Source organism: Pantoea sp. SIMBA_079, from assembly GCF_046940275.1.
In the GTDB taxonomy this organism is placed as follows: domain Bacteria; phylum Pseudomonadota; class Gammaproteobacteria; order Enterobacterales; family Enterobacteriaceae; genus Pantoea; species Pantoea borealis.
The window spans coordinates 1-48,178 of record NZ_JAWRYR010000019.1 but is presented as its reverse complement, the minus strand read 5'-3'; the positions used below and the strand labels follow the sequence as shown (position 1 = coordinate 48,178).

Annotated in this window: 45 protein-coding genes and 7 tRNA genes; 16 read left to right on the top strand and 36 right to left on the bottom strand. The window is 55.1% G+C overall.

Annotated elements, in window-relative coordinates; translation table 11 throughout:
* Nucleotide 1: 1 nt before the first annotated feature.
* From SB719_RS17925 to sdhC, 20 genes are all read right to left on the bottom strand, one after another.
* Nucleotides 2–74 (bottom strand) — tRNA-Lys (locus SB719_RS17925).
* A 50-nt stretch (nt 75–124) separates the two neighbouring features.
* Nucleotides 125–200: transfer RNA gene (locus SB719_RS17920), tRNA-Lys, on the bottom strand.
* Nucleotides 201–366: 166 nt separating this feature from the next.
* The gene (cpoB, locus tag SB719_RS17915) at nt 367–1,161 is read right to left on the bottom strand and encodes a cell division protein CpoB (protein ID WP_065649833.1); all 795 of its coding nucleotides are present in this window, start codon (nt 1,159–1,161) and stop codon (nt 367–369) included.
* Nucleotides 1,162–1,170: 9 nt separating this feature from the next.
* On the bottom strand, nt 1,171–1,698 hold the full coding sequence (pal, locus tag SB719_RS17910) for a peptidoglycan-associated lipoprotein Pal (RefSeq protein WP_412159530.1): 528 nt from the start codon (nt 1,696–1,698) through the stop codon (nt 1,171–1,173).
* A 67-nt stretch (nt 1,699–1,765) separates the two neighbouring features.
* Nucleotides 1,766–3,061, bottom strand: coding sequence for a Tol-Pal system beta propeller repeat protein TolB (gene tolB / locus SB719_RS17905; RefSeq protein ID WP_065649835.1), 1,296 nt, complete (start codon nt 3,059–3,061; stop codon nt 1,766–1,768).
* A gap of 117 nt (nt 3,062–3,178) precedes the next feature.
* The gene (gene tolA / locus SB719_RS17900; protein ID WP_304232347.1) at nt 3,179–4,534 is read right to left on the bottom strand and encodes a cell envelope integrity protein TolA; all 1,356 of its coding nucleotides are present in this window, start codon (nt 4,532–4,534) and stop codon (nt 3,179–3,181) included.
* Nucleotides 4,535–4,559: 25 nt separating this feature from the next.
* Entirely contained in the window at nt 4,560–4,988 is a 429-nt protein-coding gene (tolR, locus tag SB719_RS17895; protein ID WP_039383244.1) for a colicin uptake protein TolR, read from the bottom strand.
* Between the two features lie 13 nt (nt 4,989–5,001).
* Entirely contained in the window at nt 5,002–5,688 is a 687-nt protein-coding gene (gene tolQ / locus SB719_RS17890) for a Tol-Pal system protein TolQ (RefSeq protein ID WP_039383242.1), read from the bottom strand.
* Nucleotides 5,685–6,089 (bottom strand): tol-pal system-associated acyl-CoA thioesterase, encoded by a 405-nt coding sequence (ybgC, locus tag SB719_RS17885; protein WP_039383240.1) that lies wholly within the window; start codon nt 6,087–6,089, stop codon nt 5,685–5,687. The genes tolQ and ybgC overlap by 4 nt, the downstream gene beginning before the upstream one ends.
* A 244-nt stretch (nt 6,090–6,333) precedes the next feature.
* A complete protein-coding gene (cydX, locus tag SB719_RS17880; protein ID WP_412159529.1) occupies nt 6,334–6,447 on the bottom strand; it encodes a cytochrome bd-I oxidase subunit CydX in 114 nt (37 codons plus the stop codon).
* 15 nt (nt 6,448–6,462) lie between these two features.
* The gene (gene cydB, locus SB719_RS17875) at nt 6,463–7,602 is read right to left on the bottom strand and encodes a cytochrome d ubiquinol oxidase subunit II (protein WP_412159528.1); all 1,140 of its coding nucleotides are present in this window, start codon (nt 7,600–7,602) and stop codon (nt 6,463–6,465) included.
* A 12-nt stretch (nt 7,603–7,614) separates the two neighbouring features.
* A complete protein-coding gene (gene cydA, locus SB719_RS17870; protein WP_412159527.1) occupies nt 7,615–9,186 on the bottom strand; it encodes a cytochrome ubiquinol oxidase subunit I in 1,572 nt (523 codons plus the stop codon).
* A gap of 550 nt (nt 9,187–9,736) precedes the next feature.
* A complete protein-coding gene (gene sucD / locus SB719_RS17865; protein WP_039383236.1) occupies nt 9,737–10,612 on the bottom strand; it encodes a succinate--CoA ligase subunit alpha in 876 nt (291 codons plus the stop codon).
* A complete protein-coding gene (sucC, locus tag SB719_RS17860) occupies nt 10,612–11,778 on the bottom strand; it encodes an ADP-forming succinate--CoA ligase subunit beta (protein ID WP_039383235.1) in 1,167 nt (388 codons plus the stop codon). The genes sucD and sucC overlap by 1 nt, the downstream gene beginning before the upstream one ends.
* A 67-nt stretch (nt 11,779–11,845) precedes the next feature.
* Nucleotides 11,846–13,060 carry a 2-oxoglutarate dehydrogenase complex dihydrolipoyllysine-residue succinyltransferase gene (gene odhB / locus SB719_RS17855; protein ID WP_065649840.1) on the bottom strand — a complete coding sequence of 405 codons (1,215 nt, stop codon included), beginning with the start codon at nt 13,058–13,060 and terminating at the stop codon, nt 11,846–11,848.
* Between the two features lie 15 nt (nt 13,061–13,075).
* Complete coding sequence (gene sucA / locus SB719_RS17850) at nt 13,076–15,883, bottom strand: 2-oxoglutarate dehydrogenase E1 component (RefSeq protein ID WP_065649841.1); 2,808 nt, start codon at nt 15,881–15,883, stop codon at nt 13,076–13,078.
* Nucleotides 15,884–16,089: 206 nt separating this feature from the next.
* Nucleotides 16,090–16,806, bottom strand: coding sequence for a succinate dehydrogenase iron-sulfur subunit (locus SB719_RS17845; RefSeq protein WP_065649842.1), 717 nt, complete (start codon nt 16,804–16,806; stop codon nt 16,090–16,092).
* 14 nt (nt 16,807–16,820) lie between these two features.
* Nucleotides 16,821–18,587, bottom strand: coding sequence for a succinate dehydrogenase flavoprotein subunit (gene sdhA / locus SB719_RS17840; protein ID WP_065649843.1), 1,767 nt, complete (start codon nt 18,585–18,587; stop codon nt 16,821–16,823).
* Nucleotides 18,588–18,935: a succinate dehydrogenase membrane anchor subunit gene (gene sdhD, locus SB719_RS17835; protein WP_065649844.1), complete on the bottom strand. Its 348-nt coding sequence runs from the start codon at nt 18,933–18,935 to the stop codon at nt 18,588–18,590.
* Nucleotides 18,929–19,318 carry a succinate dehydrogenase cytochrome b556 subunit gene (gene sdhC / locus SB719_RS17830; RefSeq protein ID WP_039383221.1) on the bottom strand — a complete coding sequence of 130 codons (390 nt, stop codon included), beginning with the start codon at nt 19,316–19,318 and terminating at the stop codon, nt 18,929–18,931. The genes sdhD and sdhC overlap by 7 nt, the downstream gene beginning before the upstream one ends.
* Before the next feature lie 632 nt (nt 19,319–19,950).
* Between sdhC and SB719_RS17825 the strand changes: the two genes are divergently transcribed.
* Nucleotides 19,951–21,234, top strand: a complete 1,284-nt coding sequence (locus SB719_RS17825; protein ID WP_065649845.1) for a citrate synthase — start codon at nt 19,951–19,953, stop codon at nt 21,232–21,234.
* A gap of 71 nt (nt 21,235–21,305) precedes the next feature.
* Here the strand turns inward: SB719_RS17825 and nei are convergent, their stop codons facing one another.
* From nei to SB719_RS17770, 11 genes are all read right to left on the bottom strand, one after another.
* Nucleotides 21,306–22,094 (bottom strand): endonuclease VIII, encoded by a 789-nt coding sequence (nei, locus tag SB719_RS17820; RefSeq protein WP_292969703.1) that lies wholly within the window; start codon nt 22,092–22,094, stop codon nt 21,306–21,308.
* A gap of 12 nt (nt 22,095–22,106) precedes the next feature.
* On the bottom strand, nt 22,107–22,754 hold the full coding sequence (pcp, locus tag SB719_RS17815; RefSeq protein WP_292969701.1) for a pyroglutamyl-peptidase I: 648 nt from the start codon (nt 22,752–22,754) through the stop codon (nt 22,107–22,109).
* Between the two features lie 7 nt (nt 22,755–22,761).
* Nucleotides 22,762–23,778, bottom strand: a complete 1,017-nt coding sequence (locus SB719_RS17810) for a DUF979 domain-containing protein (protein WP_065649848.1) — start codon at nt 23,776–23,778, stop codon at nt 22,762–22,764.
* A complete protein-coding gene (locus tag SB719_RS17805; RefSeq protein WP_065649849.1) occupies nt 23,778–24,506 on the bottom strand; it encodes a DUF969 domain-containing protein in 729 nt (242 codons plus the stop codon). Before SB719_RS17805 ends, SB719_RS17810 begins: the two co-directional genes overlap by 1 nt.
* A gap of 59 nt (nt 24,507–24,565) precedes the next feature.
* Nucleotides 24,566–25,303 carry a 5-oxoprolinase subunit PxpA gene (pxpA, locus tag SB719_RS17800; RefSeq protein ID WP_304232325.1) on the bottom strand — a complete coding sequence of 246 codons (738 nt, stop codon included), beginning with the start codon at nt 25,301–25,303 and terminating at the stop codon, nt 24,566–24,568.
* Entirely contained in the window at nt 25,293–26,225 is a 933-nt protein-coding gene (pxpC, locus tag SB719_RS17795; protein WP_314687718.1) for a 5-oxoprolinase subunit PxpC, read from the bottom strand. The genes pxpA and pxpC overlap by 11 nt, the downstream gene beginning before the upstream one ends.
* Nucleotides 26,219–26,878: a 5-oxoprolinase subunit PxpB gene (gene pxpB / locus SB719_RS17790; RefSeq protein WP_304232319.1), complete on the bottom strand. Its 660-nt coding sequence runs from the start codon at nt 26,876–26,878 to the stop codon at nt 26,219–26,221. The genes pxpC and pxpB overlap by 7 nt, the downstream gene beginning before the upstream one ends.
* Before the next feature lie 154 nt (nt 26,879–27,032).
* Nucleotides 27,033–27,776 carry a type 2 GTP cyclohydrolase I gene (locus SB719_RS17785; RefSeq protein ID WP_039383201.1) on the bottom strand — a complete coding sequence of 248 codons (744 nt, stop codon included), beginning with the start codon at nt 27,774–27,776 and terminating at the stop codon, nt 27,033–27,035.
* An 18-nt stretch (nt 27,777–27,794) separates the two neighbouring features.
* A complete protein-coding gene (phrB, locus tag SB719_RS17780; RefSeq protein ID WP_314687722.1) occupies nt 27,795–29,222 on the bottom strand; it encodes a deoxyribodipyrimidine photo-lyase in 1,428 nt (475 codons plus the stop codon).
* A 12-nt stretch (nt 29,223–29,234) separates the two neighbouring features.
* Nucleotides 29,235–30,191, bottom strand: coding sequence for a YbgA family protein (locus SB719_RS17775; RefSeq protein ID WP_065649855.1), 957 nt, complete (start codon nt 30,189–30,191; stop codon nt 29,235–29,237).
* Between the two features lie 148 nt (nt 30,192–30,339).
* A complete protein-coding gene (locus SB719_RS17770) occupies nt 30,340–30,540 on the bottom strand; it encodes a YbfA family protein (protein ID WP_065649856.1) in 201 nt (66 codons plus the stop codon).
* A 238-nt stretch (nt 30,541–30,778) separates the two neighbouring features.
* Between SB719_RS17770 and kdpE the strand changes: the two genes are divergently transcribed.
* On the top strand, nt 30,779–31,453 hold the full coding sequence (gene kdpE, locus SB719_RS17765; RefSeq protein WP_065649857.1) for a two-component system response regulator KdpE: 675 nt from the start codon (nt 30,779–30,781) through the stop codon (nt 31,451–31,453).
* A gap of 40 nt (nt 31,454–31,493) precedes the next feature.
* On the opposite strand, the gene pgm is transcribed toward kdpE, so the two are convergent.
* Together pgm and seqA are read right to left on the bottom strand one after the other, a co-directional pair.
* The gene (pgm, locus tag SB719_RS17760) at nt 31,494–33,134 is read right to left on the bottom strand and encodes a phosphoglucomutase (alpha-D-glucose-1,6-bisphosphate-dependent) (protein WP_039383189.1); all 1,641 of its coding nucleotides are present in this window, start codon (nt 33,132–33,134) and stop codon (nt 31,494–31,496) included.
* Nucleotides 33,135–33,159: 25 nt separating this feature from the next.
* Entirely contained in the window at nt 33,160–33,699 is a 540-nt protein-coding gene (seqA, locus tag SB719_RS17755) for a replication initiation negative regulator SeqA (RefSeq protein WP_304232311.1), read from the bottom strand.
* A gap of 243 nt (nt 33,700–33,942) precedes the next feature.
* On the opposite strand from seqA, the gene ybfF reads away from it, so the two are divergent.
* The 4 genes from ybfF (at nt 33,943) to fur (ending at nt 36,613) form a co-directional block, all read left to right on the top strand.
* Entirely contained in the window at nt 33,943–34,707 is a 765-nt protein-coding gene (gene ybfF, locus SB719_RS17750; RefSeq protein WP_412159526.1) for an esterase, read from the top strand.
* Between the two features lie 159 nt (nt 34,708–34,866).
* Nucleotides 34,867–35,142 carry a LexA regulated protein gene (gene ybfE / locus SB719_RS17745; RefSeq protein WP_039383184.1) on the top strand — a complete coding sequence of 92 codons (276 nt, stop codon included), beginning with the start codon at nt 34,867–34,869 and terminating at the stop codon, nt 35,140–35,142.
* A gap of 137 nt (nt 35,143–35,279) precedes the next feature.
* On the top strand, nt 35,280–35,810 hold the full coding sequence (gene fldA, locus SB719_RS17740) for a flavodoxin FldA (RefSeq protein WP_065649861.1): 531 nt from the start codon (nt 35,280–35,282) through the stop codon (nt 35,808–35,810).
* A gap of 356 nt (nt 35,811–36,166) precedes the next feature.
* Nucleotides 36,167–36,613 carry a ferric iron uptake transcriptional regulator gene (gene fur, locus SB719_RS17735; protein ID WP_039383181.1) on the top strand — a complete coding sequence of 149 codons (447 nt, stop codon included), beginning with the start codon at nt 36,167–36,169 and terminating at the stop codon, nt 36,611–36,613.
* Between the two features lie 61 nt (nt 36,614–36,674).
* Here fur and SB719_RS17730 read toward each other — a convergent pair whose 3' ends face one another.
* The 3 genes from SB719_RS17730 to nagE all read right to left on the bottom strand — a co-directional run bounded on the left by SB719_RS17730 (nt 36,675) and on the right by nagE (nt 41,150).
* Entirely contained in the window at nt 36,675–37,070 is a 396-nt protein-coding gene (locus SB719_RS17730; RefSeq protein ID WP_065649862.1) for a hypothetical protein, read from the bottom strand.
* Nucleotides 37,071–37,305: 235 nt separating this feature from the next.
* Complete coding sequence (glnS, locus tag SB719_RS17725) at nt 37,306–38,976, bottom strand: glutamine--tRNA ligase (protein ID WP_304232299.1); 1,671 nt, start codon at nt 38,974–38,976, stop codon at nt 37,306–37,308.
* Nucleotides 38,977–39,125: 149 nt separating this feature from the next.
* A complete protein-coding gene (gene nagE / locus SB719_RS17720; protein WP_412159531.1) occupies nt 39,126–41,150 on the bottom strand; it encodes an N-acetylglucosamine-specific PTS transporter subunit IIBC in 2,025 nt (674 codons plus the stop codon).
* Between the two features lie 339 nt (nt 41,151–41,489).
* Here nagE and nagB point away from each other — a divergent pair, with 339 nt between their 5' ends.
* The 10 genes from nagB (at nt 41,490) to SB719_RS17670 (ending at nt 48,178) form a co-directional block, all read left to right on the top strand.
* A complete protein-coding gene (gene nagB / locus SB719_RS17715) occupies nt 41,490–42,290 on the top strand; it encodes a glucosamine-6-phosphate deaminase (RefSeq protein WP_065649864.1) in 801 nt (266 codons plus the stop codon).
* Between the two features lie 56 nt (nt 42,291–42,346).
* Nucleotides 42,347–43,495 (top strand): N-acetylglucosamine-6-phosphate deacetylase, encoded by a 1,149-nt coding sequence (gene nagA / locus SB719_RS17710; RefSeq protein WP_304232294.1) that lies wholly within the window; start codon nt 42,347–42,349, stop codon nt 43,493–43,495.
* 7 nt (nt 43,496–43,502) lie between these two features.
* Nucleotides 43,503–44,723, top strand: a complete 1,221-nt coding sequence (nagC, locus tag SB719_RS17705; RefSeq protein WP_065649866.1) for a DNA-binding transcriptional regulator NagC — start codon at nt 43,503–43,505, stop codon at nt 44,721–44,723.
* A 37-nt stretch (nt 44,724–44,760) separates the two neighbouring features.
* Nucleotides 44,761–45,513 (top strand): HAD-IIA family hydrolase, encoded by a 753-nt coding sequence (locus SB719_RS17700; protein WP_039383168.1) that lies wholly within the window; start codon nt 44,761–44,763, stop codon nt 45,511–45,513.
* 298 nt (nt 45,514–45,811) lie between these two features.
* Nucleotides 45,812–47,479, top strand: coding sequence for an asparagine synthase B (asnB, locus tag SB719_RS17695; protein ID WP_292969675.1), 1,668 nt, complete (start codon nt 45,812–45,814; stop codon nt 47,477–47,479).
* 217 nt (nt 47,480–47,696) lie between these two features.
* Nucleotides 47,697–47,773, top strand: a tRNA-Met gene (locus tag SB719_RS17690).
* An 8-nt stretch (nt 47,774–47,781) separates the two neighbouring features.
* Nucleotides 47,782–47,866 (top strand) — tRNA-Leu (locus SB719_RS17685).
* A gap of 21 nt (nt 47,867–47,887) precedes the next feature.
* Nucleotides 47,888–47,962 (top strand) — tRNA-Gln (locus tag SB719_RS17680).
* A gap of 34 nt (nt 47,963–47,996) precedes the next feature.
* A tRNA-Gln gene (locus SB719_RS17675) sits at nt 47,997–48,071 on the top strand.
* 30 nt (nt 48,072–48,101) lie between these two features.
* Nucleotides 48,102–48,178 (top strand) — tRNA-Met (locus tag SB719_RS17670).

Here is a 48,178-nt window from a genome sequence, read left to right as displayed (position 1 = left end):
GTGGGTCGTGCAGGATTCGAACCTGCGACCAATTGATTAAAAGTCAACTGCTCTACCAACTGAGCTAACGACCCATCAAGGTTGTGAAGCTAACTGAAGAACCCGTCTGAACCTGTGGTTGAGATGGTGGGTCGTGCAGGATTCGAACCTGCGACCAATTGATTAAAAGTCAACTGCTCTACCAACTGAGCTAACGACCCATCTTCAGCGCCGCCGATACGTCTTTACATATGTCCCGGCAACGGCGGCATATATTACTGATTTAGCGGGAGGGCGCAACCCTTATTTTCCCGCAAATGACTCAACTGCTTACCTTTCAGGCGGCAAGACCAGAAATCAGACGAAATCTGGTCTTTTTTGTACACATTACAATCCGGCCAGCCGTTTTTGCGCCTGTTTTGCTGATTCACTATTTGGGAACTGCTTGATCACCTGCTGATAAACCGCTTTGGCTTTTGCCGTGTCTTTTTTATCCTGCATAATCACGCCAACCTTAAACAGCGCTTCCGCCGCTTTCGGTGATTTAGGGTAGTTCTTTACTACCGTGGCGAAATAATAAGCGGCATCATCCTTCTTGCCCTTATTGTAATGCAGCTGCCCCAGCCAGTAATTAGCATTGGGCTGATAGGTAGAGTCAGGGTATTTCTTCACCCATGCCTGCAGCGCAGAGATAGCCTGATCGTACTGCTTCTTCTCCAGAATCAGCGCGACGGCAGCGTTGTAATCGGTGTTTGCATCGCCGGTTTGTGCGGGTGCAGCAGCTGTATTACTGCCACCCGCATCAGCGTTTCCCGCTGCGGCACCGGCGCTGGCAGCATCCGCGTTACCGCCGCTCTGTGCAGCGGATTGGCTGCTGCTTAGCGTATCGAGCTGCTGATAAAGCTGCTTCTGGCGCTCAACCGCCTGGTTAAGCTGATAGCTGTTCTGCTGGATCTGCCCGCGCAGGGAGTCGATATCGCTCTGGTTATCGCTCATCTGCTGCTGCAGCTGCTGCAGCAGCTGTGCCTGGGCATTGGAGATACGTTCAAGGGTGGTGACACGGTCTTCGACCGAGCCTGAGCCAACGCTACTGATTGACGCCTGGGCATTAGCGGCCCAGGGGGCCGCTACGCCAACCAGTAACGACAGACCCGCAAGGGATAGTCTGAAGTTACTAATCATGTGATTCTCTTAGTAAACCAGTACGGCACGACGGTTTTTAGCATATGCTGATTCGTCATGGCCCAGTACGGCTGGTTTCTCTTTACCGTAAGATACGATAGACATCTGATCGGCAGAGACGCCTTTGCCCTGCAGATACATTTTCACTGCGTTAGCACGACGCTCGCCCAGGGCGATGTTGTACTCTGGCGTGCCGCGCTCATCCGCGTGACCTTCGATAGTCACTTTGTAAGACGGGTTGCCGCGCAGGAAAGCTGCGTGCTGATCCAGCATCTGAGCGTAGTCAGACTGCACGTCATACTTGTCCAGACCGAAGTAAACGATGTTGTTCTGCTGCAGCTGCTGCATCTGCAGACGCGCCTGCTCGTCAGAAGACATGTTGCCGCCGTTCATGCCAGCGCCAGAGCCCGCACCATACGCACCATCAGCACCCATACCGGCCTGATCGTTGTTGTTGTTTTTGTGTGAGCTACAGGCAGCGACTGCAATTACTGGCAGAGCCAGCATCAAACCCTTCAGCATTTTGTTCAGTTGCATTTCTTTATCCTATTATTTTGTTTGCCATACATTGGCTCCCCCGCCTGAGAGGCAAGGGAGTGATGCATCACAGATACGGCGACCAGGCAGGTGATTTTACCTGTCCATCAGTTGCCGGAAGACGCGCTTTGAAACGCCCGTCAGTTGAAACCAGCTGCAGCACGGATCCCATCCCCTGAGTAGAGCTGTAGATAACCATGGTGCCGTTTGGTGCCAGACTTGGCGTTTCATCCAGGAACGTGTCCGTTAACGTTTGAACGGCTCCCGTTTCCAGATCCTGTTTGGCGACGTGCTGCGCGCCACCGGCGCTGCTGATCATCACCATGGTTTTACCGTCGGTCGACACATCCGCATCCTGGTTCTGTTTGCCTTCCCAGGTAATGCGTTGTGGCGCGCCGCCGTTAACACCGACTTTATAAATCTGCGGTGCACCCGCCTGATCCGAGGTATACGCCAGCGTCTGGCTATCCGGGAACCAGGTTGGCTCAGTGCTGTTATAGCGGCCGTCCGTTACCTGGCGGATCTGGCCTGAGCCCAGGTCCATCACATAAAGATTCAGGCTGCCCGTTTTAGAGAGGGCGAAAGCCAGCTTAGATCCATCCGGTGAAAAGGATGGCGCACCGTTGTGACGCGGGAAAGAGGCAACCTGACGAATAGCGCCATTCGCCAGCGTCTGGATCACCAGCGCTGACTTACCGCTCTCAAAGGTAACGTATGCCAGCTTGCTGCCGTCCGGTGACCAGGCCGGTGACATCAGCGGCTGCGGTGAACGGTGTACCACAAACTGATTGTAACCGTCGTAATCAGACACGCGCAGCTCATACGGGAACTGACCGCCGTTAGTCTGCACAACATAAGCAATACGGGTGCGGAACGCGCCTTTAATGCCGGTCAGCTTCTCAAACACTTCATCACTGGCAGTATGCGCCGCATAGCGCAGCCACTGCTTCGTCACTTTGAAGGAGTTTTGTGCCAGCACGCTGCCCGGCGCACCACCGGTGTCAACCAGCTGATAGGCAACCTGATAGCTGCCATCGGCGTTAGGCGAGACCTGGCCGACGACTACTGCATCAATGCCCAGCGCGCTCCAGACGGCGGGCTGAACTTCCTGCGCGCTGCCGGGCTGCTGTGGCAGACGTGAGCGATCCAGCGGATTGAATTTACCGCTGTTACGCACGTCAGCTGCCACAATGCCGCCGACATCTTCCGGCGCCGCACCAGGTCCGGCCCATTTAAACGGTACTACACCAATTGGACGGGCAGTATTAACGCCCTGCGTAATTTCAATGCGTACTTCTGCGTGCAGCATGGCGGCCCACAGCAGTACAAAAAAACCTAAGGTTACACGAAGTGCCTGCTTCATCTTATCTCCCTTACCTGAACCTGAGTTCACGATAATTCGCACAGTTCCTGAAAAAACACGAGTATTTTATAGAATACGGCAAGCTAACCTTAGTTCAACCTGCCGTACGTTACTGCATTATTGCGGCCTGAAACGCATTGGTGCGTTTTTAAACACTTCATACACCGCCTGCGAAGGCGGCTTAGGTATACGCGCCTGCTTCGCGGCGGCAATAGCAGCCTGGCAGAGTGCCGGATCGCCCCCTTCCGATTTCACATCAATCAGCAGCCCATCGGGTGCCAGCTTGATGCGTAAATCGCAGCTCTTGCCGCGATAGAGATCGGCATCATAGAAGCGGCTCTGAATGGCGCTGGTGATCTGGCCCAGATAGGCGTTAACCTCGGCACCCGATGCCCCCGCCTTCTTCTGATTGCCCTGCCCTGCTGCACCACCGCCGCCGGCTACGGCGCCACTCTTAGGCGCATTTTTACCGGAGGAGAGGCCGCCCAGCAGATCGTCAACATCGCTTTCGCCCTGCGCGGCTTCAGCAGCCGCCTTTTTCTTCGCGTCCGCTGCTGCTTTGGCTTTCGCCGCGGCATCAGCTTTTGCTTTTGCGGCTGCATCCGCTTTCGCTTTGGCAGCGGCGTCCGCTTTCGCTTTCGCCTCAGCGGCCGCCTTCTCTTTTGCCGCCTCAGCTGCTTTCTCTTTAGCCGCTTCCGCCGCTTTTTCTTTCGCCGCTTCTGCTGCTTTCTCTTTGGCTTCCTGCGCAGCTTTGGCTTTCGCCTCTGCTGCTGCTTTGGCTTTGGCATCGGCCGCGGCCTGCGCTTTCGCTTCCGCCTGCGCTTTGGCTTTCGCCTCAGCTGCCGCTTTCGCCTGCTCGGCTGCTTTCTCTTTTGCAGCATCCGCTGCCGCTGCTTTCGCCTGCTCTTCTGCCTGTTTCTTCGCCTCAGCAGCAGCCTGCTTCGCTTCAGCCGCTGCGGTTGCTTTCGCTTCTGCTGCTGCTTTAGCGCGCGCGTCTGCTTCTGCTTTCGCATCCGCTTTCGCCTGTGCGGCAGCGGCTTCAGCCGCTTTTTGCTGCTCCTGAGCCTGCTTTGCAGCCGTTTCGGCCGCTTTCTGCTGCTCAGCCTGCTGTTTAGCCTGCTCTTTCGCTTCCTGCTGCGCCTGCAGCCGCTCTTTTTCCAGCGCTTTCAGACGCTGCTGCTCGGCGGCCTGCTTCTGCTGTAGCTCTTCCGCCTGCTGCTGCGCCTGCTTTTTCCGCTGCTGTTCCGCACGCTGGCTGTCGCTCTGCTGATTTTGCTGACGATTATATTGTTCAACCACAGCCCCGGGATCGACCATGACGGCATCAATATCGCTACCGCCGCCGCCGCCGCTCGCTTCAATATGTTCGTTGAACGAGCTCCAGATCAGCAGCGCAATCAGCACGATGTGCAGCGCCACCGAAACGATAATTGCGCGTTTCAACTTCTGGTTCTGTTCGGTTGCCTTCGACACTCTCGGTTCCCAAAAACAAGTCGCGTTAAATCGGCTGCGTCATCAGACCGACTGATTTGACGCCAGCCTGATGAAGCAGGTTCAGCGCTTTAATGATTTCGTCGTAAGGCACATCTTTGGCCCCGCCAATCAGAAACACGGTTTTAGGATTGGCTTCAATACGACGCTGCGCTTCACTCACAACCTGCTCAGGCGGCAGCTGGGTCATACGATCGTGATCCACCACCAGGCTGTATTGTCCTACACCGGCCACTTCAACAATTACCGGCGGATTATCATCGCTGGCAACTGTTTTGGAGTCAGTGGCGTCCGGCAGATCAACTTCCACGCTCTGCGTAATGATTGGCGCGGTTGCCATAAAGATAAGCAGCAGCACCAGCAGCACATCGAGCAGCGGAACAATGTTGATTTCCGACTTAAGATCGCGGCGTCCGCGACCACGGGTTCTGGCCATCGTAAACCTCGACTTACTTCGTATTGTCGCTAGAGAAAGCCTGACGATGCAGGATAGCCGTGAACTCTTCCATAAAGTTATCGTAACCCTGCTCCAGCTTGTTGACGCGCTGGTTCAGACGGTTATAGGCCATGACCGCCGGGATCGCGGCAAACAGGCCGATCGCGGTGGCGATCAGCGCTTCTGCGATACCCGGTGCCACCATCTGCAGCGTGGCCTGCTTGACTGCGCCCAGCGCGATGAAAGCGTGCATGATCCCCCATACGGTACCAAACAGACCGATATAGGGGCTGATAGAACCCACGGTACCGAGGAAAGGAATGTGGGTTTCCAGCGCTTCCAGCTCGCGGTTCATGGAGATACGCATAGCGCGGCTTGCCCCCTCAACCACCGCTTCCGGCGCATGGCTGTTTACGCGGTGCAGGCGGGCAAACTCTTTGAAGCCGGCGTAGAAAATTTGTTCAGATCCGCCCAGTTCATCACGGCGTCCCTGGCTCTCCTGATAGAGACGCGAGAGTTCGATACCGGACCAGAACTTATCTTCAAACGCGTCCGCTTCGCGCCCTGCCGCATTCAGAATGCGCGTACGCTGGATAATGATTGCCCAGGAGGCAATAGAAAAGCCGATCAAAATCAACATGATAAGTTTGACCAGAAGGCTCGCCTTCAGGAACAAATCAAGAACATTCATGTCAGTCACTGCTTGAACTCCGCGACAATAGACTTGGGAAGCGCAATCGGCTTCATCAGGTGTGGGTTAATGCAGGCGATCAGGACATCCGCCTCGTTGAGCACTCTGCCTTCAGCATTGACGATACGCTGGGTAAAGGTCATGGTCGCGCGGGTCATTGAGGTCACTTCGGTCTGTATCTCCAGAAGGTCATCAAGGCGAGCCGCGGCGATGAACTCCACCGTCATGCGCCGTACCACAAATGCGACCTGCTCTTCTAACAGGACGTGTTGATTGAAATGGCGCTGACGCAGCATTTCGGTACGTGCTCGTTCATAAAAAGCAAGATAGCTGGCGTGGTAAACCACCCCTCCGGCATCGGTATCTTCATAGTAGACCCGCACCGGCCAGCGAAACAGCGTTGTACTCACTCTACATCCCGGTCTCATTTTTAAACGTTGCTACTATACGCAAGAGCGATCCGCTTGGGAATGGTCCGCCAGAGCCAGAAGAAAATAATTATCTGACGGTAACAACCAGAAGGAATTACTCAGGGTTTCCTGACCTGTTGCTGACAAAACTTCTTGTCTGTAGTCAGATATTTACGCCATAAGCAGGCATAAAAAAAAGGGCCCGTCCGGGCCCTCTTTTTTACCACACGCCTCGCCTTAACCATCAGGCGTTCTCGTCCTGCGTGCGGCGCGCTTCACTCTGCTCCAGCGCCAGTGCGGTGACCACACCCAGCGCACAGGCCAGCAGCGTGCCGAGGATCCAGGCAAAATACCACATGCGAAAGCTCCTTAATCAGTAGAGAGAGTGCGTGTTGCGCTCAATATCATCTTGGGTAATACGCCCGAACATTTTGTAATAGCACCAGCTGGTGTAGGCCAGAATGAGCGGTACAAAAATAAGTGCGGCGATGGTCATAATCTTCAGCGTCAGCAGACTGGAGGTCGCATCCCAGAGGGTCAGGCTGCTACCCGGCACGGTGCTGGAGGGCATAATAAACGGGAACAGCGCTATTCCGGCGGTCATAATGACGCAGGCCAGCGTCAGGGAAGAGAAGAAAAATGCCCAGGCGCCCCGCTCACTGCGCGAGCAGAGTAGCGTGAACAGCGGCAGTACCGCGCCCAGCAGTGGAAACGCCCACAGCAGCGGCATCTGCTCAAAATTACGCAGCCAGGCACCCGACTCGCGCACCACCTCTTTGCCCAGTGGATTAGAGGCTGCGTGGTGATCGATAACGCTTTTCACTACATAGCCGTCAAGGCCATATTTTACCCACAAGCCCGCCAGCACAAAGGCGATGAGCATCACCAGCGCCCCCGCCTGCGCCGCGCTGCGCGCACGTAAATGCAGCTCACCGCAGGTGCGCATCTGCAGATAGGTTGCGCCCTGAGTGAGGATCATCGCCACGCTAATCACACCTGCCAGCAGGCCAAACGGATTGAGTAGCTGGAAGAAATTGCCGGTATAGAACAGCCGCAGGTAGCTATCCGCATGAAATGGCACGCCCTGCAGCAGATTACCAAAAGCCACCCCTATCACCAGCGGCGGCACAAAACTGCCCGCAAAAATGCCCCAGTCCCACGCAGTACGCCAGCGCCGGTCTTCAATTTTGGATCGATAATCAAAACCTACCGGACGAAAAAAGAGTGAAGCCAGCACCAGAATCATGGCGACATAGAAGCCTGAAAAGGCGGCGGCATAGACCATTGGCCAGGCGGCAAACAGTGCTCCCCCGGCGGTGATCAGCCAGACCTGATTGCCGTCCCAGTGTGGTGCGATGCTGTTGATCATAATCCGGCGCTCGGTATCGTTGCGCCCGATAACAGGCGTCAGCATACCGACCCCCATATCAAAGCCGTCGGCCACGGCAAACCCGATCAGCAGTATGCCAATCAGCAGCCACCAGACAAAACGTAACACTTCATAGTCAAACATGGTTGCTCTCCTTTAGCCGCGCACCGGCTGTGTGGCGATCTGCGCTGATTCATGGTGATAGCGGCCGGTTTTCAGGCTGCCCGGCCCCAGACGGGCGAACCGGAACATCAGATACATCTCTGCCACCAGAAACAGCGTATAGAGTCCGCAAATCAGCGTCATAGAAAACAGCACATCTCCCACGGTCAGCGAAGAGTTCGCTACGGCGGTGGGTAACACTTCACCAATTGCCCACGGCTGGCGCCCGTACTCAGCAACAAACCAGCCCGCTTCGATAGCCATCCACGGCAGCGGGATGCCATACAGTGCGGCTTTCAGCAGCCAGCGCTGCTGACCGATCCGGTTACGGATCACACTCCAGAATGAGAGTGCGATAATCGCCAGCAACAGCGCGCCGCACAGCACCATGATACGGAAAGCAAAATAGAGCGGTGCCACGCGCGGAATGGAATCTTTAACGGCCTGTTGTATCTGCGCCTCACTGGCGTCGGTGACCGCCGGGGTGTAGCGCTTAAGCAGCAGACCGTAGCCAAGATCCTGCTTACTGGCTTCAAACGCGCGGCGTACAGCCGGGTCCTGGCTACCGCTGCGCAACGCATTGAGCAGGCCATACGCTTTAATGCCGTTACGGATGCGCACCTCGTGCTGCGCCTGCAGTTCTTTCAAGCCGGTAACGGGTTTATCCACTGAGCGCGTGGCGATAAGGCCAAGCAGATACGGAATCTGAATCGCATAGCGGTTCTCCTGCGTCTCCTGATTGGGTATGCCAAACAGCGTAAAGGCAGCGGGCGCCGGCTGGGTCTCCCACTCCGCTTCAATGGCGGCCAGTTTGGTTTTCTGGACATCGCCCATCTCATAGCCCGACTCGTCGCCGAGCACAATCACCGAGAGCACCGCTGCCATACCGAAACTGGCGGCAATGGCAAAAGAACGGCGGGCAAACGCCACATCGCGTCCTTTAATCAGATACCAGCCGCTGATCCCCAGTACAAACATAGCGCCGGCGGTGTAGCCCGCTGCCACGGTATGCACGAACTTCACCTGTGCAACCGGATTAAGCACCAGCTCTGAAAAGCTCAGCATTTCCATACGCATGGTTTCAGCGTTAAATGCTGCGGCGATGGGGTTTTGCATCCAGCCGTTGGCCACCAGGATCCAGAGCGCAGAGAGATTCGATCCCAGCGCCACCAGCCAGGTGACCGCCAGATGCTGAACTTTGCCCAGCCGGTCCCAGCCAAAGAAAAACAGGCCGACAAAAGTGGATTCAAGAAAGAACGCCATTAACCCTTCAATGGCCAGCGGCGCCCCAAAAATATCGCCGACGTAGTGAGAGTAATAGGACCAGTTAGTGCCGAACTGAAACTCCATGGTGAGTCCGGTAGCCACGCCCAGCGCAAAGTTGATACCAAACAACTTGCCCCAGAATTTGGTCATATCTTTATAAATTTGTTTGCCCGACAGTACATAGACGGTTTCCATAATCGCCAGCAGAAATGCCATACCCAGCGTTAATGGCACGAACAGGAAATGGTACATCGCCGTCAGGGCAAACTGTAAGCGCGACAGCTCGACAATATCTAACATGATAACTCCTTGCTCTTCGCATGCTGCTGTATTGCCAGACGGTAAATGGCGCAACAGCACGCAGGAAAGGCTGATTATTAATCCCGGTTTCTATTACCTGCAGATAGCGCAATCTGCGGCCCGAAATGAGCGAGTAATGGTGGTGATAATTCCCTGAAAATATCGCCTCATATTTCCGCCATACAGACGTCAGCGTCAGATGCCACAATATTGATCTGCGGGCATACGACTCAGATGGCTGTTATTCGGGACGAAATTATGAATTGATGCAGCGCAATTTATACCGGCTGGGTTGTTTTTAGCCAGCAGAAAACTTTGCTATAACACGCTATTATTTGATCTGGATTAAGATATAAAGTTTACGAATATGTAGCCTGAAAGGTGTTGTTAATGCGATGTCAAAATATGCCGGATTTATTAAAATTGCGATTACCTTTTTTGTTATTAATTAACGTTGACCGCCAGCAGATCGAATAATCAGGAAATCAGCCGCGCCGCAGGCATAAAAAAAGCCACCCGCAGGTGGCTTAGGCTTATTCATTCAGCGCAATCAGTTAGCAGGCAGAACCGCTTTTACCGCGTCGCCGATATCTGCCAGGCTGCGTACGGTTTTCACCCCGGCCGCTTCCAGCGCAGCAAACTTCTCGTCAGCCGTGCCTTTACCGCCGGCAATGATGGCGCCAGCATGGCCCATACGTTTGCCTTTTGGCGCAGTTACGCCAGCGATATAGCCGACAACCGGCTTGGTAACGTGCTCTTTGATAAAGGCTGCCGCTTCTTCTTCCGCGCTGCCGCCGATTTCACCGATCATTACGATCGCTTCGGTCTGCGGATCGTCCTGGAACATCTGCAGAATATCGATGAAGTTAGAGCCTGGAATCGGGTCGCCGCCGATACCCACACAGGTAGACTGGCCATAGCCAATATCTGTGGTCTGCTTAACCGCTTCGTAGGTCAGGGTCCCGGAACGTGACACGATACCCACGCGGCCTGGCTGATGGATGTGGCCTGGCATGATACCAATTTTGCATTCGCCCGGCGTGATAACGCCAGGGCAGTTAGGACCGATCATGCGCACGCCTGCTTCATCCAGCTTCATTTTCACGGTCAGCATATCCAGCGTCGGGATACCTTCAGTGATGGTGATGATCAGCTTGATGCCCGCGTCGATCGCTTCCAGGATACCGTCTTTACAGAACGGTGCCGGAACGTAGATAACCGTGGCCGTTGCACCGGTTGCTTCTACCGCTTCACGCACGGTGTTGAACACCGGCAGGCCCAGATGAGTCGTACCGCCTTTACCTGGCGTTACGCCGCCAACCAGCTGCGTGCCATAGGCCAGCGCCTGCTCTGAGTGAAAAGTCCCCTGGCCACCGGTGAAACCCTGGCAGATGACTTTGGTGTTCTTGTCGATCAGAATGGACATTATTTACCCTCCGCTGCAGCAACAACACGCTGTGCGGCGTCTGTCAGGCTGGTTGCTGCAATGATGTTCAGACCGCTGTCCGCCAGTTTCTTAGCGCCCAGCTCAGCGTTGTTACCTTCCAGACGTACCACTACCGGCACGTTGACACCCACTTCTGCCACGGCACCGATGATGCCATCAGCGATCAGATCGCAACGGACAATACCGCCGAAGATGTTAACGAATACTGCTTTTACAGCATCGTCAGAAAGGATGATTTTGAAGGCTTCTGTTACGCGCTCTTTGGTTGCGCCGCCGCCGACATCAAGGAAGTTCGCTGGCTGGCCACCGTGATGCTTCACGATATCCATGGTGCCCATCGCCAGACCCGCGCCGTTGACCATACAGCCAATGTTGCCTTCCAGCGCGACGTAGTTCAGCTCCCACTGCGTTGCATGTGCTTCGCGTGGATCTTCCTGGCTTGGATCGCGCATTTCGCGCAGTTCAGGCTGGCGGAACAGCGCATTGCCGTCGGCACCCAGTTTGCCATCGAGGCAGATCAGGTCGCCCTGTTTGGTGATCACCAGCGGGTTGATCTCAACCATCGCCAGATCGCGCTCCAGGAACATGGTGGCCAGGCCCATAAAGATTTTGGTGAACTGGCTGACCTGCTTGCCGGTCAGACCCAGTTTGAACGCCAGTTCGCGGCCCTGGTATGGCTGCGGACCCGCTAACGGGTCAAGCGCCATTTTGTGGATCAGGTGCGGGGTCTCTTCCGCCACTTTTTCAATTTCCACGCCGCCTTCGGTTGATGCCATGAAGATCACACGGCGCGTGGCACGGTCCACAACCGCACCCAGATAGAGTTCCTGATCGATATCTGTTGCCGCTTCAACCAGGATCTGGTTAACCGGCTGACCCAGCGCATCTGTCTGATAGGTCACCAGACGTTTGCCCAGCCAGTGCTCAGCAAAGGCACGGATCTCTTCTTTACTTTTCACTACCTTCACGCCGCCCGCTTTACCACGGCCACCGGCATGAACCTGACATTTCACTACCCACGGGCCTGCGCCAATTTTCGAGGCGGCTTCTTCGGCTTCACGTGGCGTGGTGCAGGCATAACCAGTCGGTGCTGGCATACCATACCGTGCAAACAGCTGCTTCGCCTGGTATTCGTGTAAGTTCATGATGTTCTATCCATTCAGATCTGAAACAGTTAAATGTGGGCGCGCATCGGTGCGCGCCCGGCGAAAATCAGACATCCAGCAGCAGGCGCGCCGGATCTTCCAGCATCTCTTTCACTGCAACCAGATAGCCTACCGATTCACGGCCATCAATCAGACGGTGATCGTAAGAGAGCGCCAGATACATCATCGGCAGGATCACCACCTGACCATTCACGGCCATCGGACGATCTTTAATGGCGTGCATGCCCAGAATGGCACTCTGCGGCGGGTTGATGATTGGCGTTGACATCAGCGAACCAAATACACCGCCGTTGGTAATGGTAAAGTTACCGCCGGTCAGCTCTTCAACAGTCAGCTTACCGTCACGGCCTTTCACCGCCAGCTCTTTAATTTTCTTCTCGATATCCGCCATGCTCAGCGCATCCACATCTTTCAGCACTGGTGTCACCAGACCGCGCGGGGTAGAAACGGCGATGCTGACATCGAAGTAGTTGTGGTAGACCACATCTTCGCCATCAATAGACGCGTTCACTTCCGGGAAGCGTTTCAGGGCTTCAACGACCGCTTTGATGTAGAAGGACATAAAGCCCAGGCGTACGCCGTGACGTTTTTCAAACGCCTCACCATACTGCTTGCGCAGATCCATGATCGGCTTCATGTTGATTTCGTTGAACGTGGTCAGCATGGCGGTGCTGTTTTTCGCTTCCAGCAGACGCTCAGCCACGCGTTTACGCAGGCGGGTCATCGGCACGCGCTTCTCGCTGCGGTTGGCAACCGGGGCCGTAGCCGCCGTGTCAGCAGCCGGTGCAGCTTTCGCTTCCGGCTTCTTCGCCAGGTGCTTTTCAATATCTTCGCGCGTCAGTCGGCCACCCACGCCGGTGCCTTTGATCTGGCTGGCATCAAGATTATTTTCCGCAATCAGACGGCGTACCGCAGGACTCAGCGCGTCGCTGCTCTCTTCTTCCAGCGAAGCAGACTGGCGCTGTGCCGGTGCAGATTCATTGCTCTCAACTTTCGAGGAGGTCTCTTTCCCGCCGCTGTTGCCCTCTTTCAGGCGACCGAGCAGCTGGCGCGAGGTGACGGTGGCACCCTCTTCTTCCAGCACGGCTTCCAGAATACCATCAGCAGCAGCAGGAACTTCCAGCACCACTTTGTCGGTTTCAATTTCGACCAGCACTTCATCACGGCTGACTGCATCGCCAGGTTTTTTGTGCCAGGTTGCAACCGTTGCGTCCGCTACGGATTCAGGTAAATCGGGAACGAGAATTTCTACGCTACTCATTTTCTTTCCTTTTTATTAACCAAGGTTCAGCGCGTCGTTGACCAGGTCTTGCTGCTGTTGTTGATGTACGGACATATAGCCCACGGCCGGTGAAGCAGATGCCGGACGGCCTGCGTAACGCAGCGACGCACCAAAGGGAACCACTTCGCGGAAATGATGCTGACTGCAATACCATGCGCCCTGATTCAGCGGCTCTTCCTGACACCAGACGAAATCCTTAACATGGGCGTAATCTTTTAACGCTTCCTGTACCGCTTTGTGCGGGAAAGGATAGAGCTGCTCGATGCGCACAATGGCCACATCGCTCTGCTCGTTTTTACGGCGCTGTTCCAGCAGATCGTAATAGACCTTGCCTGAGCAGAGCACCACGCGTTTAACCTGCTGCGGATCGAGCGCGTCGATCTCGCCAATCGCTGGCTGGAAGCTGCCGTTTGCCAGGTCGTCCAGGCTGGAGATCGCCAGTGGATGGCGCAGCAGCGACTTCGGTGACATCACAATCAGCGGACGGCGCATACCGCGCAGCGCCTGACGACGCAGCATGTGGTAAACCTGAGCCGGTGTGGATGGCACGCAAACCTGCATATTCTGCTCAGCGCAGAGCTGCAGATAACGCTCCAGGCGTGCTGAGGAGTGTTCCGGACCCTGGCCTTCATAGCCGTGCGGCAGCAGCATGACCAGGCCACACATACGGCCCCACTTCTGCTCGCCCGAGCTGATGAACTGATCGATAACGACCTGTGCACCGTTGGCGAAGTCGCCAAACTGCGCTTCCCAGATGGTCAGCACACGCGGCTCCGCGGTGGCGTAGCCATATTCAAACGCCAGGACTGCCTCTTCTGACAGCACGGAGTCCCACACCTTGAACTGACCCTGACCATTATGGATATGGTGCAGTGGCGTATAGGTAGAACCATTGAGCTGATTGTGGATCACCGCATGGCGGTGGAAGAAGGTACCGCGTCCGGAGTCTTCGCCGGAGAGGCGCACCGGAATGCCTTCATCCACCAGCGTGGCGTAGGCCAGATTCTCTGCACCACCCCAGTCAAACGGCTTGTTGCCTTCCGCCATCTCTTTGCGGTCGTTATAAATTTTGGCCACGCGCGACTGCACTTCAACCGCTTCCGGAACCGTGCTGATACGGCGCGCCAGCTCCTGCAGACGTTTCAGTTCAACCGTTTCCGGGTAGCTCTCATCCCACTCGTGGTTAAGATAAGGTGACCAGGTAAAGGAGTGCAGGCTCATCGGACGCCATTCCGGCACCACGCACTCACCGGCATCCAGCGCATCGCGATAGAGGTTAACCAGTTCGGTCGCATCTTCCTGTGAAGCCACGCCCTGGCTCTGCAGCTGATCGGCGTAAAGTTTACGCGGCGTCGGATGCTTTTTGATTTTCTGATACATCAGCGGCTGGGTCGCACTTGGCTCATCCGCTTCGTTATGGCCGTGACGGCGATAGCAGACCAGATCGATAAAGACATCGCGCTTAAAGGTGTTGCGGTAGTCGAGCGCCAGACGGGTAACGAAAGCAACGGCTTCCGGATCGTCTGCGTTAACGTGGAAAATCGGCGCCAGCACCATCTTACCGATATCAGTACAGTAAGGCGTGGAGCGCGCATCTTTCGGGTTCGACGTTGTAAAACCGACCTGGTTATTGATGACGATACGCACCGTACCGCCCACTTCATAACCACGCGCCTGCGACATGTTCAGGGTTTCCTGTACCACGCCCTGGCCAATGACCGCTGCGTCACCGTGAATGGTGATAGGCAGAACTTTGTTACTGCCCGGCTCAGCCAGACGATCGAGGCGTGCACGTACGGAACCCATGACAACCGGGCTGACAATCTCCAGATGCGACGGGTTAAACGCCAGTGCCAGATGCACCAGGCCCCCTTCCGTTTCCACATCAGAGGAGAAACCCATGTGGTACTTCACATCACCGGTACCCAAATGTTCTTTGTGCTTGCCGGCGAACTCATCAAACAGATCCTGCGGCTTTTTGCCCAGTACGTTGATCAGCACGTTCAGACGTCCGCGGTGCGCCATACCCAGCACCACTTCACGCGTGCCGCTTTTGCCGGCGTGGCGAATCATCTCACGCAGCATTGGCACCAGCGCATCACCACCTTCCAGTGAGAAGCGTTTGGCACCGGGGAATTTGGCCCCAAGATATTTTTCCAGCCCTTCGGCTGCGGTCAGCTCTTTCAGGAAGCCTTTTTTCTCTTCCGCGCTGAATGAGGCCTGTCCCGCCACTGACTCAAGACGCTGCTGGATCCAGCGTTTCTCTTCAGTGTTGTTGATGTGCATATACTCTGCACCAATCGATCCGCAGTAGGTCTGCTGCAGCGCGGCGTAGAGATCGGCCAGCTTCATCGTCTCTTTGCCAATAGCAAATGAGCCTACGTTGAAGCTTTCCTGAAAATCGGCGTCGGTCAGGTCGTGAAAGGCCGGATCGAGATCCGCCACGATATCCTGTTTCCACAGGCCAAGCGGATCAAGATTGGCGTGCTGATGGCCGCGGAAACGGAACGCGTTAATCAGCTGCAGGACTTTAACCTGTTTGGAGTTAGCGGCCGGATCGGTAACGGTAGAGGTGTAGCGGGTGGCATCCTTCGCCAGGCGGCGGAAATAGTCACGCGTCGTGGAGTGGAACTGCTCTGGTTTTACGCCGGTACCTGGCAACTGCTGGAACAGGTCGCGCCACACTTCATCAACAGAGTCAGGATCGGTCAGGAAATCCTCATAGAGTTGCTCTATGTAAGACTGGTTCGCGCCGGCCAGCCAGGAGGAGTCCAGCCAGGGTTTCATCGCGCTGTTCTGCATTGTGATCCCTTAAGCATCAAGCTGCTTTTTATGAGGTTTCATTTGTTGCCGCTTTCACGGCTTGCCGTAGTGAGTTCAGCGATACGAACCTGTGCGCTACCGGCGCCGGGCCCGTAAGGGAACCTTTATAAGCGTGGTCAGCACCGCGCTTATAGAGGCTTCCATACGCTGCCGGGAACCTGGGTTCCCGGCAGGACTTCTTAGCTTTACGCCCCGCGCTGCAGCAGCATCGACTTAATATGGCCGATGGCGCGCGTTGGGTTCAACCCTTTCGGACACACGCTCACACAGTTCATAATGCTGTGACAGCGGAATACGCTGAAAGCATCACTCAGATTGTCGAGACGCGCATCCGTTTCCGTGTCGCGGCTGTCAATCAGGAAGCGATAAGCAGCCAGCAGGCCGGCCGGACCGATAAATTTATCCGGGTTCCACCAGAACGACGGGCAGGAGGTTGAGCAGCAGGCGCAGAGAATACACTCATACAGGCCATCAAGGTGCTCGCGCTCCGCCGGGCTCTGCAGATGCTCACGCGCCGGCGGGTTCTCACCGTTGTTCAGCAGGAACGGTTTGATTTTCTCATACTGCGTATAGAACTGGCTCATGTCGACCACCAGATCGCGCACGACCGGCAGGCCTGGCAGCGGGCGAATCACGATCTTTTTACTGCCGTTGCCCAGTGCTGAGACCGGGGTAATGCAGGCCAGACCATTTTTGCCGTTCATGTTCAGACCATCTGAGCCGCAAACCCCTTCGCGGCACGAGCGACGAAACGCCAGCGTTGGATCCTGCTCTTTCAGACGAATCAGCGCATCCAGCAGCATCATGTCGCGCCCGTCTTCCGACTCCAGGGTGTAATCCTGCATGCGCGGCTTGTCATCGACGTCCGGGTTATAACGGTAGATTGAAAATTCGAGTTTCATCATGACCTCCGCAATTAATAAGTACGCGCTTTCGGCGGGAAGGCCGCGCGCAGTTTCGGCTGCATGTTCACCTCACGGCGCGTCATGCTTTCCGTTTGCGGAACATAGAGACTGTGACACAGCCAGTTTGCATCATCACGCTCCGGATAGTCGAAGCGGCTATGTGCGCCACGGCTTTCGGTGCGGAAATTTGCAGCAACCGCTGTTGCATAAGCGGTTTCCATCAGGTTATCCAGCTCCAGACATTCGATACGCTGCGTATTGAAATCGGGTGAGCGGTCATCCAGACGCGCACTCTTCAGACGCTCGCGAATCGCTTTCAGCTCCGCCAGGCCTTCGCGCATGGCATCACCTTCGCGGAACACCGAGAAGTTATTCTGCATGCAGCGCTGCAGCGCTTTGCGGATTTCAACCGGATCTTCACCCGTAGTGTTGTTTTCCCAGCGATTAAAGCGCGCCATAGCCGCATCAATCTCTTCCGTCGTGGCGTCACGCAGCTCGCCCTGCTCAGCGATACACTCCATCAGGTGCACCCCTGCCGCACGACCAAATACCACCAGATCCAGCAGTGAGTTACCGCCCAGACGGTTAGCACCGTGCACCGATACGCAGGCGATCTCGCCAACCGCAAACAGGCCCGGGATCACTTCATCTTCGCCCTGTTCATTCACGCGCAGCGCCTGTCCGGTGACGCGGGTCGGAATACCGCCCATCATGTAGTGACAGGTTGGAATGACCGGAATCGGCTCTTTAACCGGATCGACATGCGCAAAGGTGCGCGACAGCTCAAGAATGCCAGGCAGGCGCGACTCAAGCACCTCAGCCCCGAGATGATCGAGCTTCAGTTTGATATGCGGACCCCACGGGCCATCGCAGCCGCGACCTTCACGGATCTCAACCATCATTGAACGCGCAACAACATCACGGCCTGCCAGATCTTTGGCATTAGGCGCATAGCGCTCCATGAAGCGTTCGCCATGTTTATTCAGCAGGTAACCGCCCTCACCGCGACAGCCTTCGGTGACGAGTACGCCCGCGCCAGCAATGCCGGTCGGGTGGAACTGCCACATCTCCATATCCTGCATCGGAACACCCGCACGAATTGCCATGCCGACGCCGTCGCCGGTATTGATGTGGGCGTTAGTGGTGGACTGGTAGATACGTCCCGCGCCGCCGGTTGCCAGAATAGTCGCTTTGGCTTTGAAGTAGACGGTTTCACCGGTTTCAATGCAGATAGCGGTACACCCCACAATCGCGCCATCTGCGTTTTTCACCAGATCCAGCGCATACCATTCGGAGAAGATAGTGGTTTTGTTTTTCAGGTTCTGCTGATACAGCGTATGCAGCAGGGCGTGACCTGTACGGTCAGCCGCAGCAGCGGTACGCGCTGCCTGCTCGCCGCCAAAGTTTTTTGACTGGCCACCAAACGGACGCTGATAAACACGGCCATCGTCTAAACGGGAGAACGGCAGGCCCATATGCTCCAGTTCCAGGATCGCTTCCGGACCGGTTTTACACATGTATTCGATCGCGTCCTGGTCCCCGATGTAGTCGGAGCCTTTAACGGTATCGTACATGTGCCATTCCCAGTTATCCTCATGGGTGTTACCCAGCGCAACGGTAATGCCGCCCTGCGCCGATACAGTATGGGAACGGGTTGGGAAAACTTTTGATAACAGGGCACAGCTCTGGCCCGACTGGGAGATTTGCAGTGCCGCGCGCATACCCGCGCCGCCTGCGCCGATCACCACGGCATCAAATTCTCTGACTGGCAAATTCATTTACACACCCCACACAACAACAGTGCCATAAACGGCATACGACAACAGCGCGACCACAATAACCAGCTGCAGCAACAAACGCGGCGCCAGCGCTTTCACGTAGTCAGTCAGCACCTGCCACATACCGATCCAGCCATGAACCAGAATGGAGAACAGGGTCAGCAGCGTAAACACTTTGGTGAAGGAGGAGGCGAAAAAGCTGCGCCAGACATCATAGGTCAGCGTATCGGTCATTACGACGAAACCGAGCAGATAGATGATGTAGAGCGTAATCAGGATTGCGGAAGCACGGACCAGGAGCCAGTCGTGGATACCGTTGCGTCCTAAAGCAGAAGCATTGCTTACCATACGAGGACTCCAGCCAGAATTGAGAGCACGACAGTGATAACAAAAACCGCCTGCGCGGTACGGGTTCCCACCTGCAGGGTCTCTGCGGTAAAGCCAAAATCAGCCAGCATATGACGGATACCGCTTGCCGCATGATATGCCAGCGCAGTCAGAATGCCCCACATGATGAATTTGGCAAAGAAGCTATCCATGATGGACGCCGCCTGCTGAAAACCTTCGGGAGAGGAGAGAGAGAGACCCAGTAACCAGAGCAGAATTCCGAGAGCGACAAACGTAATCACGCCGGAGACGCGGTGGAGAATGGACGATATTGCAGTAACGGGAAACCGGATCGTCGTGAGATCCAAGTTAACAGGTCTTTGTTTTTTCACGGTTTTGCCCACACAGCTCTTTTTTATTTTGCTTCCTCCGGTCCTGAGTTGCAGCAGAGCACTGAGCGTGTTCAGACTACAACCGCCACCAAAATAGCAACATCCAGTGTTAAGTGAAGCGGGTAAAACGCTGGGTGACTCCTGGTGTCAGGGTATTCCGGAGACCTGGCGGCAGTATAGGACGATCACATTCTGATTACAATTCCCCTACAATCTGTTTGGTCACATTTAAGCTGAACAGTGATCACTGTCACGATTTTCACAAAATATACATTTTTAATTATCTGATTTGACAATAGATCAACATTTCAGTTACAAACAATCGCACTAAAGCCCTATGATGCACAAAAGTTATGGGGATACACTTTCCCCTAAGCTCAAGTTATGTAACATTGCCCTAACGAGCAACATAAACCGTCAGGTTATTGGTTACCAAGAAGTTATGTCGTGACAGGATCTTTAACATCTGCAATAAGCGCCATGTCATGTCCGAATATCCTTGCCCCGGATGCCTTTGTACTGCGTAACCTCATTACGTGCAGGTTATTGCCAGGTGATAATCTGAAGCGAGTGGTGTTACGCAACATGCGAACTATTCTGGTGTCTAAAGATCCTTACCTACCCAGGCGCTATGGAGACGAAAAATGACAGATAAAAAAGTGACGCTGACCCTACAAGACAACAGCACTCTTGAACTGGATGTGATGCAAGGCACGCTGGGACAAGATGTTGTTGACGTCCGCGCCCTTGGCTCACAAGGCCTGTTTACATTTGACCCCGGTTTTACCTCTACCGCGTCGTGCGAATCCAAAATAACGTTTATTGATGGTGATGAAGGTATTCTGCTGCATCGCGGTTTCCCGATTGATCAGCTGGCAACCCACTCAAATTACCTGGAAGTCTGCTACATCCTGCTGTACGGCGAAGCGCCTACTCAGGAGCAGTTCAAAGAGTTCTGCACTACCGTTACCCGCCACACTATGATCCATGAGCAGATCACCCGTCTGTTCCACGGTTTCCGTCGTGACTCACATCCGATGGCCGTGATGTGCGGCGTAACCGGTGCGCTGGCAGCGTTCTATCACGACTCGCTGGATGTAAACAATGAGCGCCATCGCGAAATCGCTGCGTTCCGCCTGCTGTCGAAGATGCCTACCATGGCAGCCATGTGTTACAAATATTCTATTGGTCAGCCTTTTGTTTATCCGCGTAATGATCTCTCTTATGCCGGCAACTTCCTGCATATGATGTTTGCCACACCGTGTGAAGAGTACAAAGTGAACCCGGTGCTGGAGCGCGCAATGGATCGTATTCTGATCCTGCACGCCGATCACGAGCAGAACGCCTCTACCTCTACCGTCCGTACCGCAGGGTCATCCGGGGCTAACCCGTTCGCCTGTATTGCGGCAGGTATCGCTTCACTCTGGGGACCTGCACACGGTGGCGCCAACGAAGCCACGCTGCGTATGCTGGAAGAGATCAGCAGCGTAGAGCACATTCCGGAGTTTGTACGTCGCGCCAAAGATAAGAATGACTCGTTCCGTCTGATGGGCTTTGGTCACCGCGTTTACAAGAACTACGATCCGCGCGCAACCGTAATGCGTGAGACCTGCCATGAAGTGCTCAATGAGCTGGGCATGAAAGATGACCTGCTGGAAGTGGCGATGGAGCTGGAACACATTGCGCTAAACGACCCCTACTTTATCGAGCGTAAACTCTATCCAAACGTCGATTTCTACTCCGGCATCATTCTGAAAGCGATGGGTATCCCTTCTTCAATGTTTACCGTGATCTTTGCGATGGCGCGTACCGTTGGCTGGATTGCGCACTGGAAAGAGATGCACGATGAAGGCATGAAAATTGCCCGTCCGCGTCAGCTCTATACCGGTTACACCGAACGTCCGTTTGAGTCAGCGCTGAAAAAATAAGCGCCGGCGTTAAACAAAAAAGGGCAGAATTCTCTGCCCTTTTCTTTTGCCTGTAATCTGCCCGTAGCAGGTTATAGCTGGCACCCCGGACACCAGTAAAAAGGGCGTGACGAGAGCACGCCTTTCTCAATCAGGGTACCGCAGCGCCGGCACTTTTTGCCCTGCCGGTGAAAGACTTCAAAGCGAAATGCCGCCTCTTCATGGTACTTTTTCATACTGCCGCGCATTTTGTAGGAGAGACGCGGGATTGCCAGCAGCGCTTCACTGAGCCTGTCGAGCTGCGCGTCATCCAGATCCTGCGCCCGGTGCTGCGCACGCAGGCCGGCATGCCACAGGATCTCCACCCGCAGATAGTTGCCCAGCCCGGCGAGAAAAGCCTGGTCAAGCAGCAGTCCACTGAACTGCCGGCGCCGGAACCGTGGCGACAGCAGGCGCTCACGCACCTCCGCGACGGTCAGCGTGGCATCCAGCACATCCGGCCCGACGCGCTGCAGAAACGGATGTGCACCGAGCGTGTCCGCATTCAGCAGTTCAATATCAGACGCGCTGTACAGCAAAATCGCTTTATCAGCGCTCTCCAGCCGTACCCGCAGCTGACGAGTGGTAGCGGGCTGCGTACCCGCGGCAACCACCCGCCAGACGCCATAGAGCTGATTGTGACTGTAGAGCGTCAGGCCATTGGAGAAATGGGTCAGCAGCGCCTTGCCGCGCGTTTCAATAGCGTTAACCGTTTCGCCCAGCAGAGCGGGCTCATAGGTTTTTAACGATGGAAAAGCAAACCACACATCGGTAAGCGGTTTGCCCACGATGGCGGCTTCCAGCTGATCCGCCGCCCGACGGATCTCCGGTCCCTCTGGCATACAAACTCCTGATTAGTGTGTTGCGCCACCCGCAACGCGGATATCGTCCTGGGTGCTCATCATGACCTGAATGGCGATTTCCAGTGCCTGTGTCACGCTGCTCACGGACATGCTGGGTGCGCCAGGATGGTTCACTGCCTGCTGCGGCATCCATGGAATATGCATAAACCCGCCGCGTGCCGGGTTGCCATGGGTATGCAGCCAGTGCAGCAGAGAGTACATCACGCTGTTACAGGTAAAGGTGCCGGCCGTTTGCGAAACCGAGGCGGGAATGCCCGCCTCCCGCAGCGAAGCAACTATCGCTTTAATGGGCAGCGTGGCGAAGTAGGCCGCCGGCCCGTCTGCCACAACCGGCTCATCCACCGGCTGCTGCTGCTGGTTATCGGGAATACGCGCATCGTGAATATTGATCGCCACCCGCTCCAGCGTAATATCGCAGCGCCCGCCCGCCTGCCCCACGCAAAGAATGCCATCGGGCTGCAGGGTGGTCAGCGCGTCAGTCAGCACGGCACCACAGGTTGCAAACACCACCGGCAGCTGGCGTACCACCACTTTCACGCCAGCCAGCGTTTTGCCGTCAAAGTCGCGTACCGCCTCCCAGGAAGGATTGAGACGCTCACCGCCAAACGGCTCAAAAGCCGTTAACAACACCGTTTTCATTACTGCCTCACAGAAACATCAGGAAGTAGAGCAGGAAAATATTCACTAACAAGAGTAGTACACCGGTTGGAACCTGAGCCTTGATCACCGCATTACGATCCGGCAGCTCCAGCAGGCGCGCCGGTACGATATTGAAGTTTGCCGCCATCGGGGTCATCAGCGTACCGCAGTAGCCGGAGAACATGCCGATCGCCGCCATGACGGCTGGGTTACCGCCATGCTGCAGCACCAGAATCGGGATGCCGACGCCGGCAGTTACAATCGGGAAGGCGGCAAAGGCGTTGCCCATTACCATCGTCAGCAGCGCCATTCCTCCGGCATAGACCGTCACCGCAATCAGCCGGTTATCCACCGCCAGGTAGTGTTCAGTGAGGTGTGAAATCGCACTGCCGACACCGGCGCTGGTAAACAGCAATCCCAGCGTGGCAAGGATCTGCGGCAGAATAAATGCCCAGCCTACCGCATCCAGCAGACGGCGTGTCTCCTGCATCGACTGCAGCGGCTTTTCCCGCGTAAACGCCAGCGCAATCAGCCAGCCCAGAATACAGCCCACCATCATTGAAAACAGCGTCACCAGCGTGGCGTGGTTGCCCGCGCCAAACACCTGCTCCTGCAGGCCGGGAATATGATTAAACGCCAGTACGCCAATCACCGTAACCAGCGGTATCGCCAGGGCGGGTAAGAACAGTTTATTGCCCAGACGCCTGGCGCTGGCCTGTTTTTCTGCATCCGTGCGCTGATGATAGCGTCCGAGGCGAACACCACCGCAGCCGGCGATCAGCGCCATCACAACCACGACCACCCCGGTGGCAATATGCAGCCAGCGGCGGCCCAGCTCAGCGTCGCCGGCCCACTGCCCTGCCAGCTGATATGCGCCATCACCAATCAGAAAAATCAGGCCGTAGAGCGCCCAGAAGAGACCGGTGGTCAGACGACGCGGATTAGCGCGGTCTCCCCAGGAGAGCAGCGCCACCACCAGCAGAATCGCCCCTGCCAGCCACATCAGATATTGTTGCTGAAACATTACTTCTCCTCCCTGGCGTGCAGCGCCTGCTGATTCAGCGCACCCAGCTCACGCGACAGCTGGCGATCCAGCCGTATCAGACGAGCCGAGTGGATAAGAAAGGCGCACAGCGCGGTCGGGATCCCCCACAGCGCAATATGCAGCGGCTCGGTGGTAATACCGGCTGATTCCTGCATGAAGTTATGCATAAAGATAATGGCGCCAAACGCGACAAAGATATCCTCACCAAAGAAAAGGCCGACGTTATCTGTTGCGGCGGACATGGCGCGCAGCCGGTGACGTATTTCAGGTGAAACTTCACCGTAGCGGTTTTCCGTCGCACCTTCTGCCATCGGTGCCAGCAGCGGACGTACCATCTGTGGATGGCCGCCCAGACTGGTCAGTCCCAGCGCGGCGGTTGCTTCACGCACAAACAGGTAGACGATGAGCAGACGGCCGGCGGTCGCGGTTTTGATCTGCGCAATCCAGCTCTGCGCACGCTCTTTCAATCCGTGGCGTTCCAGCAGACCGATAACCGCCAGCGGCAGCAGCAGGATCAGCGGCAGGTTGCGCGTATTCAGAAAGCCGGAACCGAGCTTTTCCAGAATGTCGCCGAGCGGCATCTGCGCCGCCAGGCCAGTGACAAAGCCTGCGACAATGACCACCAGCACCGGGTTGAAGCGTAATAAAAAGCCGATAATGATGGCCAGGATCCCCAGCAGGGGCCAGAGGTTAACAACGTTCTCCATGATTTTCCTCACTGAAAACAAAAAGCCCGGCAACAGCGTGCCGGGCAAAAAAGGGAGAGTTATACACTGCTGACGGCAATCTGCTCAGCCGCAAACGCGGCGCGCAGCGTGCGGGCAAACTGCAGCGCATGCGCGCCATCGCCATGCAGGCAGACCGTCTCCGCATTGACGGCGACCCACTCACCGCTCACGCTTTTTACCTGCTGCTGCTTTACCATCGTCAGCGTCTGCGCCAGCGCCTGATCGGCATCGTCAATCAGTGCACCTGGCTGGCTGCGCGGCACCAGCGCCCCGCTCGCCAGATAGCCCCGATCGGCAAACACCTCTTCACGGGTGCGCAGGCCGTACCGCGCACCTGCCGCAATCAGCTCGCTGCCCGCCAGGCCAACCAGAATAAGCTGAGCATCCACCGCCCGTACTGCCCGGGCAATCGCGTCAGCGAGCTGCGGATCGGCGGCGGCCTGGTTATAGAGCATGCCGTGCGGCTTAACGTGAAACAGCCGCGCGCCTTCACTTTCCGTCATGCTTTTCAGCGCGCCAGTCTGATAGATCATCTGGGCATAGACTGTTTCCGGCGGCAGCTGCATCGCCGTGCGGCCAAAGTTCTCGCGATCGGGAAAGCCCGGATGAGCGCCGATTGCGACCCCTGACGCATTGGCCCAGCGTACCGACTGCAGCATGGTTTGCGCATCACCGGCGTGAAAACCGCAGGCGATATTGGCAGAGCTTACCAGCGACAGCAGTTCCCGATCGCTGCTGCTGCCTTCGCCAAGATCGGCATTGAGATCAATTTTCATGCGTAAGCCCCCAGGCTATCTGATCCAGCGCGCGCTGCTGCTGCTGTTTCGCCAGCAGCGCCTCCTCCAGCGTACACGGAATAAAGTGAATCGGTTCGCCGAGCCGGATTTGCGCCAGCTGATAAATATCCGCCTCGATGATGCAGGCGATCCGCGGATAGCCGCCGGTGGTCTGTGCATCCGCCATCAGCACAATAGGCTGGCCGTTTGGCGGCACCTGTACCACGCCAGGCACCAGACCATGTGAGAGCAGATCGCGCGTGGCGGTCCGCTGCAGGCTGTCGCCCTGCAGGCGATATCCCATGCGGTTACTCTGCGGGCTCAGTTTCCACGGGTTACGCCAGAATGCCTCCTGCGCCTCCTGGGTAAATTCGCTATATTCCGGACCCGGCAGCGCACGAATGCGGTTCCCCCACAGCAGCTGGCGCACACCCGCCGGCTGGCTGAAGCGGCGGGTTGGCTCGCCCAGCGGCAGACGATCGCCATCCTGCAGCCTGCGGCCCTGCCAGCCACCAAACGCAGCTTTCAGATCGGTGCTGTGCGAGCCCAGCATTTCTGCTACCGCAAACCCGCCGTTTACCGCCAGATAACTGCGCATGCCGCGGGTTGGCATGGATAGCGTAAGGACCTGACCGCGCCGCACCGGCAGGCGCCATCCGGTCCAGACCGGCTTGCCATCCAGCTCCGCGTTGCAGGCCGCGCCCGTGAGCGCAAACCAGCCGTCGCGCTGAAACTCCGCCCTGAACTGACCCAGCACAATCTCCAGTACCGCGCTGTTCTCGCTGTTACCCACCAGCATATTTGCGGTACGCATGGAGGGCTCATCCAGCGCACCGCTCAGGCTGATGCCCAGCTGACGCCAGCCGTGCCGCCCGCGATCCTGTACCGAGGTCATTAACCCGGCGCGTAAAATATTCAGCATATGCCCTCCTTCTGCGGCACAAACCGAACGCGATCGCCGGGGCGCATCAGCGTGGGCGGCTGCTTAAGCGGATCAAACAGGCTGAGTGGCGTATGGCCAATCAGCTGCCAGCCGCCGGGGGCAGCCAGCGGATAGATACCGGTCTGACTGCCGCCAATCCCCACTGAACCAGCCGGGACGGCCACGCGCGGCTCGGCGCGACGCGGCGTATGTAGTCGCGTATCCAGGCCGCCCAGATAGGGGAAACCAGGCTGGAAGCCAAGAAAATAGACAATGTAGTCTGCGCTGCTGTGCAGCTCTACCACCTGCGGCGGCGTCAGCCCGGCGCGATCTGCCACTTCTGACAGATCGGGTCCGGCACTGCCACCATACACCACCGGGATCTCGATCAGCCGGGGATTATTCTGCAGCTGCTCTTCACCCTCTTCCCACCAGCGCTGCAGACGCTCAATGGCGTCCTGCGCATTGATTTGTGACTCGCGCAGTATCAGCGTGAGGTTGTTCATACCGGGGATCACCTCCTGCACCTGCTCATCCTGCTGCAGTCGTTCACATAATCCCCAGATGCGCTGCTGACTGGCGAGCGAAACCGGCGGCGCCAGTTCCAGTACAACCGCCCGCTCTCCCAGTAAATAACAACGTGCCTGTTGCAAAACCCACCTCCCGATCGTGAATAACGCGCGCCGGCAGACGTGCTGCGGCACGATAAACATTTCACATAGCTGCTCAGGTTCAATAGGTTATGCAAAAGTGGCGGAGATGTGTCAACCAGTTTGCGCCCGGCGAGCGGACGCAGAGAGAGAAAAATCAGGCAGGATTGTCGATATCGATAAAGGTAACATCGAGGTGGTAATGCTGCGCCAGCCACTCACCCAGCGCTTTGATACCGTCGCGCTCGGTCGCGTGATGGCCCGCGGCGAAAAAGTGCAGCCCCTGTTCGCGCGCGCTGTGAATGGTCTGCTCAGAGACTTCGCCCGTAATAAAGGCGTCAACGCCGGCCGCGGCCGCGTTGTCGATAAAGCCCTGACCACCGCCGCTGCACCAGGCCACGCGTTTGATCAGCGCGGGTGCGTTATCACCGCAGTGCAGCGGCGTGCGTCCCAGACGCTGCGCGATTTTTTCTGCCAGGTCGCTGCCGCTGAGCGGCGTGCGCAGCTCACCCCAGGGCAGCAGCGGCTCGATTTCACCCCTGACGTCGATATCAAACAGGCGCGCCAGCTGCGCGTTATTCCCCAGCTGCGGATGCGCATCCAGCGGCAGATGCCAGCCATAGAGATTAATATCGTTAGCCAGCAGCGTGCGCAGACGCTGTCGTTTCATGCCTTTTATTGCCGGGGCTTCGTTTTTCCAGAAATAGCCGTGGTGCACCAGAACCGCATCGGCATTCCGCTTTACCGCTTCATCCAGCAGCGCCTGGCAGGCCGTAACGCCGGTAACCACTCTTCTGACTTCACTGCGTCCCTCAACCTGCAGTCCGTTAGGTGCATAGTCGCTAAACGCGCTGCTGTTTAGCTGCTGGTTAACGATCTTTTCCAGCTCAATGTTATTCATAAAGGCTCCGTAATCGCCTCAGGCCGCGCCGCGTGCGCGTTCAAAGGCGTCTAATGTCTTTTTGCGTGCCGCCTTATGTTCCACGATTGGCAGGGGATAATCGAGTTTCTTGTTATTTTTCTTCGCCCAGACGTGCGGCTGATGAATATCGCTGTCGGGCACCTCTTTCAGCTCCGGCAGCCACTGCCGGATAAACGTGCCCTGCTTATCGAACCGTTCACCCTGCGTAGTCGGATTAAAGATGCGGAAATAGGGCACGGCATCGGTGCCGGTGGAAGCCGCCCACTGCCAGCCGCCGTTGTTGGCAGCAAAATCACCGTCAATCAGCTGTTCCATAAAGTAGCGCTCGCCCTGCCGCCAGTCGATAAGCAGATCTTTTACCAGAAAGCTGGCGGTGATCATGCGCAGCCGGTTGTGCATCCAGCCAATGCGGTTCATCTGGCGCATACCTGCATCAACGATGGGATAGCCGGTTTTGCCCGCTTTCCAGGCGTCAAAATGGGCGCTGTCTTTCTGCCAGCTGACGTGATGAGTCCAGTCGATAAACGGCTGATGTTTACAGAGCGCCGGATAGGCCACGATCAGATGGCGATAGAATTCCCGCCAGATCAGCTCACTGATCCAGGTAAAGGCTTTTCCTCCTTTCAGCGCATCAGCATGCTCTTTCACAATCCGATGCAGACACTGCCGGGGTGAGAGTACGCCGGTTGAGAGATAGGCTGACAGCTGGCTGGTGCCGTCGCTGGCGGGCGCGTCGCGCTCTGACGGATAATCCAGTACCGGCTGTCTGGCAAACGCGCGCAGGCGTTTTAACGCCGCCGGTTCGCCAGCCGGAAACAGCTTTTCATCGGGTTCTTCAGCCGGATAATCAAAGGCGGGGATTTTTTTCGTGCTTTTCAGCGGCGCACCCCTGCGTGCTTCAGGGGCCTTGTGGCACTCCGGCAATCCCTGCTGCAGCCGTTTAAGAAACGCTTTGCTGAACGGCGTAAAAACTTTAAACGTAGTGTTGTTTCCGGTCTGCACACTGCCGGGCGGCAGCAGCAGGCTGTCATCAAATCCCTGACAGATAACGCCCTGCTCATCCAGCTGCTTTTCTGCCGCAGCATCGCGCTCACGCTCATTGATTTCATACTGATAGTTATAAAACAGCGCATCCACACGGTGCGTTTTGCAGAAGTCGCGCAGGTAGTCGACCGAAGCCGCAAAATCATCACACTGATAAAAATGCAGCGGGATGCCGCGCTCCGCCAGCGCCTGCTGCAGCTCACACAGATTCTGGTGAATAAATGTGGCCTGTTTTGCAGACATGCTGTGCTGTCGCCACTGTTTCGGCGTAGCGATAAACAGCGCCAGCACGTCAGCCTCTCTGTCATGACACGCTGCTGCCAGCGCGCTGTTATCGTTAATACGCAGATCGTTGCGCAGCCAGAGCAGGTGTGTGGTCATGGTGCCTCGTCCTTATTGTCCGTAACGCAGACGCAACGCTTCCGGGTAGGGATCAAAATAGCGCTGCTGTGCCAGCCAGGGATGCGGATACTCAGCCATGTAATGTTTCAGCATGGTGATGGGTGCCAGCAGCGGCTGAACGCCACAGCGATAGCGATCGATCAGCTGTGCCAATTCCTGACGCTGAGGAGAGCTGAGTTTTGGCCGGAAATAGCCCTGCACATGCATCAGCACGTTGGTGTGATTGCGTCGCGAGGCCCGATGCGACATCAGCTGCATCAAACGATTACGGTACTCAAAGGCATACTCTTCCAGCGACGCCCACTTATCCATAGCGGCGACGAAGCGTCCCAGTTCGCGATAGGCGTCCTGTGCATGCGACAACAGCAGCAGTTTGTAGCGACTGTGAAAGGCAATCAGTTTGTGCCGTGTTAACCCGCTACGCCACATTTCATTGAACTCATGCAGCGCAAACACGCGCCCGGTAAAATTTTCCCGCAGAACCGGATCGTGCAGGCGTCCATCCTCTTCCAGCGGCAGCCAGGGCATCTCCTGCTGCAGAAAAGAAGTAAAGATGCCGATACCTGATTTACGGTTGTTATTTGTGGCAGGATCGTAAACGCGCACCCGCTCCAGACCGCAGCTGGGTGATTTGGCGCAAAGAATATAGCCGCAAAGATGGTGCAGCGATTTAACGCGCTCCGCTGACCAGCTGCGCATTTCACTGGTCACTTCTTCATTGTCATCTTTGCTGAAGCAGATATGGATCTGGTCGTCGCCCTGTTTTACCAGCCTTAACGCCGGCCGGGGTGTAGGCAGACCAATAGCCATCTCAGGACAGACGGGCTCATAGCGCACAAATTGCGCGAGTTCGTCCGTTGCAAAGGCAAAACGCTTATGGCCGCCATCAAATCGGACGTTATCCCCGAGCAGGCAGGCACTGATGCCGACAGGAATTTTCTCGCTCATACTTGTACAACCTCCAAAATCTTGTAGAGGTTTAAGTGTAGCGCAAATGGCAGCGAATGGCATGAGGTGACAGGCAGTGTGCAAAAAATTTCGTCAAAAAAAGCGGGCGCTTTGGGTAAAAACGTCCGCCTCAGTCAGAAAGTCACCATTACCAGTAGATGCCGCCAGCCAGTTCAGACTGTTCCAGCCATACCGGTTTAGTGCTGGTTTTACACCAGATACGGTGCAGATAGCTATAGAAACGCGCACGATCGCGGCGGAACAGCATAAAAGGAAGCGCTGTAATACCGGCAATCAGCACCAGCGTACGCCGTATAATAATTTTTGGCAGTGAATAGCACTTATCCATCGCATTCCTCCTGAGCAGTTAATTATAAAATGTGATCTGTCGCAAATATTACTCCTGGCTGCACACTTTTGCTACTCATCAGACCACCTGTTCTGAACTTTTTTTGACCGTTTATTGTGGGGTGCGGGATGACGTTACAACGGTGTGAAAGACGGGTTATCTTACTGTGGCAAATACCTGCGCGGACGCCGCTGCGGTTTATTGCTAAAGTAGAGAAAACCGTGTCGCAGGAGCCCGCGTGACAACCATTTTAATTGTGGAAGATGAAAAAGAGATCCGTCGTTTTGTACGCCTGGCGCTTGAAAGTGAAGGCCTCAAAATTGTTGAAGCCGAACAGCTGCAGCGTGGTCTGATTGAAGCGGCAACGCGAAAGCCCGACCTGGTGATCCTCGATCTCGGCCTGCCTGACGGTGACGGCATTGCATTCATTCGCGAAGTACGGCAGTGGAGCAGTATGCCGGTTATTGTATTGTCAGCCCGCAGCGATGAGCAGGATAAGATCGCAGCGCTGGATGCGGGTGCGGATGACTATCTGACAAAACCCTTTGGCATTGGTGAACTGCTGGCCAGGGTGCGGGTCGCACTGCGGCGTCATCAGGGCAGTCAGCCCGATGCGCGCGTGCTGTTTGGAGAGGTCTGTGTCGATCTGTCCGCCCGCCGGATTACCCGCAGCGGTCAGGAAGTGCATCTGACGCCAACCGAGTTTCGCCTGCTCAGCCTGCTGCTGAACAACGCCGGCAAGGTGCTGACGCAGCGCCAGCTGCTGAATCAGGTCTGGGGACCCAATGCGGTTGAGCATAGCCACTATCTGCGCATCTATATGGGCCATCTGCGCCAGAAGCTGGAAACCAATCCGACGCAGCCGGCTCACCTGCTGACGGAAACCGGCATCGGCTACCGTTTTATGCCATAAAAAAAGGGCCGCAGCAGCGGCCCTTTTCACGGTTTCATTCTCAGGCGTTCTTCAGAACTTCACTGACAATTTCCACCGCTTCTTTCTCGATCAGCTCGCGATGCTCAGCGCCAAGGAAGCTTTCACAGTAAATCTTGTACGCATCTTCAGTACCGGACGGACGCGCCGCAAACCAGCCGTTCTCCGTCATCACTTTCAGCCCGCCAATGGATGCGCCGTTACCCGGAGCAGCCGTCAGGCGTGCAGTGATCGGATCGCCTGCCAGCGTGTCAGCGCTGACCATCTCCGGCGACAGTTTTGAGAGCGCAGCTTTCTGTGCCGAGGTTGCTGATGCCTGCAGACGATTGTAGCTTGGTGCGCCAAAGCGCTCTGCCAGTTCATCATAGTGCTGCTGCGGGTTTTTGCCGGTCACCGCAGTGATTTCAGCGGCCAGCAGGCAGAGAATGATGCCATCTTTATCCGTTGACCAGGCTGAGCCATCAAAACGCAGGAAGGACGCTCCCGCGCTCTCTTCGCCGCCAAAGCCAAAGCTGCCATCAAACAGACCATCAACAAACCACTTGAAGCCCACCGGGACTTCTACCAGCTTACGGCCGATATCATTAACCACGCGGTCAATCATTGCGCTGGAGACCAGCGTTTTGCCGACGGCAACATCACTGCCCCACTGCGGACGATGCTGGAACAGATAGTTGATGGCAACAGCCAGGTAATGGTTAGGATTCATCAGGCCAGCTGGCGTGACGATACCGTGACGGTCGTAATCGGGATCGTTGCCAAAGGCGAGATCAAACTTATCTTTGTACGCCAGCAGACCGGCCATCGCACACTCTGACGAACAGTCCATGCGCACCACGCCATCTTTATCCAGATGCATGAAGCGGAACGTCTGATCGATAGCGTCATTGACGATGGTCAGATCGAGGTTGTAATGCTCAGCGATGCGCTGCCAGTAAGCCATACCGGAGCCGCCAAGCGGATCTACGCCAATTTTCAGTCCCGCTTTCTGAATCGCCGGGAAGTCGATAACCTGTGCCAGCCCTTCCACGTAAGGCTGAATGAGATCCTGCTCGACAATGTGGCCGCTCTGCCACGCCTGATCCAGCGGCAGGCGTTTCACATCCTGCAGACCGCCTTTGATCAGCTGATTAGCACGATCTTCCACCACTTTGGTAACGTTAGTATCAGCCGGACCCCCGTTTGGCGGATTGTATTTAATGCCGCCATCTTCCGGTGGGTTGTGCGAAGGGGTGATCACAATGCCGTCAGCCTGCGCACCGCCGCGTTTGTTGTGCTCCAGAATGGCATTGGAGATAGCGGGCGTTGGCGTGTAGCCGTTATCCTGCTGCACAATGACATCCACGCCGTTCGCTGCCAGCACTTCCAGTACCGACAGGATAGCGGGTTCAGAGAGCGCGTGCGTATCTTTGCCCACGTAGCATGGACCGGTGATACCGTTCTTTTTACGCTCTTCGGCGATCGCCTGTGCGATAGCCAGAATATGCTCTTCATTGAAGCTGTGACGTCCCGCGCTGCCGCGGTGGCCAGATGTGCCAAATTTCACCGCATGGTCCGGGTTAGCCGCATCCGGCTTCAGGACATAATACTGCGAGGTTAATTGTGCAACGTTAATCAAATCGCTCTGCTGGGCAGGCTGCCCGGCACGGGGGTGATTGGCCATTGGCGCTTCTCCCTGACGCTTCAGTTTAAATGGTGCCGCAAACTTTCTCTGTCAGCTCCGAAGGGAACTGCATAGCCAGCATGATGTGTTCCACCATGCTGCATTTACGGCCTGTATTGGTGTTTGTGATGACCCAGTATGGCGTACCTGGCACATGCTTAGGCTTAGTATGCGTGCCATTTTGCAGCAGCGTATGTTCATTACCGGCAAAATAGACGCGCGTACGCCCCTGCAGCGATGCGGTAGCATCGGCAAATGCATCAGGATCGAGACGATAAAGCGTTGACAAAATCAGCATAAAGCGGTTAACCGCTTTTTTCTGCTCGGCATACTCATCTGACAGCATCAGCTCGCGCATGGCTCGCACGCGATCCTGCGGACGCGCTTCAGGCTCGGCTGCTGCTGCCTCTTTTACCGGGGTCGTAGCTGCCGGCGCAGCGACAGCGCGCGAGCTGGCGGTAAATTTCAGCATGCGACGCAGGATGTCTGAGGCGCTTTCACCGATGTGCTGCGTGTGGCTGGCAATATAACGGTAGAGTTCTTCGTCAACTTCAATCGTTTTCATCTTATTCCGTACGAGTCTGGCAACTAGCAGAATCCCGCATTCTGCAACGCCCTTACCGGTAGCGGGCACGCAGAGAGTCTGGGATCTGACATATTGATTATAAAGTTAAATCCGCAGTAGCTGATAGCGCTGGCAACGTTTACGGGCAAAAGTCAGAATATGCCCTAATACCTGGCGACCGCCACCCGGACAGGTAGAATCATGATACCCTAACCCACGCTCTCAACCGTAAGAACTTTAGCCATGATTTTGAATGCTCGTCTGCAAACTGCACAATCTGATCCTCACAGCGCACCGATTTTGCTTATCCACGGTCTGTTTGGCAGCCTGGATAACCTTGGCGGGCTGGCACGTGGCGTAGCCGATACGCGGACGACGCTGCAGGTGGATGTCCGCAATCACGGTTTATCGGCGCGCAGCAACAGCATGAGCTATGCTGCAATGGCGCAGGATATGGTTGATACGCTGGATGCACAGCAGATAGCACAGGTTGATGTGATTGGGCACTCGATGGGGGGCAAAATCGCTATGGCATTGAGTGCGCTGGCGCCTGAACGCGTTGGCAAGCTGGTGCTGATTGACATCGCTCCCGTCGACTATCAGACGCGCCGGCACGATGAGATTTTCGCGGCGATTCGCGCGGTCACTGCGGCAGGCGTGACGCGCCGCAGCGAAGCGGCGGCGATAATGCGACAGTTTGTGCCTGAAGAGGGGATCATTCAGTTTATCCTGAAGTCCTTCGCTGAGGGGGAGTGGCGGTTCAATGTGCCCGTATTGTGGGATAACTACACAACGATATCGGGCTGGGAACCTCTCCCTGTCTCTTCTCATCCGGCGCTGTTTATTCGCGGCGGCGACTCTCCTTATCTGGATAATCACTATCGGGACAGGCTGCTGGCCCAGTTTCCTCAGGCGCGGGCGCAGGTCATTGCCGGTGCCGGACATTGGGTACATGCAGAGAAGCCTGATGCCGTATTACGTGCTGTGCGACGCTTTTTTACGCTCTGAAAGCAAAAGCTTACTGCACTATGTTTAAGATTGGCGTCACGTCTGACGCTGGAGTATGATGTCGCGCTAAAATTTTGCCACGGTGGTTATACACGGTGGCTGGGCCGATAATGTGTTTAATCGCGCGGCGCCGTTCGCGCCCACTCAGTTTCGCAAATCATGGCAAAAGAACAGACAGACCGTACCACGCTTGATCTCTTTGCAGACGAGCGACGACCGGGTCGCCCGAAAACCAGCCCGCTGTCGCGCGATGAGCAGCTGCGCATTAATAAGCGCAATCAGCTTAAACGCGATAAGGTTCGTGGGCTGCGGCGCGTGGAGCTCAAAATGTCCGGCGAAGCGGTTGACGCGCTCAACACGCTGGCTGAGCAGCAAAATATCAGCCGCAGCGAGCTGATTGAGCAGATGCTGCTGACACAGCTCAAACTCATATAATTTATGCAGACCGCACAGAGGAACACAAACTCTGCGCTTTGCGCGTTCCGCGCTTTTTCAGGGTCTGCTATCATTCGCTTATCTGTACAGTCTGTTGACTTACTCTCACATTCAGGATTTAAGAGGTTACCTAACCCATGGCAATCGTAGGCATTTTCTTCGGCAGCGATACCGGCAACACCGAAAACATTGCAAAGATGATCCAGAAACAACTGGGTAAAGATGTCGCCGAAGTGCATGACATTGCTAAAAGTACCAAAGAAGATCTGGAAGCGTTTGATATCCTGCTGCTGGGCATTCCTACCTGGTATTATGGTGAAGCGCAGTGCGACTGGGATGACTTCTTCCCGACGCTGGAAGAGATCGACTTCAATGGTAAACTGGTGGCGCTGTTTGGCTGTGGCGATCAGGAAGATTATGCTGAGTATTTCTGTGATGCACTGGGTACCATTCGCGACATTATCGAGCCAAATGGTGCGATCATCGTGGGTCACTGGCCTGTCGAAGGTTACCATTTTGAAGCGTCTAAAGGTCTGGCCGATGACAAACATTTCCTCGGACTTGCGATTGATGAAGATCGCCAGCCAGAGCTGACGAATGAACGCGTTGAAGGCTGGGTGAAGCAGATTTTTGATGAGCTGCAGCTCAAAGAAATTATTGAGGCATAATGTGTTGCCGTTACCCGATTCAGGTACTGTTAACATCGGGTAACGGAATTGCCTATAAAAATAATAGCTACGCTTTTTTAACTTTTCCCTGCAATTCTGTAGAATACCCGCAACGGTTAACGGCTTATTCCTCTGTCAGCAGGCTGAGGCTGAGTGAACTGAGAACCCAGCACTGTATAATCCCGCCGGCGACAGCAAGAGCGTTATTCCCGCCTCTGGTGATTTCTTTAGCATTTGCCTGGTTTCTATTCACCTGCCCCGGTTCTATAATGAGACGCAAATGAGAATGCGCGTTAACCACACATTCAAGGCTGTTAAGCCGCAAATGACTAGCAAAGTAACAGGACAATATCCGCATGACTGACAACAATTCCGCATTGAAAAAGGCTGGCCTGAAAGTCACGCTGCCCAGACTAAAGATTCTGGAAGTGCTTCAGGAACCCCAGTGCCATCACGTCAGCGCGGAAGATTTGTACAAACGCCTGATCGACATGGGCGAAGAGATTGGTCTGGCCACGGTATATCGCGTTCTGAACCAGTTTGATGACGCGGGCATTGTAACCCGCCATAACTTCGAAGGCGGCAAGTCTGTTTTTGAATTAACGCAGCAGCAGCATCACGATCATCTTATCTGCCTGGACTGCGGTAAAGTAATTGAGTTCAGCGATGAGTCGATTGAAACGCGCCAGCGCGAAATCGCGACCCGTCACGGTATCAAGCTCACCAACCATAGCCTGTACCTGTATGGTCACTGCGAAGTAGGTGACTGCCGTGAAGATGAAACCCTGCATAACGATAAATAACGTCAGCTATGCGGCAAGATAAAAAAACCGGTGCAGGCACCGGTTTTTTTGTGGCTGCGATTCAGGCGACCAGCGTCTCCTGCAGGTAGCGCCAGCGCGGATTTGCCGTACTGCAGTCCAGCACTGCCAGCGAAATACGGCTGTGGCTCTCGCCATTCACTATCTGCAGTTCGCGATACTGAATGATGACCTCTTTTTGCTGCTCAGAAATGATCGCATGTTCGCTGGTCGCGATGCGCATCCCTTCACGCTGCCCGCACAGGCGGCGAAACAGATCTTCAACGTCATTCAAATCCAGTTGTCTGCCCTGTGGCGTTACCATCCGGAAATCAGGATGGAAGTGCGACAGCAGCAGCCCCATGGTATCGGTGCTGACATCAGCATGATTAAAAATACGTTCAATGAGCTGATGTAAAACCACAACACTGTGTTTGGCTTCCTGAGCGAGGCTTGTCATTATTTTTCCCTTTTTACTAGCCACAGACCAAGTCCGGAGTGCGCATAGCCTACCTGAAAAAAAGGATTTAACACGGTCAAATGCGTTAATTTTTTTAAAGTCAGACAAGTCGTAAACCCGGGTATGTGCGCGATTTTATTTAATGCAGAATAAATGGTTGCCGCTACGCAAAAGAGGATAATAAAAAAGGGCGAAAGCTCGCCCTTATATAATTTTATGATGCCGGAAGCGGTTATTATTCGCTGCCGATCTTCGCCCAGGTATCGCGCAGGCCTACAGTGCGGTTGAACACCAGCGCTGATGGCTGCGAGTAAACGCTGTCTGCACAGAAATAGCCTTCGCGCTCGAACTGATACGGCGAGGTTGCCGCCGCTTCACGCAGTCCTGGCTCCACAAAGCCCTGCTTAATCTGCAGCGAATCCGGATTCAGCGTCGCGAGAAAATCCTCTGCCGCGCCCGGGTTAGGCACGCTGAACAGGCGATCGTAGAGGCGGAACTCAGCGGGCAGCGCATGAATTGCGGAGACCCAGTGGATCACCCCTTTTACTTTACGGCCATCAGCCGGGTCTTTGCTCAGCGTATCCACATCGCAGGTCGCATAGATACAGGTGATGTTGCCCGCCTCATCTTTTGCCACGCGCTCAGCGCGGATCACATAGGCGTTGCGCAGGCGCACTTCTTTACCCAGGACCAGACGCTTGTACTGTTTGTTGGCTTCTTCACGGAAATCTGCGCGGTCGATCCACACTTCACGGCTGAAAGGCACCTCGCGCGTCCCCATCTCCGGCCGGTTCGGGTGATTTGGCATGGTGATGATCTCATCATGTCCGGCTGGCAGGTTTTCAATCACGACTTTGAGCGGATCGAGCACGGCCATAGCACGCGGCGCATTTTCGTTGAGATCATCACGAATGCACGACTCCAGCGAAGCCATCTCAACGATATTGTCCTGTTTAGTGATGCCGATTCGGCGGCAGAACTCACGGATTGATGCCGCGCTGTAACCACGACGGCGCAGACCTGAAACGGTCAGCATACGCGGATCGTCCCAGCCTTCTACCCGCTTCTCGCTCACCAGCTGCGTCAGCTTGCGCTTCGACATCACAGCATACTCAAGATTCAGGCGCGAAAACTCATACTGCCGCGGATGCACCGGAATGGTAATGTTATCCAGTACCCAGTCATACAGGCGGCGGTTATCCTGAAACTCCAGCGTACAGAGCGAATGCGTGATCCCTTCCAGCGCATCGGAGATGCAGTGCGTGAAATCGTACATCGGGTAGATGCACCACTTGTTGCCGGTCTGATGGTGCTCGGCAAACTTAATGCGGTACAGTACCGGATCGCGCATAACGATAAAGCTGGAAGCCATATCGATTTTGGCACGCAGACAGGCCTTACCCTCTTCAAAGCCACCGTCGCGCATTTTCCGGAACAGCGCCAGGTTCTCTTCAACGCTGCGATCGCGATACGGGCTATTTTTGCCCGGCGCCGTCAGCGTGCCGCGATACTCGCGGATCTGCTCGGGTGACAGTTCATCAACGTACGCCAGTCCTTTGTTGATCAGCTCAACAGCATAATTAAACAGCTGATCAAAATAGTCGGATGAGTAACGAATGTTGCCGCTCCACTCAAAGCCCAGCCATTGCACATCATTTTTGATCGACTCGACGAATTCCATATCCTCTTTAACCGGATTGGTATCATCGAAACGCAGATTGCATTCGCCCTGATAATCCTGTGCAATTCCAAAGTTCAGGCAGATCGATTTTGCATGGCCAATATGCAGATAACCATTGGGCTCTGGCGGGAAACGGGTATGCACAGAACTGTGCTTACCGCTCGCCAAATCTTCGTCGATGATCTGACGAATAAAGTTCGTTGGGCGGGCTTCAGCCTCACTCATCTCAAAATCCTCAAACAATAACGGGTGATTTTACCTCGAAGTAACGGAGTATGATCCACAAAGCGCTGAAGGGAAACAACCGTTTGTTGGCGCTTTTAAAACAAAAAAGGCAGGAATCGCTTCCTGCCTTATCAGTCAGACTTAAGGGGTTAGTTTTTCACCTCATACAGCGGCGTTTCCCCGGCAACAACGGTGCCTGTTGCCAGCAGCGTCAGACCCGCGAAGTCATCACTGTTGCTGACCACTACCGGACTGATCATCGAGCGCGCATGGGCATTCAGATAGTCCAGATCCATCTCGAGGATCGCCTCGCCAGCGCTAACGGTTTTACCCTCTTCCACCAGCCGGGTGAAACCGCGTCCTGCCAGCGCAACGGTGTCCAGCCCCATATGCACCACTATCTCAACGCCGCTCTCTGTTTCAAGGCAGAAGGCGTGATTAGTGTTGAAGATTTTTACTATGGTACCGGCAATCGGTGCCACCACGCGCGTCCCCGTTGGCTGAATCGCCAGACCATCGCCCACCGCTTTGCTGGCGAACGCTTCGTCCGGTACATTATCCAGAGCAACCACGTGACCTGATACCGGTGCCAGCAGCGTGGCAATCGCCTTATGTGCAGCGGCAGGAGCTGGCGCAGTTGCAGTCACCACCGGTTTAGCCACAGGCGCCGCGCTGGCGGCCGCTACCGGGCCTTTGGTCAATACCGTTTTCATCGCGGTAGCGATACTCTCCGCCTGCGTACCCACAATAATCTGCACGCTCTGCTTATTAAGACGGATGACGCCTGACGCGCCGATACGTTTTGCCACGCCTTCGCTGACCTGCGCGGAATCTTTCACGTTCAGACGCAGGCGCGTGATACAGGCGTCAATATGGGTCAGGTTTTCAGACCCTCCAACGGCAGCGATATAGCGACGTGCCAGCGATTCAGTCGCCGTTTCCCCGCTATTTTCCTGCATAACATTCACATCATAACCATCCGTTTCATCATCCGCTGCCAGTTCGCGGCCCGGCGTCAGCAGATTGAATTTGCGGATAGTAAAACGGAACACCACGTAATAAATCACGAAGAAGACCAGGCCCTGCGGGATCAGCATCCACCAGTGCACCGCCAGTGGATTACGCGACGAGAGCACCATATCTACCAGGCCGGCGCTAAAGCCAAAGCCGGCAATCCACTGCATGCTGGCCGCAATAAACACCGAAATTCCGGTCAGGACCGCGTGGATCACATAGAGGACCGGAGCCACGAACATAAAGGAGAATTCCAGCGGCTCGGTGATGCCGGTAAAGAAGGCTGCAAAAGCGGCCGCCAGCATAATACCGCCCACTTTTGCCCTGTTTTCCGGACGAGAACAGTGGTAGATAGCCAGTGCTGCACCCGGCAGGCCAAACATCATAATGGGGAAGAAACCCGCCTGATAGCGACCCGTAATACCCGGAATGCCGCTGCCGTTAGCGATAGACTGCGCGCCGCCGAGGAATTTTGGAATGTCATTAATACCCGCGACATCAAACCAGAACACGGAATTCAGCGCGTGATGCAGACCAACGGGGATCAGCAGCCGGTTAAAGAAAGCGTATACCCCTGCTCCGACAGACCCCAGCTTTTGAATATGTTCACCAAAGCTTACCAGACCGCCAAAGATTATTGGCCAGACGTACATCAGGATAAACGCCACAACAATCATCAGGAAGGAGACCAGGATCGGTACCAGGCGACGTCCGCTGAAAAAAGAGAGCGCTTTAGGCAGCTCGACATGGCTGAAGCGGTTATACATCTCAGCAGAAAGAATCCCCACCATGATGCCGACAAACTGGTTTTCAATTTTGCCAAATGCCGCAGGTACCTGTTCAACCGGCATCTTCTGGATCATCGCGACCGCAGCAGGTGAACAAAGCGTGGTCACGACAAGAAAGCCGACAAAACCGGTCAGGGCCGCTGCGCCATCTTTATCTTTAGACATACCGTAAGCAACACCAATCGCAAACAGTACCGACATGTGGTCAATAATGGCGGAGCCTGACTTGATCAGTAGTGCCGCCAGCGCATTACCTGCTCCCCAGCTGTCAGGATCGATCCAGTAGCCGACCCCCATCAGGATAGCGGCGGCTGGCAGCGTGGCCACCGGCACCATCAGCGCGCGGCCGACTTTTTGTAAATAGCCTAATATACTCACCTTGTTCTCCCCCTATGAGACTGGCGTATCCCCTGGTACGGGTTGATTTTATTATCCCGGCACCTGGCGTGTTGAAAAGACGATTCTCTGCGAGATGCAGTGTAAAGATAAATTAATTCGCCTCGCAAATTAAAACCGCTCCAGTTGTGACTTTTATCACCTTAATAGCCAATATAAGTCGCTTAATACTGGTCACTGCTACAAACTTATTTTATGATAAAAAATATCAACCGCTCTTTTTCGCTTTAGCCTGCTGATAAACGCGCTGACCGCGTTCACACTTAATGACGGCAGCTACAGCACATTCTTTTATCTGTTTAACCGAGGTGCACTATGAGACTGATTCCGCTGGCTACGCCTGCTCAGGTAGGAAAATGGGCGGCCCGCCATATCGTCAACCGGATCAACGCCTTTAACCCAGGTCCGGAGCGTCCCTTTGTTCTGGGGTTACCTACGGGCGGCACTCCGCTGGAAGCTTACAAGCATCTGATTGAGATGCACAAAGCAGGCCAGGTCAGCTTTAAACATGTCGTGACATTCAACATGGATGAATATGTCGGCCTGCCCAAAGCGCATCCGGAAAGCTATCACAGCTTTATGTATCGCAACTTTTTCGATCACGTTGATATTCCGTCAGAAAACATCAATCTTCTGAATGGCAATGCGGAAGATATTGACGCAGAATGTCGCCAGTATGAAGAGAAGATTCGTGCGCTCGGTAAAATCCATCTGTTTATGGGTGGTGTAGGCAATGATGGTCATATCGCGTTTAATGAACCCGCCTCCTCGCTCTCATCGCGTACCCGTATAAAAACGCTGACGCATGATACGCGTGTCGCTAATTCACGCTTTTTTGATGGCGATGTCAGCCAGGTACCTAAATATGCGCTGACCGTTGGCGTGGGTACGCTGCTGGATGCAGAAGAGGTGATGATTCTGGTTACAGGTCACGTCAAAGCGCAGGCGCTTCAGGCGGCAGTAGAGGGCAACGTAAACCATATGTGGACCATCAGCTGTCTGCAGCTGCATCCAAAAGCGGTTGTGGTATGCGATGAGCCGGCGACAATGGAACTGAAAGTTAAAACGGTAAAATATTTCCGCGAGCTTGAAGCGGAAAATATGCAGGGCGTCTGAGAGCACGATGTAGAAGCCTGCTGTCGTTGGCAGCTGGCGCAGCCGGGAGAGAGATAATGTACGCATTAGTAAACGGCCGGATTTTTACCGGCTATGACATTCTGGACGATCACGCGGTAGTTATCGCGGACGGTATTATTGATCGGGTTTGCCCGCGCGCCATGCTGGATGCAGCACTACCGCAACAGGATATGGCAGGCGCATTTATCGCTCCCGGCTTTATCGACCTGCAGCTTAACGGCTGCGGCGGTGTGCAATTCAACGATTCGCCTGAAGCGCTGAGCGTGGAAACGCTGGAGATAATGCAGCACGCTAATGAAAAGTCAGGCTGTACCAGCTTTCTGCCCACGCTGATTACCAGCAGTGATGAACTGATGCAGCGGGCGGTAGAGACTATGCGAGCCTGGCTGACAACGCATCAGAATCAGGCGCTGGGTTTGCACCTTGAAGGCCCCTGGCTTAACCGTGAGAAAAAAGGGACGCACAATCCGGCCCTGATACGCCAGCCCGATCCTGCACTGGTCGACTATCTCTGTGCCAACGCCGATGTCATTACTAAAGTCACGCTGGCGCCTGAACAGGCAGGCAGCGACGTTATTCGTCAGCTCAGCGCAGCCGGTATTATCGTCTCGGCCGGACACTCTAATGCGACCTATGCCGAAGCAAAAGCCGGATTCAGCGCTGGCATTACTTTCGCGACCCACCTTTATAATGCGATGAGCCCTTTTAGCGGACGTGAACCCGGACTGGTCGGTGCGCTGTTTGATTCGCCTGATGTATACTGCGGCATCATTGCAGATGGCTTACATGTCAATTACGCTAACGTGCGCATGGCAAAACGGCTTAAAGGCGAACGGCTGATTCTGGTGACTGACGCGACTGCGCCGGCAGGTGCCGCGATTGATAAATTCATTTTTGCAGGTAAAACAATATACTATCGCAATGGCCTGTGCGTGGATGAGCATGGAACCCTGAGCGGTTCAGCCCTGACAATGATTGAAGCGGTGCAGAACAGCGTAGAGTATTGCGGCATTGCCCTGGATGAGGCGCTACGCATGGCAACGCTTTATCCGGCAAGAGCTATGGGCGTGGAAAAACAGCTGGGCACAGTAGCTGCAGGAAAAGCCGCTAACCTCACTGTTTTTACCCGCGATTATCAAATCATTAAGACGTTCGTCAATGGAGAGAGCGTCCTCAGCGAGTAAGCATTGAATGACCACTGGCGGCCAGACTCAAATAGGAAATGTCGATCTTGTCAAACAACTCAATAGCGCAGCCGTTTATCGGTTGATCGATCAACAGGGGCCGATTTCGCGCATTCAGATTGCCGATCTCAGCCAGCTTGCGCCCGCCAGTGTCACTAAGATTACCCGTCAGCTGATTGAACGCGGCCTGATCAAAGAGGTTGAGCAGCAGGCCTCTACCGGAGGTCGCCGCGCCATCTCCATTATTACGGAAACCCGTCACTTTCATACCATCGGCGTCCGTCTCGGGCGCAATGATGCCACGCTCACTCTGTTTGATTTAAGCGGTAAATCGCTGGCGCAGGAAGATTATCCGCTACCGGAACGCACGCAGGAGACGCTGGAGAACGCGCTATTTAATGCCATTAGCGCGTTTATTAACGTGCATCAGCGCAAAATTCATGAGCTGATCGCCATCGCAGTGATCCTGCCCGGTCTGGTCGATCCGGTTAAAGGCATTATCCGCTATATGCCGCACATTGCTGTCAGCCACTGGCCGCTGGTAGCCAGCCTGCAGCAGCGGTTCAGCGTGACCAGCTTTGTGGGTCACGATATCCGCAGCCTGGCGCTGGCCGAGCACTATTTTGGTGCGAGCCGCGACTGTGCTGATTCGATTCTGGTGCGGCTGCATCGCGGGACCGGTGCCGGCATCATTGCTAACGGACAGATTTTCCTGGGCAGTAACGGTAACGTGGGTGAAATCGGCCATATTCAGGTGGATCCGTTAGGCGAGCGCTGCCACTGCGGCAACTTTGGCTGTCTGGAAACCATCGCCGCGAATGGTGCCATTGAAAACCGCGTACGCCATCTGCTGAACCAGGGGTATCCGAGTGTGCTGTCACTGGATAACTGCCTGATGCCGCAAATCTGTCACGCCGCTAATCAGGGCGACGCGCTGGCGTGTGAAGTGATTGAGTATGTTGGTCGTTATCTCGGCAAAGCGATTGCGATCGCAATCAACCTTTTTAACCCGCAAAAGGTGGTGCTGGCGGGCGAAATCACTGAAGCAGACAAAGTGCTGTTTCCCGCCATCGAGAGCTGTATCAATACGCAGGTGCTGCGCGAGTTTCGGAAAAATCTGCCGGTTGTGCGCTCGCAGCTGGATCACCGCTCTGCAATTGGCGCGTTTGCGCTGGCGAAACGCGCTATGCTAAATGGCATTCTGCTGCAGCATCTGCTGGAAGATTAACTGTAACCTGCCTGAGCAGGCCTGACCGGGATCGTGTATGACCATTAAAAGCGTAATCTGTGATATTGATGGCGTGTTGATGCATGACAACACCGCCGTGAAAGGGGCTAATGAATTTCTGCAGCGCATTCTGGAAAAAGGCATGCCGCTGGTTGTGCTGACTAACTATCCGTCGCAGACAGCGCAGGATCTGGCCAACCGTTTTTCCAACGCTGGCGTCGACATTCCTGACTCCGTTTTTTATACCTCTGCTATGGCCACCGCTGATTTCCTGCGTCGTCAGGAAGGAAAAAAAGCCTATGTGATCGGGGAAGGTGCGCTGGTTCACGAACTCTATAACGCCGGCTTTACCATTACCGACGTCAATCCTGACTTTGTTATCGTCGGTGAAACGCGTTCGTTTAACTGGGATATGATGCATAAAGCCGCTTTTTTTGTGGCTAATGGCGCGCGCTTTATTGCAACCAATCCGGATACCCATGCGCGCGGCTTTATTCCCGCCTGCGGCGCGCTCTGCGCCGGTATCGAAACCATTTCCGGACGCAAGCCGTTTTATGTCGGCAAGCCCAGCCCCTACATTATGCGGGCGGCGCTGAATAAAATGCATGCGCACTCTGAAGAGACGGTAATCGTGGGCGATAACCTGCGCACGGACATTCTGGCAGGCTTCCAGGCCGGGCTCGAAACCATTCTGGTGCTGTCAGGCGTCTCTACCCTGAGCGACATCGATGCGATGCCGTTCCGGCCTGACTGGATTTTTCCTTCCGTCGCCGATATCGATCTGTTCTGACTGGTGCGGTGAACCAGCTGACGCCCTGCTCACTTACCGGTGTGCGGGGCGTTTTTGTTTCAGACCACTGGTGACAAAAAGATCTAAACCGGCAAATCATTAGATGTCATCTAAAAATACGGCTATTATTTTAGATAAAATTCAATTTATTCACCTCTGCAACACTCTATTTATCATAAAAACGTTATTTTGCTTGCGCAACCACCACCAATTAGCGCATTTTCTTATACATCACGCAGCGCAGGCTGCCGGACAAATGCAAAATAACATCGCCACAGGGTGAGATCAGGAGTCAGTTATGTGTTCGATTTTTGGTGTGCTGGATCTGAAAAGCGATTCTGCTGAACTGCGTAAGAAAGCGCTGGAGTGTTCCCGTCTGATGCGCCACCGCGGCCCGGACTGGTCAGGTGTGTTTGCCGACGATAACGCTATCCTGGTGCATGAGCGCCTTTCAATCGTTGACGTTAACAACGGCGCACAGCCGCTGTATAACGCTGACCACACCCACGTACTGGCCGTGAACGGCGAAATTTATAACCATCAGGCGCTGCGCGCTGAGCTGAGCGATCGTTACGCGTTTCAGACCGGCTCCGACTGCGAAGTGATCCTGGCGCTCTATCAGGAAAAAGGTGTCGATTTCCTCGACGACCTGCAGGGTATGTTTGCTTTCATCCTGTGGGACAGCGTAAAACAGCAGTACCTGATTGGTCGCGATCATATCGGTATCATTCCGCTCTATATGGGTAATGATGAGCATGGCAACCTTTACGTGGCGTCTGAAATGAAAGCGCTGGTTCCGGTCTGCCGCTCTATTAAAGAATTCCCGCCGGGAAGCTACCTCTCCAGCACTGACGGTGAGATCCGCCGTTACTGGCAGCGCGACTGGATGGATTTTGCGGCAGTTGCGCAGAACACCACGGATGCTGCCGGCCTGAAACATGCGCTGGAAGAGTCAGTAAAAAGCCATCTGATGTCTGACGTTCCTTACGGCGTGCTGCTCTCAGGCGGACTGGACTCTTCAATCATTTCAGCCGTCACCAAGCGTTTTGCCGCTAAACGGGTGGAAGATGCTGATAAGAGCGACGCCTGGTGGCCACAGCTGCACTCGTTTGCTGTCGGTCTGGAAGGTTCGCCCGATCTGAAAGCTGCGCAGGCGGTTGCCGATCATCTCGGTACCGTGCACCACGAAATTCATTTCACGGTGCAGGAAGGTCTGGACGCGATCCGTGACGTGATTTACCACATCGAAACCTACGATGTCACCACCATTCGCGCCTCAACGCCGATGTATCTGATGTCCCGCAAAATCAAGGCGATGGGTATCAAAATGGTGCTTTCAGGTGAAGGCGCGGACGAAGTATTTGGCGGCTATCTCTACTTCCATAAAGCGCCAAACGCCCGCGAGTTCCATGAAGAGAACGTACGTAAACTGCTGGCGCTGCATATGTTTGACTGCGCACGCGCCAACAAAGCGATGTCAGCCTGGGGTGTAGAAGCACGCGTGCCGTTCCTGGACAAAAAGTTCCTTGATGTGGCAATGCGCATCAACCCGGAAGATAAACTGTGCGGCAGCAACGGGAAGATGGAAAAGCATATTCTGCGTGAATGCTTCTCATCTTATCTGCCGGAGAGCGTGGCGTGGCGTCAGAAAGAGCAGTTTTCTGATGGCGTCGGTTACAGCTGGATCGATACGCTGAAAGAAGTGGCGGCGCAGCAGGTAAGCGATCAGCAGCTGGCGACCGCGCACTTCCGCTTCCCGCACAACACGCCTGGCTCTAAAGAAGCGTATCTCTATCGCGAAATTTTTGAGGAGCTGTTCCCGCTGCCGAGCGCGGCGGAGTGTGTGCCTGGCGGACCGTCTGTGGCCTGCTCTTCGGCCAAAGCGATTGAGTGGGATGAGGCGTTCAAATCCATGGACGATCCTTCCGGCCGTGCCGTTGGCGTGCATCAGTCCGCTTACAAATAAGCGTCGTGTCAGAAAAAATAAGGGACCCGCAGCGGTCCCTTTTTAGTTGCAACTGACGCGGATGTGATCGAAAATCGATGAATAAAGCGCCAGGCTGGTTACAAGCCAGACAAACGGGCACCGCAAGGTAAAAAACGGCAAAAAAACTGTTGACGCTACAAAGCTCAATACGCATAATGCGCCCCGCAACGCCGTTGAAGGTAACGCGAAAAAAGATGGCTACGTAGCTCAGTCGGTTAGAGCACATCACTCATAATGATGGGGTCACAGGTTCGATTCCCGTCGTAGCCACCATCTTTTTTGCGGGAGTGGCGAAATTGGTAGACGCACCAGATTTAGGTTCTGGCGCCGCAAGGTGTGCGAGTTCAAGTCTCGCCTCCCGCACCATTTCAGTCTTCGGCAGCCGGATGGGGTATCGCCAAGCGGTAAGGCACCGGTTTTTGATACCGGCATTCCCTGGTTCGAATCCAGGTACCCCAGCCAATCCGATATGTTTTCGTGGATACGCGTTAACAGATGGGATATCGCCAAGCGGTAAGGCACCGGTTTTTGATACCGGCATTCCCTGGTTCGAATCCAGGTATCCCAGCCAGCATCGGGAAAAGCAGTAAAGCAGTAGAATGGCTACGTAGCTCAGTCGGTTAGAGCACATCACTCATAATGATGGGGTCACAGGTTCGATTCCCGTCGTAGCCACCA

What these genes read in the sequence shown, in the direction of transcription:
- cpoB (WP_065649833.1), bottom strand. Translation starts at nt 1,161, where the DNA reads ATGATTAGTAACTTCAGACTATCCCTTGCGGGTCTGTCGTTACTGGTT.
- pal (WP_412159530.1), bottom strand. Translation starts at nt 1,698, where the DNA reads ATGCAACTGAACAAAATGCTGAAGGGTTTGATGCTGGCTCTGCCAGTA.
- tolB (WP_065649835.1), bottom strand. Translation starts at nt 3,061, where the DNA reads ATGAAGCAGGCACTTCGTGTAACCTTAGGTTTTTTTGTACTGCTGTGG.
- tolR (WP_039383244.1), bottom strand. Translation starts at nt 4,988, where the DNA reads ATGGCCAGAACCCGTGGTCGCGGACGCCGCGATCTTAAGTCGGAAATC.
- cydX (WP_412159529.1), bottom strand. Translation starts at nt 6,447, where the DNA reads ATGTGGTATTTTGCCTGGATCCTCGGCACGCTGCTGGCCTGTGCGCTG.
- cydB (WP_412159528.1), bottom strand. Translation starts at nt 7,602, where the DNA reads ATGTTTGACTATGAAGTGTTACGTTTTGTCTGGTGGCTGCTGATTGGC.
- cydA (WP_412159527.1), bottom strand. Translation starts at nt 9,186, where the DNA reads ATGTTAGATATTGTCGAGCTGTCGCGCTTACAGTTTGCCCTGACGGCG.
- sucD (WP_039383236.1), bottom strand. Translation starts at nt 10,612, where the DNA reads ATGTCCATTCTGATCGACAAGAACACCAAAGTCATCTGCCAGGGTTTC.
- sucC (WP_039383235.1), bottom strand. Translation starts at nt 11,778, where the DNA reads ATGAACTTACACGAATACCAGGCGAAGCAGCTGTTTGCACGGTATGGT.
- odhB (WP_065649840.1), bottom strand. Translation starts at nt 13,060, where the DNA reads ATGAGTAGCGTAGAAATTCTCGTTCCCGATTTACCTGAATCCGTAGCG.
- sucA (WP_065649841.1), bottom strand. Translation starts at nt 15,883, where the DNA reads ATGCAGAACAGCGCGATGAAACCCTGGCTGGACTCCTCCTGGCTGGCC.
- SB719_RS17845 (WP_065649842.1), bottom strand. Translation starts at nt 16,806, where the DNA reads ATGAAACTCGAATTTTCAATCTACCGTTATAACCCGGACGTCGATGAC.
- sdhA (WP_065649843.1), bottom strand. Translation starts at nt 18,587, where the DNA reads ATGAATTTGCCAGTCAGAGAATTTGATGCCGTGGTGATCGGCGCAGGC.
- sdhD (WP_065649844.1), bottom strand. Translation starts at nt 18,935, where the DNA reads ATGGTAAGCAATGCTTCTGCTTTAGGACGCAACGGTATCCACGACTGG.
- SB719_RS17825 (WP_065649845.1), top strand. Translation starts at nt 19,951, where the DNA reads ATGACAGATAAAAAAGTGACGCTGACCCTACAAGACAACAGCACTCTT.
- nei (WP_292969703.1), bottom strand. Translation starts at nt 22,094, where the DNA reads ATGCCAGAGGGACCGGAGATCCGTCGGGCGGCGGATCAGCTGGAAGCC.
- pcp (WP_292969701.1), bottom strand. Translation starts at nt 22,754, where the DNA reads ATGAAAACGGTGTTGTTAACGGCTTTTGAGCCGTTTGGCGGTGAGCGT.
- SB719_RS17810 (WP_065649848.1), bottom strand. Translation starts at nt 23,778, where the DNA reads ATGTTTCAGCAACAATATCTGATGTGGCTGGCAGGGGCGATTCTGCTG.
- SB719_RS17805 (WP_065649849.1), bottom strand. Translation starts at nt 24,506, where the DNA reads ATGGAGAACGTTGTTAACCTCTGGCCCCTGCTGGGGATCCTGGCCATC.
- pxpA (WP_304232325.1), bottom strand. Translation starts at nt 25,303, where the DNA reads ATGAAAATTGATCTCAATGCCGATCTTGGCGAAGGCAGCAGCAGCGAT.
- pxpC (WP_314687718.1), bottom strand. Translation starts at nt 26,225, where the DNA reads ATGCTGAATATTTTACGCGCCGGGTTAATGACCTCGGTACAGGATCGC.
- SB719_RS17785 (WP_039383201.1), bottom strand. Translation starts at nt 27,776, where the DNA reads ATGAATAACATTGAGCTGGAAAAGATCGTTAACCAGCAGCTAAACAGC.
- phrB (WP_314687722.1), bottom strand. Translation starts at nt 29,222, where the DNA reads ATGACCACACACCTGCTCTGGCTGCGCAACGATCTGCGTATTAACGAT.
- SB719_RS17775 (WP_065649855.1), bottom strand. Translation starts at nt 30,191, where the DNA reads ATGAGCGAGAAAATTCCTGTCGGCATCAGTGCCTGCCTGCTCGGGGAT.
- SB719_RS17770 (WP_065649856.1), bottom strand. Translation starts at nt 30,540, where the DNA reads ATGGATAAGTGCTATTCACTGCCAAAAATTATTATACGGCGTACGCTG.
- pgm (WP_039383189.1), bottom strand. Translation starts at nt 33,134, where the DNA reads ATGGCCAATCACCCCCGTGCCGGGCAGCCTGCCCAGCAGAGCGATTTG.
- seqA (WP_304232311.1), bottom strand. Translation starts at nt 33,699, where the DNA reads ATGAAAACGATTGAAGTTGACGAAGAACTCTACCGTTATATTGCCAGC.
- ybfF (WP_412159526.1), top strand. Translation starts at nt 33,943, where the DNA reads ATGATTTTGAATGCTCGTCTGCAAACTGCACAATCTGATCCTCACAGC.
- ybfE (WP_039383184.1), top strand. Translation starts at nt 34,867, where the DNA reads ATGGCAAAAGAACAGACAGACCGTACCACGCTTGATCTCTTTGCAGAC.
- fldA (WP_065649861.1), top strand. Translation starts at nt 35,280, where the DNA reads ATGGCAATCGTAGGCATTTTCTTCGGCAGCGATACCGGCAACACCGAA.
- fur (WP_039383181.1), top strand. Translation starts at nt 36,167, where the DNA reads ATGACTGACAACAATTCCGCATTGAAAAAGGCTGGCCTGAAAGTCACG.
- SB719_RS17730 (WP_065649862.1), bottom strand. Translation starts at nt 37,070, where the DNA reads ATGACAAGCCTCGCTCAGGAAGCCAAACACAGTGTTGTGGTTTTACAT.
- glnS (WP_304232299.1), bottom strand. Translation starts at nt 38,976, where the DNA reads ATGAGTGAGGCTGAAGCCCGCCCAACGAACTTTATTCGTCAGATCATC.
- nagB (WP_065649864.1), top strand. Translation starts at nt 41,490, where the DNA reads ATGAGACTGATTCCGCTGGCTACGCCTGCTCAGGTAGGAAAATGGGCG.
- nagA (WP_304232294.1), top strand. Translation starts at nt 42,347, where the DNA reads ATGTACGCATTAGTAAACGGCCGGATTTTTACCGGCTATGACATTCTG.
- nagC (WP_065649866.1), top strand. Translation starts at nt 43,503, where the DNA reads ATGACCACTGGCGGCCAGACTCAAATAGGAAATGTCGATCTTGTCAAA.
- SB719_RS17700 (WP_039383168.1), top strand. Translation starts at nt 44,761, where the DNA reads ATGACCATTAAAAGCGTAATCTGTGATATTGATGGCGTGTTGATGCAT.
- asnB (WP_292969675.1), top strand. Translation starts at nt 45,812, where the DNA reads ATGTGTTCGATTTTTGGTGTGCTGGATCTGAAAAGCGATTCTGCTGAA.